Here is a 56907-nt window from a genome sequence, read left to right as displayed (position 1 = left end):
TCATAAAAGATGTCAGTCAGTAACTAGCACGAGTCACACCTGCCTCCGCCTACCGTGCATCGAGTCAGTCCTTCTATAGGTAGACGTCCTCACGACGGCGGTCCTCGATCAGGAGAGTTACGGTCGTTAATGCTGTGTGACAATTGTCACGATGGCATCCGTGGCGATCGCCGGCGTGCTCGTCGCCGTCATGCGCTCGGGCGGCGTGCAATCGCTGCTGCAGGGCATCGTCGAGCGGGCGCTGCAGGTGCCATGACGACGAGGCTCCGCCTCGGGTGGGGAGATCGCGGATCCGTCTCGGCGGAGTTCGCGGTCGCCCTCCCGGCGCTCGTCATCGTCATCGTGCTCGGCATCGGCGCCCTGGCGGCCGCCTCGACGCAGGTGCGCCTGCAGGACGCGGCCGCTGACGCCGCGCGGCTCGTCGCGCGCGGCGAGGCTGACCGGGCTGGATCCGTCGTCGGCGACGCCGTGCCGGGAGCGACGTCATCGGTCGGCACGCAGGGCGACCTCGTGTGCGTGACCGCCACGATCGACGGGCGGCTCGCGTCGCTTGCGATCCCGCTCGCGGCGACGAGTTGTGCACTCGACGGGGGACTCTAGATGGGGGCCTCGGTTCTCACCGCGGCCGCGATCGGCGCGGCCGCCGCGCTCGCGCTGGGTTGCGTCGTCGTCGGGGCCGCGGCGACGGAGGCACAGCGCGTCGCGGGGATCGCCGACGCGGCCGCGCTCGCCGCGGCCGACGCCCTCAGCGGTTTCGCCGCGGGGGATCCGTGTGCGCAGGCCGCCGCAGTGGCCGAGCCACAGGCGGCGACGATGCGGAATTGCGTCGTGTCGGGCAGAGAGGCCACCATCGAGATCTCGACCACGTTGGCGGGGCTTCCGATCGTCGCGATCGCCCGCGCCGGTCCTCCTCCCGGCAGCGCTTCACTCCTGAGCAGGTATACCGATCGCTGAGCGGCGCCCGCGGATGCCGCTGTCGGGCATCGACGCTCAGTCGGCGGTGTGTATGGTGTGCATCGAAGAAAGGACGCCCCCTTTGGCAGACGGCAAGAAACTCGTCATCGTCGAGTCGCCCACGAAGATGCGCTCCATCCAGGGCTATCTCGGAGACGACTACGAGGTCCTCAGCTCGGTGGGTCACATTCGCGACCTCGCGGACAAGCGCGACATCCCCGAGAAGGATCGCGAGCGGTACGGAAAGTACTCGATCGACGTCGAACACGGCTTCACGCCGTACTACGTCGTGAGCGACCGCAAGACGAAGACCGTCAGCGAGCTGCGCCGGGCGCTGAAGGGAGCGAGCGAGCTCGTGCTCGCCACCGATGGTGACCGCGAGGGCGAGGCCATCGCGTGGCACCTTCTCGAGACGCTCAAGCCGAAGGTGCCGGTCAAGCGCATGGTGTTCCACGAGATCACCAAGGACGCGATCCAGAAGGCCGTGGAGACCACCCGCGAGCTCGACACGTCGCTCGTGGATGCGCAGGAGACGCGTCGAGTGCTCGACCGCCTCTACGGGTGGGACGTCTCGCCCGTGCTCTGGCGAAAGGTCGGATCCGGCAGCTCGGGGCAGGCCCTCAGCGCGGGCCGCGTGCAGTCGGCGGCGACGCGCATGGTCGTCGACCGCGAGCGCGAGCGCATGGCGTTCGTCTCCGCGGACTACTGGTCGATTGCGGCACAGGCCGACCGCAGCGGATCCGCCTTCTCGACGCGCCTCGTGCGCATCGACGGCGCGCCGCTCGCGTCGGGCCGCGACTTCGACGACAAGGGGCAGCTGACGAAGGCCGTCGTCGTCCTCGACGAGGCTGGCGCGACCGGTCTCGCCGCGGCGATCGACGCGAGCGGATCCGCCACCGTCGCGAAGGTCGAGTCGAAGCCCGGGACGCGGCGTCCCTACGCTCCCTTCACAACGTCGACCCTGCAGCAGGAAGCGGGCCGCAAGCTCGGTATGACGGCGAAGGTCGCCATGTCGGTCGCCCAGAGCCTCTACGAGCGCGGGTACATCACGTACATGCGTACCGACTCGACGAACCTCAGCGCGCAGGCCGTGCAGGCCGCCCGCTCGCAGGCCGTCGCACTCTACGGCGATGCCGCCGTCCCCGCGAAGCCGCGCATGTACGCGTCGAAGTCGAAGAACGCCCAGGAGGCGCACGAGGCGATCCGTCCGTCGGGAGACACCTTCCGCACGCCGAAGGACGTCGCCGGCCAGCTCGGCCGCGACGAGCAGCGCATGTACGACCTGATCTGGAAGCGCACGATCGCGAGCCAGATGAGCGACGCCAAGCTCGAGACGACGACGGTCACGCTCGCGACACGGGCCGACGACAAGGCGCTCGAGTTCACGGCATCGGGCACGGTATACACGTTCAAGGGCTTCCTCGAGGCGTATGAAGAGGGCTCGGACGAGAAGCGCTTCGCCGGAGACGAAGACTCGAATCAGAGGCTCCCGAAGGTCGCCGAGGGCGATGTGCTCGACCTCACCGGCGCCGAGGCGAAGGGGCACTCGACGTCGCCGAAGCCGCGCTACACCGAGGCGACGCTCGTCAAGGCGCTTGAGGAGAAGGGCATCGGCCGGCCGTCGACGTTCGCGAGCATCATCGGCGTCATCCTTGACCGCGGATACGTGGTCAAGCGCGGTCAGGCGCTCGTGCCGACGTGGCTTGCGTTCAGCGTCATCCGCCTGCTCGAGCAGCACTTCGGCGATCTCGTCGACTACGACTTCACCGCCGAGCTCGAAGAGGATCTCGACCGGATCGCGCGCGGCGAGGCTGATCGCGCGGCCTGGCTGAAGTCGTTCTACTACGGCGGCGACGAGCATCCGGGCCTGCGCACGATCGTCGACAACCTCGGCGAGATCGACGCGCGCGAGCTCAATGCGACCCGCCTCACCGACACGGCGACTCTGCGTTTCGGTCGATACGGGCCCTACCTTGAGGTGATCGACCCGGAGAAGCCCGACGCCGATCCGCGACGCATCAACGTGCCTGAGGATCTCGCGCCCGATGAGCTGACGGCCGAGAAGGTGCAGGAGCTCATCGACGCCCCTGTTGCGGGCAACCGAGTGCTCGGCGAGAACCCCGACAACGGCAAGATCGTCGTCGTGAAGGACGGGCGATTCGGTCCCTACCTCGAAGAGTCCGAGCCCGTCGATCCCGACGAGGCAGACCCTGCCACGGGCGAGGTCACGGGTGAGGCGGCGAAGAAGAAGCCGGCCAAGAAGAAGGCCGCGCCGAAGCCGCGCCGAGCGTCGCTGTTCAAGAGCATGTCGCCCGAGACGATCGACCTCGAGACGGCGTTGCGATTGCTGAACCTCCCGCGCACAGTCGGCGACGATCCCGAGAGCGGAGAGCCGATCACGGCGCAGAACGGCCGTTACGGCCCGTATCTCAAGAAGGGCACCGACTCGCGCTCGCTCGAGGCTGAGCAGCAGATCTTCGACATCACGCTCGAGGAGGCCCTCGAGGTCTACAAGAAGCCGAAGTACGGCGCACGCCGTGCGGCCTCTGCCCTCAAGGAGTTCGAGAAGGAGGACCCCGCGAGCGGCAAGGCCGTGCGGATCCGCGACGGGCGCTTCGGGCCGTACGTGACCGACGGCGAGACCAACGCGACGATCCCGCGCGGCGAGAACGCGGAGGATGTCGACTTCGAGCGCGCCGTGCAGCTGCTGGCGGACAAGCGCGCGAAGGGGCCGGCGAAGAAGGGCGGCGCCAAGAAGGCTCCTGCGAAGAAGACGACGGCCAAGAAGGCTCCCGCGAAGAAGACGACGGCCAAGAAGACGACGTCAGCGTCGCGCTCGGAGGCGGCGAAGAAGGCCGCCGCGACGCGCGCGGCCAACAAGGCCGCCCGGGAGGCGCAGGCCGCGGGCGACGCCTGATGCCGCGCGGACTCTGGATCACGTTCGAGGGCGGTGACGGCTCGGGCAAGACGACCCAGGCCGAGCTGCTCCGGGCATGGTGCGAGCAGCGTGGGCGGCGCGTCGTTCGCACCCGCGAACCGGGCGGTACCGAGGTCGGCCGCACGATCCGAGAGATCGTGCTGCACCACCGCGGCGACATCGGCGCCCGCGCGGAGGCCCTCCTCTTCGCGGCCGATCGTTCGCATCATGTGCGCACGGTCGTGTCGCCCGCGATCGAGCGCGGTGAGATCGTGATCCAGGACCGCTATCTCGATTCGTCCGTCGCCTATCAGGGTGCCGCGCGGGATCTCGGACCGGATGAGGTGCGTGAGCTGTCGCTCTGGGCGACTGAGGGAGCGCTTCCGGACGTGACGGTCCTGCTCGACCTCGACCCGGGCGCGGCGCGCGCCCGGCTCGATGCCGATGACAAGCCCTTCGACCGTCTCGAGGCGGAGAAGGCCGATTTCCACGCCCGCGTGCGCGACGCCTATCTGCGGCTCGCCGCCGACGAGCCCGGGCGTTTCCTGGTGCTCGACGCGAGTCTTCCGGTCGATGAGATCGCGTCGCGGATCCGAGACCGGGTCGCATCGCACATCTGATGAGGCCGCACGCGGTCGGTCCGCGTGAAGGAGGGAAACGCCATGGCCTGGGTCATATTGGTGCTCTCGGGGCTGCTTGAGGCGGTGTGGGCGACGGCGCTGAGCGCCTCGAAGGGATTTCGAAAGAAGCGACCGACGGTGCTCTTCGTCGTCGCTCTTCTCGCGAGCATGGCCGGGCTGGCGTACGCGATGCGGGTCATCCCGACCGGGACGGCCTACGCCGTATGGATCGGCATCGGAGCGGTCCTCACGACCGTGATCGCGATCGTGCGGCGGGAGGAGCGTCTCACGGTCGCGCGAGGCATCCTCCTGATCGTGCTCGTCGGCAGCGTCATCGGTCTAAAGGCGGTGGGCTGATGGCGCGCTGGATCGTCCTCCTCGCGAGCGCCGTGCTCGAGGCCGTCTGGGCGACGGCCCTGGGTTTCAGCGAAGGACTCACGCGGATCCTGCCGAGCGTCGTCTTCGTCGTCGCGCTCGCCGCGAGCATGGTCGGTCTCGGCTGGGCGAGCGCTCGCATCCCGATCAGCACGGCATACGCCGTCTGGAGCGGGGTCGGCGCCGCCCTCACCGTGGGCTACGCCATGATCACGGGGACGGAGACCGTCACGGCGCTGCGCGTCCTGTTCCTCCTCGGCATCATCGGCGCCGTGATCGGCCTCAAGGTCGTCAGCCCGCGGACAGAGGAGAATCAGGCGGCAGGGTGACGTCGGCGACGAAGACGCGGGGCGCGCGGCCTGCTGGGCTTCCGTGCACGCGCTCGAGACCTGATGCGGCGCGGCCCGCACGTGCCGCGATCGCGTCTCGCAGGTGGCGGGCGAGACAATGGTCGTCGTGCTGACCTTCCTTGCGCTTCTGCTCCTCGTCAATGCCGCCTTCAACGTGATCGTCTGGCCGCGCTTCTACACGCGCATCGCCGCGGATCCGCGCGCTCGCGACGAGAACGGGCGGCCCACGCGCTTCCTCACGGTGCATGCCGTCCTCATCGGTATCGCGTTGCTGCTCGCGCTCGGCTCGGCGCTCGCCGGCGGGGCCGTGCTCATCGGGTGGCGTTGACCCGCGCGTAACGTGGGAGCATGCAGTTCTCTCTCTGGCTTCCCGCGAACCTTCCCTGGCGCGAACTGCGCGCCGCTGCCGAGCATGCCGCAGCCGCGCGCGCGGGCGCGGCCACGTGGCGGGGTCTCTGGCTCGAGGATCACTTCATGGACAACACCGCGGAGCCGAATGACGGCGCACGCGGAGAGTGTCTCACGCAGCTTGCGGCCCTCGCGGCCAGCGTGCCGGATGTGCGCCTGGGGTCGATGGTGCTCGGCAACACCTACCGGCACCCCGCGGTCGTCGCGAAGCAGGCGGCCGCTCTGAGCGACGTCTCGGACGGGAGATTCGTGCTCGGTATGGGGGCCGGGTGGCAGGAGAACGAACACCGCGCATTCGGAATCGAGTACGGCGATGTTCCGAGCCGGATCCGCTGGTTCCGCGAGGCGCTCGACGTCATCACCCGACTGCGCGACGAGGACTTCGTCGACCACGCCGGCGAGCGGTACTCCCTCGAGCGTGCCTCCCTGAACCCGCGCCCGCATGCAAAGCTGCCGATCCTCGTCGGTGGCAAGGGCGAGAAGGTCATGCCGAAGATCGTCGCTCGCTACGCCGACGAATGGAACTTCTGGTCGACGCCCGAACAGTACGGACCGAAGAACGCGATCTTCACGGCGGCCCTTGAGAGGGCCGGCCGGGCACCCGAGTCGCTGTGGCGGACGACGCAGGCCCTCGTCTTCGTCGACGACGCGGCGAAGGCAGAGGCGGTGGCAGCGAAGGGGCGCCCGGCGATCGGCGGATCCGCGCAGCAGCTGGTCGACCGCATGGCCGAATACCGGGCCGCCGGCGTCGACGAGTTCCTCCTTCCGGTCACCAACCTCACTGATGCGTCGGCCATCTCCGATGCGAGTGACCGCTTCCTCGAGGAGATCGCGGCGCATCTCGCGTAGCTCCGTCGTCTGCGGCGTGCGGAGAAGAGTCGGACGGGCCGCATAGACTTCCCCTGTGGTCACCCGTCTTTCGAAGCTCTTCGTCCGCACTCTCCGCGAGGATCCCGCCGATGCGGAGGTGCGCAGTCACCGCCTCCTCGTCCGCGCCGGCTACATCCGGCGTCAGGCCCCCGGGATCTTCGCCTGGCTGCCGCTCGGACTGCGCGTCAAGACGCGTCTCGAGAGCATCGTGCGGGAGGAGATGGAGGCTGCGGGTGCGCAGGAAGTGCACTTTCCGGCGCTGATGCCGCGCGAGCCCTACGAGCAGACCGGGCGCTGGACGGAGTACGGCGAGGCCCTGTTCCGTCTGCAGGACCGCAGGCAGGCCGACTACCTTCTCGCACCCACGCACGAGGAGGCGTTCACGCTGCTCGTGAAGGACCTGTACACGTCGTACAAGGATCTGCCCCTGACGATTTACCAGATCCAGGACAAGTACCGCGACGAGGCGCGTCCCCGCGCGGGCCTGCTGCGCGGCCGCGAGTTCACGATGAAGGACGCGTACTCGTTCGACTACACGGACGAGGGGCTCGACCGCAGCTACGATGCCCAGCGCGACGCGTACGAGCGCATCTTCCAGCGCCTCGGTGTCGAGTACGAGATCGTGCAGGCCGATGCGGGCGCAATGGGCGGATCCCGAAGCGAGGAGTTCCTGCACCCGACGCCCGTCGGCGAGGACACGTTCGTCCGGAGCGCCGGCGGCTACGCCGCGAACGTCGAAGCCTTCACGACAGCGGCGCCCGAGGCCCTCCCGTACGACGACGCGCCGGCGCCGGTCGTGTACGAGTCGCCCGGGACGACGACGATCGACACGCTCGTCGCGCACGCGAACGAGGCCGTCCCCGGCGCGCCCGACGGGGGATGGACGGCAGCGCACACGCTGAAGAACGTCGTGCTGGCGCTCACGCATCCGGGCGGCGAACGCGAGACGGTCGTCGTCGGGATCCCGGGCGACCGCGACATCGACGACAAGCGGGTCGAGGTCGCCTTCGCCCCCGCCGAGGTGGAGGCAGCGACGCCGGAGGACCTCGAGAAGCACCCGCAGCTCGTCCGCGGTTTCATCGGCCCGTGGACGGCCGATGGAGCTTTCCTCGGCGCGGAATCCGCGACGGGGATCCGCTATCTCCTCGATCCGCGGATCGTCGATGGCACGCGGTGGATCACGGGAGCGAATGCTGCAGATCGTCACGTCTCGGGACTCGTCGCGGGCCGCGATTTCACGGCCGACGGCATCGTCGAAGCGGCGAATGTGCGCACGGGTGATCTGGCGCCCGACGGGTCCGGGCCGGTGACCCTCGAACGCGGGATGGAGATCGGTCACGTCTTCCAGCTCGGCCGCAAATACGCCGAATCGCTCGGGCTGAAGGTGCTCGACGAGAACGGCAAGCAGGTCACTGTGACGATGGGATCGTACGGGATCGGCGTCACGCGCGTCCTCGCGATCATCGCCGAGCTGCTGAGTGACGAGAAGGGTCTGATCTGGCCCGAGCAGATCGCACCGTTCGACGTGCACGTCGTCGCGACCGGCAAGGGGCAGGAAGCCTACGACCTCGCGGACGAGCTGATCGCGGGTCTCGAGGCTGCCGGACGCGATGTGCTGTTCGACGACCGCCCCAAGGCATCGCCCGGGGTGAAGTTCGGCGACGCTGAGCTCATCGGCGTGCCGCAACTCGTCGTTGTGGGGCGCGCCGCCAAGGACGGTCTGGTCGAACTCTGGGATCGCCGAACGGGAGACCGTGAGACGGTTCCGCTCGCTGACGCGATCGACCGTCTGACGACATAGGGCGCGTTCCGGGCACGAATGTCCGAGGTATCCGGCATGATCGGGGGCAGTTTCCCTCCCGGCCACCCGGAGGTCAGTTCCGTGAAACACGTCGACGGCAATATTCAGGAGTCGCCGACATTCGTCGACCGGACCCGACCAGATCATCAGGAAGATACTTCGTATATGTCACAGCAGACACGACCCCACGCGCGCCGCGCCGTGGCGACGATCGCGAGCGCCGGTCTGGCGCTGGGCGGACTCGTCGTCGTTCCCGCCGCGGCCGTCGCGGCGCCGGACGGATCCGGCCTCGTCATCAGTGAGGTGTACGGCGGCGGCGGCAACAGCGGCGCCCCGCTCACGAACGACTTCGTCGAGCTCTACAACCCCACCGAGGCGGCGATCGACCTCACCGAGCTGCGGCTCGAGTACAAGTCGTCTGGCGGTGGCTCGGGCGGCACGCTCGACCTCGAGGGCACCGTCGGACCGGGTGCTTACTTCCTCGTTCAGCTGTCGGGGGGCGGCGGCTCGGGTGAGCCCCTTCCCACGCCCGATCAGCTCGGGTCGATGAACATGTCCGCGTCGAACGGGCGCGTGTACCTCTACGAGGGCGACGGCCAGTTCCCGGCGACGGAGGGAGATCTCGCGGGGACGACAGGTCTCGTCGACATGATCGGATACGGCTCCGCGGTGTCCTATGAGACGGCGGCGGCCGGTCGTCTGAGCAACACGACGAGCGCGTCGCGCGATGTCGACGGAACCGATACCGACGACAACTCCGCCGACTTCACGGTCGGCGAGCCGAGCCCGGCGAGCGCGGGCGGCGACTCCGGAGACCCCGACCCCACGCCGACCGACCCCGTCGACATGACGATCGCCGAGGTGCAGGGCACCGGCGACGCGAGCGAGCACCAGGGTGTGACGGTCGTCGTCGAAGGTGTCGTCACCGCCGACTGGCGTGAGGGCGGCTTCAACGGCTTCACGCTGCAGGATCCGGCAGGAGACCCGAGCGACGGCGCCTCGGACGCGATCTTCGCGTGGGGCGACTCGGCGCGCGCCGAGATCGGCCAGAGCGTGCGCGTGACGGGTGAGGTCAGCGAGTACCAGGGGCTCACCGAGATCACGGTCGACGACATCGAGGTGCTTGCTGAAGACCTCGGCGAGATCGAGCCGCTCACCGATTGGGACGAGATCGCGACCGAAGCGGGGAAGCAGGCTCACCAGAGCGAGCTTGTGTTCCTCGAGGCGCCCTTCACGGTGACCGACAACTACGACGCGAACTACTACGGATCGTTCCAGCTCGCGCTGGGCGACGAGCCGCTGCGTCAGCCGACCGCCGACATTGACCCCCACGACACGGCGGCGATCGACGCGGCACTGGCCGAGAACGAGGCACGGTCGATCACGCTCGACGACGGGCGCAGCACGAACTTCAGCTCGCGCACCGACGAGCCGCTGTCGTATCTCACGCTCGATTCGCCCGTGCGCGTCGGTGCACAGGTGACGTTCGAACAGCCCGTCGTGCTCGACTATCGCTACGGCGGTTGGAGCCTGCAGCCGACCACGCCGATCACGGGCGCTGGGTCGGACGTCGTCACCTTCAGCGACGAGCGCGCGGCCAATGCCGCCCGTGAGGACGTCGGAGGCGATATCGCCATGGCGAACTTCAACGTGCTGAACTACTTCCCGACCACCGCGGCCGAGTTCGTCGACGCGGGGCTCGGCACCTGCACGACCTACGATGACCGCGAGGGCACGCCCATCGGGTCGCGTCGTTGCGACCCGAACGGCCCGCGCGGCGCCGCGACGACCGAGAGCTTCGAACGGCAGGAGGCGAAGATCGTGAACGCGATCAGCGCCCTCGACGCTTCGATCGTCTCGCTCCAGGAGGTCGAGAACTCCGCCTCCTTCGGGAAGGATCGCGACGCGGCCGTCGCGACGCTCGTGGACGCGCTGAACGCGAACGACGGCGAGGGAGTGTGGGGATACGCTCCGAGCCCCGCCGAGGTTCCGGTCGAGGAGGACGTGATCCGCAACGCGTTCATCTTCCGCACGGCAGACGTCGAGCTCGTCGGCGAGTCGTACATCCTCACGGGTGACCCGGCGTTCACGAACGCGCGTGAGCCGCTGTTCCAGGGCTTCAAGGCAGCAGGTGCGAGCGACGACGAGGCCTTCCTCGTCTCCGCGAACCACCTCAAGTCGAAGGGGTCCGGTGTCGACGACGGTACGGGCCAGGGCAACGCGAACCCCGACCGCATCGCGCAGGCCGAGGCGCTCGTCGAGTACGCGGCCGATGTGCAGGAGCTGACGGGCATCGACGGCGTCTTCCACACGGGTGACTTCAACGCTTACGCCGCGGAGGACCCGGCGCGTGTGATCGAGGAGGCGGGCTACACCAACCTCAACTACGCGCTGAACGGTGGCGAGGCGAGCTATGTCTACGACGGCATGTCCGGTTCGCTCGACCACGTCTTCGCAAACGAGGCGGCCCTCGACCTCGTGACCGGCGTCGACGTGTGGCAGATCAACGCGCAGGAGCAGGTCGGCTACGAGTACAGCCGCTACAACTACAACGCGACGCTGCTGTACGACGAGTCGGTCTTCCGCGCGAGCGACCACAACCCAATCATCGTCGGCCTCTCGGCACCCGAAGAAGAGGTTTCGGAGCACCCGGGCAAGGGCCGCGGCAAGGCCAAGGGACTCGGCAACGGAAACGGCAAGGGCAAGGGCTGGGGGCTGATCTCAGACCGGCTCTGACCGACGCATGATTCGTCGAGGGTCCGTCTCCCGCCCGGGAGGCGGACCCTCGACGCGTTCCCCCAGCTGACACGGGGAGTGCATCCGGTATCGTCGGGGAGACATCGGCGCGATGGACGGCCGATGGGAGAGCTGAATAGGGAGGCTGCTGTGGAGATCGATCTTGCTCTGTTGCGTTCGATCGAGCGCGAGAAGGAGATTCCGTTCGATGAGCTGGCGGCGATCATCGAACAGGCCGTGCTCACGGCTTACGCGAAGCACGTGACGCAGAGCGGCGAGCTTCCTGCGGGCGCTCGCGCCGAGCTCGACCGCAAGACCGGCCACGTCGCCGTGCTCACGCCCGTCACCGATGAGGAAGACGCGGTCATCGGTGAGGAAGAGCAGAACCCCGAGGACTTCGGACGTATCGCGGCGTACGCTGCGAAGCAGGTCATCAGCCAGCGACTGCGTGACATTGCGGACGACGCCGTGCTGGGCGAGTTCCGCGGCAAGGAGGGCGACATCGTCGCCGGCGTCGTGCAGCAGGGTCCGAACCCTCGCATGATCCACATCGATCTCGGCACCATCGAGGCGATCCTCCCGCCCGAAGAGCAGGTGCCGGGCGAGGAATACCCGCACGGCGCGCGCATCCGCGTCTACGTCACGAGTGTGTCGCGTGGAGCCAAGGGGCCGTCGATCACCGTGTCGCGGACGCACCCGGGGCTGGTGCGCAAGCTCTTCGCGCTCGAGGTTCCCGAGATCGCGTCGGGGATCGTCGAGATCACATCGCTCGCACGCGAGGCGGGTCATCGAACGAAGATGGCGGTCACGGCGCGCGATGCATCGATCAACGCGAAGGGGTCGTGCATCGGAGAGCTCGGACGCCGCGTGCGTGCCGTGCAGGACGAGCTGGGCGGAGAGAAGATCGACATCGTCGACTTCGACACCGATCTGGCGTCGTTCGTCGCCCACGCGCTGAGCCCTGCGAAGGTGTCGTCGGCGTTCGTCCTTGACGAGAAGACGAAGGCCGTGCGCGCACTCGTGCCGGACTACCAGCTGTCGCTCGCGATCGGCAAGGAAGGGCAGAACGCCCGCCTTGCCGCGAAGCTGACGGGCGCGAAGATCGATATCCAGCCCGACAGCATCCTTGACGAGGACTGACGCCACGCCCAGGGCGGCCGCGAAGGGCGAGACGTGTAAGATGGACCCTGTACGAACGTGCGTCGGATGCCGCGCTCGTGCTTCCCGATCCGCTCTTCTGCGGGTGATCGTCACCGATTCTCGGCTCGTCGTAGACGAGCTCGGTTCGATGCCAGGGAGGGGCGCGTGGGTGCATCCCGTACGCACGTGCGTCGAACTGGCCCTCCAGCGGCGCGCATTCGTACGAGCACTCCGTGTGTCGGGGCCACTCGACACGCAGACACTCGAGGAACGGCTGAACAGCTATGGAAATCAAGTGAACGGCTCGAAATGAGACCCGTCCGCCTCTAGAGGTCTGCCCTGTCTGGGCAGCCTCGCCCAGACAGGAGAATTGTGGCAAAACCACGCGTACATGAGATCGCGGCCGAACTCGGCGTTGACAGCAAGACGGCGCTCGCGAAGCTCAAGGAGCTCGGCGAGTTCGTGAAGAGCCCGTCGTCGACCGTTGAACCGCCCGTCGCGCGCAAGCTGCGCGCTGCGTTCGAGTCCGAAGGCGGAGCGAAGCCCGCCGAGGCCAAGAAGCCTGGCGCGAAGCCTGGCGCCCCGACACTGGGGGCCGGTCGTGCGAAGTCGGGCGCCCCGACGCCGGGTCCGAAGCCCGGTCAGAAGAAGTCCGAGGCTCCGTCGCCGGGTAGCGCTGCGCCGAGCCCCGGCAGTTCCGCTCCGTCGCCCGGCAGCTCCGCTCCGAGCCCCGGCAGTGCCGCGCCGAGCCCCGGCAGCTCCGCTCCGTCGCCCGGCAGCGCCGCGCCGAAGCCGGATGCGGCCGCGCAGGGTGCGCCGAAGCCCGGCGGGCCCAAGCCCGGTGCTCCGAAGCCCGGTGGTGGCGCCAAGTCCGGTGCCCCCAAGCCCGGTCAGGCACGCCCCGGCAACAATCCGTTCGCCTCCTCGCAGGGGATGGGCAAGCGCCCCGGCGGACCGCGCCCGGGCAACAACCCCTACTCCTCGTCGCAGGGAATGGGCCAGCGTCCGACTCCTGGCAACATCCCCCGCCCCCCGAAGCCGCAGGCCCCACGTCCCGGCGCTCCGAAGCCGGGTCGTCCCGGTGGCGGCGGTCGCGGTCGTCCCGGCGGCGGAGGTCGTCCGGGCGGCGGAGCACCGTTCCAGCAGCGCCCCGGCGGCGGTCCTGGTGGCGGTCCCGGTGCCGGTGGCGGTTTCCGTCCGGGTGGCGGCTTCGGCGGTCGTCCCGGTCCGGGTGGTCGCCGCGGTGGTACGGCCGGCGCATTCGGAAAGGGGGGCGGTAAGTCTCGCCAGCGCAAGTCGCGTCGCGCGAAGCGCCAGGAATTCGAGATGCGCCAGGCGCCCGTCGTCGGCGGCGTCAAGGTTCCCAAGGGCGATGGCGACACCATCATCCGGATGCGGCGCGGTGCATCGATCTCCGACTTCGCCGAGAAGCTCGAGCAGATGCACGGCGTTCCGGTCCAGCCCGGCAACCTCGTGACGGTGCTGTTCCATCTCGGTGAGATGGCGACGGCGACCGAGTCGCTCGACGAATCGACGTTCGAGGTGCTCGGCGCCGAGATCGGCTACAAGGTCGAGATCGTCTCGCCCGAGGACGAGGACAAGGAGCTCCTCGAGAGCTTCGGACTCAACCTCGAGCAGGAAGAGCTCGAGGAGGACGACGAGAACCTCGAGATCCGTCCTCCGGTAGTTACGGTCATGGGTCACGTCGATCACGGAAAGACGCGACTTCTTGACGCGATCCGTCACACGACCGTGATCGAGGGCGAAGCCGGCGGCATCACCCAGCACATCGGCGCCTACCAGATCTGGACCGAGCACGAGGAACACGATCGCGCGATCACGTTCATCGACACCCCCGGTCACGAGGCCTTCACGGCCATGCGTGCCCGCGGTGCCGATGTCACCGATATCGCGATCCTCGTCGTCGCGGCCGACGACGGCATCATGCCGCAGACGGTCGAGGCGCTGAACCACGCGCAGGCGGCAGATGTGCCGATCGTCGTTGCGGTCAACAAGGTCGACAAGCCCGATGCCAACCCCGCCAAGGTGCGCTCGCAGCTCACCGAGTACGGCGTGGTGGCCGAGGAATACGGCGGAGACGTCATGTTCGTCGATGTCTCGGCACGCGACAACCTGGGCATCCAGGAGCTTCTGGACGCCGTTCTCCTCACGGCCGACGCGGGTCTCGACCTTCGTGCGAACCCCCACAAGGAAGCACGCGGAATCGCGATCGAGGCGAAGCTCGACAAGGGCCGCGGATCGGTTGCGACTGTCCTCGTGCAGGGCGGAACGCTCCGCGTCGGCGACCCGATCGTCGCGGGCACGGCCTTCGGCCGCGTACGCGCCATGATCGACGAGCACGGTGAGCGCGTGAAGGAGGCGGCTCCGTCGCGTCCCGTCCAGGTGCAGGGCCTCAACTCGGTCCCGCGCGCGGGCGATCTGTTCCTCGTTCCCGAGGACGACCGAACCGCACGTCAGATCGCCGAGAAGCGCGAGGCCGTCGAGCGCAACGCGGCCCTGGCGAAGGCCCGCAAGCGCATGTCGCTGGAGGACTTCACCAAGGCACTCGAAGAGGGCAAGGTCGAGTCGCTCAACCTCATCATCAAGGGCGACGTCTCGGGTGCCGTCGAGGCGCTCGAGGAGGCGCTGCTCAAGATCGAGGTCGACGACAGCGTGCAGCTGCGGATCATCCACCGTGGCGTCGGCGCGATCACCGAGAGCGACATCAACCTCGCCACGATCGACAACGCGATCGTGCTCGGCTTCAACGTGCGTCCGGATACGAAGGCACGCGAGGCCGCGCAGCGCGAGGGCGTGGACACGCGCTTCTACAACGTCATCTACAACGCGATCGATGACGTCGAGGCTTCGCTCAAGGGCATGCTCAAGCCCGAGTACGAAGAGGTCCAGTCCGGTGTCGCCGAGATCCGCGAGGTGTTCCGCTCCTCGAAGTTCGGCAACATCGCGGGTGTCATCGTCCGCAGCGGAACCATCACGCGCAACGCCAAGGCGCGCGTGATCCGCGACGGGGTCGTGCTCGCCGATGGTCTGGCTATCGAGTCGCTGCGTCGCTTCAAGGACGACGTGACCGAGGTCAAGACCGACTTCGAGGCCGGTATCGGTCTCGGCAAGCACAACGACATCCAGATCGGCGACGAGATCGAGACGATCGAGATGGTCGAGAAGCCCCGCGACTGACGCGGATCTCGCATGGATCGAACCTGCCGGGTGGCCCTTTCTCGGGTCACCCGGCAGGATCGTCTGGGGAAAGGAACATCATGTCTGGTTTCGAACGGCAGGCGCGCGTCGCCGACCGCATCCGCGTGATCCTGTCGGAGCGGCTGCAGAAGGGTCTTCGCGACCCGCGGCTGGGCTTCGTCACGATCACCGATGTGCGCGTCACGGGTGATCTGCAGAACGCCAGCGTCTTCTACACGGTCTACGGCACGGACGAGGAACGCGAGGGCACCGCCGCCGCGTTGCGAGCCGCGACGGGCATGCTCCGCAGCGAGGTCGGGCGACAGCTCAACACGCGGCTGACGCCGACGCTCGAGTTCATCGCCGACGCGCTTCCCGAGGAGGCGTCGCACCTGTCCGATCTGCTGCGTCAGGCGCGCGAACGCGACGAGCAGGTGCACGGCCTGGCGGCGAACGCGCAGTATGCGGGCGAAGAGGATCCCTATCGGCGCGCCGACGAGGACGAAGACTGACCGTCAGCGCGGCAGCGACACGAGCTCGCCGTCCGATGCGATGAGCCCGTCGTCGAACAGCGACGCGATCGCCCGATCCCGTTGCGCGCGATCCGGCCAGTCAGCGAGTAGAACGTCCTGGGGGAGCGGGTCCGGATCCGAGGCCCGCAGCGCCTTCAGCGCGCGCCCGCGCGCCTGCCGGTCGCTTCCCTCGTAGCGGGCCTGCTTTCGTCGCGTGTCCTCCGTCCACGGAGATCCCGCCGCAACCCACGCGCAGTGGTGTCGGATGGGGCACGCGTCGCACCGCGGGGATCGCGCTGTGCACACCGTCTGTCCGAGTTCCATCGCGGCGGCGTTCACGACCGCCGCCTCGGCGGCGGGCTCGGGCAGGATCGACGCCATCTGCGTGAGGTCGCGACGGTGTGCGGTGCCCGGATGGGCTTTCCCGTCGAGTGCGCGCGCCAGCACCCGGCGGGTATTCGTGTCGACGACCGGATGGCGGTCACCGTATGCGAAGACCGCGACGGCTCGCGCCGTGTAGTCACCGATGCCCGTGAGAGCCAGAAGCGCGTCGACATCGCGCGGCACGACACCCGCATGGCGGTCGCGGATCTCGATGGCTGCGCTGTGCAGCCAGAGGGCGCGACGCGGATAGCCGAGATCGGCCCACTGCGTGACGGCGTCCGCGGGCGCGGAAGCTGCGAGATCCGTGGGAGTCGGCCACCGTGCGAGCCACGTCTCGAGCCGAGGGATGACGCGCGCGACGGGCGTCTGCTGCAGCATGAACTCGCTCACGAGCGTGCCCCACGCACCGAAGCCGGGGCGCCGCCACGGGAGATCGCGCGCTTCGCGTCGATACCACGGCGCGAGTGCGTCGGCGAGGGGAGAGTCGGGCATCCGAACATTCTAGATCGGAGCGATCGTGATCGAACGGTTGCATTGACGAGGGCTTTCGTGACCATCTCGTGTCATTCGCCGCGTAGTCTCGCTGAGAGCCCTCTGCCACCGTTCGCTCGATCCCCCCCCGGAGAGACCATGACGCATCCCCGCGCGCGCCGTGTCGGCGCCGTCGCAACGGTGTCGATCCTGGCCGCGGGAGCGCTGGCGGCGTGCACGACGGATGTTCCCACGGTTCCCGAGCAGACCACGCCTTCGGCGATGTCCTCACTCGGGTCGTCGGCTCTGCCGACCCCGACGGCGACGCCCGAGATCGAGGAGGCGAACGACCCCGCGGACACCGATTCGTGGGTCGTGACGGAGAACGCGGTCGGTCCTGTCGAGATCGCTGCGGACTACGACGAGACGCTCGACGAGATCCGGGCCACGGGCATCGGCCCGCTCGACTGCGACGGCGTCGCCTACGGGTTCTCCGAGGACAACGCCTATGACGTCATGATCCTCGAGGACGGCGACGCCGACTCGGGTGGGATCGTCGAGGTCACCGTCGGTTGGAACGGTGACACGATGGGTGTCGGGCCGCGCACGGCGGAAGATCTCGGGGTCGGTTCGACGAAGTCGCAGGTGCTCGGCACGTACGACTCGGCCGTGGAATCGAGTTCGGCGATCGCGGATCGGTCGTTCGTCGAGATCGCCGACGACGATGGGACGAGCACGCTCGTGTTCACCTACCTCGATGGCTACGACGGCGCCGTGTCGGTGTCCGTGATCTCGGGCGAGGAGCCGGCCTACGAGCCCTGCGCCTGAGACCGGGCGATCATCGGAACGTGGGGGATGCCGTCTTCGAGGAATTCAGCTCCCGATGGCGTGAAGTCGAAGCGGGCGTACCAGTCGACCAGATGCGCTTGCGCGTCGAGGCGCACCGAGCGCGGTGCTGAGATCCGCATCGCCTCTCGCATGAGTCGCGCCGCATTTCCGCGCCCGCGTCCGCGGGGGTCCGTGACGACACGTCCGATCCGGGCGTCATCGCCGTCGTTCAGCAGTCGCAGGCTCGCGAGAACCTCGCCGTCCCGTTCGATCCACATCATGCGCGCGTCGGCCTCGAGATCGCGTCCGTCGAGTTCCGGGTAGGGACACTCCTGCTCGACGACGAACACGTCGACGCGCAGTCGCAGCAGCCGGTAGAGCACGACCGGGTCGATGTCACGGAGGCGGGCGATGCGGAGGGCCGGTTCGGAGGATGCAGACATCGACCCAGAATAAGCTGGCGGACATGGCCGAATCCGGGATCCTCCTCGTCGACAAGCCCGCGGGAATCACCAGTCACGACGTGGTCGCCCGCGCGCGCCGCGCGCGAGGAACGCGCAAGGTCGGGCACGCGGGCACGCTCGACCCGATGGCGACGGGCCTGCTGATCGTCGGGGTCGAGGCTGCGACGCGTCTGCTGACCTTCATCGTCGGCCTCGACAAGACCTATCGTGCGACGATCCGCCTCGGACAGACGACGACGACCGACGACGCAGACGGTGACGTCGACGTCACCGCGTCCGCTGAGGCGGTCGCCGACGTGACCGAGGAGCGGATCCGAGACGGGGTCGCCGCCCTCACCGGGGCGATCTCGCAGGTGCCGAGCGCCGTCTCGGCGATCAAGGTCGACGGCCGACGGGCGTACGACCGGGTGCGCGCCGGCGAGGAGGTCGAGCTGAAGGCGCGCGATGTCGTCGTCTCGCGCTTCGAGGTCTCCGCTGTACGTCACGGGGATGGCGTCGTCGACGTCGACGTGGAGGTCGACTGCTCCTCAGGGACGTACATTCGCGCGCTTGCACGCGACCTCGGTGCCGCGCTCGGCGTGGGCGGACACCTCACGATGCTGCGCCGTACTCGGATCGGGTCCTTCGACGTCGCGGGCGCACCGGGCGCCGACGAGCTCGAAGACGCCGAGCTGGTCACCCCCGCGGACGCGGCCCGGCGCGTGCTCGGCGATCTCGACGTCACGAGCGATATCGCCCGCGATCTGCGCCACGGAAAGCGCGTCGAGGCGCCCGATTCCTTCGACGGTCCGCGCGCCGCGATCGATCCCGACGGCGCGCTCATCGGCGTCGTCGAACGGCGCGGCGGCGCGATGAAGAGCGTCATGAACATGCCCGAGCCGCAGCCGGGGACTGCCCGATGATCCTCGGGTACACGGTCGTCCAGATCGCGGTCGCGGGAGCGGCCGGAATTCTCTGCATCATTCTGGGGCTTGCGGGCAGACGCCCCGGAGACGTCTCCGTCGGATCCCTGGCCCTCGTTCAGCTTCTCCTCGTCGCGCAGATCGTCATCGCGATCGTCGCTCCCTTCGTGGGGAACGCCGCGGTGGGGGACCTCCTCGAGTTCTGGACCTACCTCGTCTCGGCGGCGATCCTCCCGATCGGCGGCATCGTCTGGGCGTTCGTGGACCGCGGCCGGTGGAGCGTCGTCGTCATGGGTGTGCTCGCCCTCGCCGTCGCCGTCATGGTCTATCGCATGCACGTGATCTGGACGGTGCTCCCCGCGGCGTGAGCGGCCGTCCGTCAGGTGCGGAACACTAAGCTGGATCCCGCTATGTCTGACACCCGCACATCGCGCCGCATCACCGGCATCGGCACGGTGCTCACCTTCGTGTACGCCGTGATGGCCCTCGCCGCGACGGGGCGCTCGTTCGTCCAGATCGCCGCGCGGTTCGACCAGGCTCCGATCCCGTATCTGCTGAGCGCTGCGGCCGCGGCCGTGTACATCCTCGCGACGGTCGCGCTCCTGCTGTCGAAGAGCGCCTCCTGGTACCGCGTCGCCTGGGTCGCCGTGATCTTCGAACTCGTCGGGGTGCTGGTCATCGGCACGCTCAGCTGGGCCGTCGCGGACGTCTTCCACGCCGATGCGACCGTGTGGTCGCTCTACGGGCAGGGGTATGTGTGGATTCCGCTCGTGCTGCCGTTCGTCGGCATCTGGTATCTCTCGTCGCACCGGCCGAGCCCCGCAGAGGCACCGGCATGATCGTCCTGCGTGACGTCGCCGAGGTTCCTGCCGACATCGGGCGAACGGTGGTGGCGATCGGCAAGTTCGACGGATTGCACGCCGGTCACCGCGCGATCATCGACCGGCTCCTCGTCGACGCCGCGTCCTGCGACGCGACGACCGTCGCCGTCACGTTCGACCGGAACCCGCTCGCGACGATCGCGCCAGAGCGCTGCCCGGAGTCGCTCGTCGGCGTCGAGCAGAAGATCGACCTGCTGTCTGCGACGGGCCTCGACGCGGCGCTCGTGCTGCGCTTCGACGCGGCGCTCGCGTCGCTGCCGCCGGAGGAGTTCGTCGTCCGACACCTCGTTGCGGCGCTGCACGCGCAGCGCGTGCTCGTGGGCGAGGACTTCCGGTTCGGGTATCGCGGCGAGGGGGACGTCGATCTGCTTCGGCGCCTGGGCGTCGAACACGGATTCACTGTCCACGTGATGTCCGACGTCGCGAGCGGATCCGCCGGCGACGATGCGGGGCGCCGCGTCTCGTCGACGTGGATCCGCGACCTCCTCGCGTCGGGCGACGTTCAGCGCGCGGCGAAGCTCCTCGGGCGCAACCATGCCGTGCGCGGGATCGTCGTGCGCGGGCTGCGTCGCGGCCGTGATCTGGGCTTCCCGACCGCGAACCTGGCCTCCGACCTGACGGGATTCGTGCCCGCCGATGGCGTGTACGCCGGATGGGTCGTGGTCCGGCGCCCCGAGGGTGAGCTCGGAACGGGGTCGCGGTATCCGGCGGCGATCTCCGTCGGGACCAATCCGACCTTCGATGACGTCCCCGAGCGGGTCGTCGAGGCGCACGTCCTCGATCGCGACGACCTCGACCTGTACGGCCGGACGGTCGACGTCGAGTTCGCCCACCGGATCCGCGGCATGGTCGCGTTCGACGGGCTTGAACCCCTTGTCGCGCAGATGCGCGCGGACGTGGAGTCCGCGCGCACCCTGCTCCGCTAGTTCAGTAGCTCGAGGAGTCTTCGGCGGCGGTTGCGTCGCCGCCCGCGAGGCGCGTGCGCAGCTCGCCAAGGATCGTCGCGCTCGCGCTCGTGCCGAGGCGCGTCGCGCCCGCGGAGAGCATGGCCGCTGCCGACTCGAGTCCGCGCACGCCGCCCGAGGCCTTCACCTGCACGGCCTCCGACACGGTCGCGCGCATGAGGGAGACGTGCTCGACCGTCGCGCCACCGCCGGCGAAGCCCGTCGACGTCTTGACGAAGGTCGCGCCGCCCTGCTCCGTCAGGCGGGAACCGCGCGCGATCTGTTCGTCGTTCAAGAAGCTCGTCTCGAGGATCACCTTCGAGACGGACCCATCTGCCGCCTCGACGACCGCGCGGATGTCGTCGACGACACGGGCATCCTCGCCGCCGAGGAGGCCGCCGATGTGGACGACCATGTCGAACTCGCTCGCGCCGTCGTCCTTCGCCTGGCGCAGCTCGGCGACCTTGGCTGCCGTGGACGTTGTCCCGTGAGGGAAGCCGATCACGGTCCCGACCGCGACGCCCGTGCCGTCGAGGCGGCGGACGGCGTAGGCGATGTCGGAGGGGCGCACGCAGACGCTGAACACATTCCACTCGGCCGCGATGTCGAGCTCGCGGTCGACATCGGCGCGCGTGAAGTCGGGCTTGAGGATCGCGTGGTCGATCGCCTGCGCGACCTGCTTTTCGGTGAGCTCGATTGCCATATCGCCAGGCTACCCGGCGGAGTCGTGGAGTTCGCGCGGGAATGGCGTAGACTGTCCTCGTCACCCGCGGAGCATTCTGGCCGGGTTCTCCGGCCGCGCTGACCTCACCCGGTTCGGCGCCGCGACCCGCGATGCACGACCTCACGGCCCGTCGGCTGAATCAGCCCACGGCGATGAAGGCTCAGGAGGAGCATGCCGACTACGGCACCCGCGCGGCAGCGCAAGAAGTCCTCGTCCGCACGTCGCGACGACGAGGCGCCCATCATCCCGATCCTCGCGCGCAAGGTGCGCGAGGTTGAGGCGAAGGCCCAGAAGAACAAGCTGGGCCCCACGAACCGCGTCAAATTCCAGGTGATCGCGTTCCTCGTCCGCGAGGAGCGAGCGCGTGTGAAGGACGACGACTCTCTGGGGACAACGGCGCGCGCGGAGCTGCTCAAGCGGCTCGACGGCGTCGCGACGATCCTCGCGAAGACGGCGGCGCGTGACACCTCCCTCATCCAGCTGCTCGAAGTCGACCAGGCGACGAGTCCTGTCGCGCGGCGCATGCGCCGCGACTGGCTGCTCGACGCGGGCGTCGAGCTCGCGCCGGAGGAGCTCGTCATCGACGACGCGAAGCCCACCGTCGCCGAGCCGATCGTGCCGGCCGTCGCGGCCGAGCGCGCCGTGCGCCCGCCGCAGGTCGATGCACGGATCGAATCGAACCCGTTCCTCGCGCCGGATCCCGCCCGCTTCGAGACCGTGACGCAGCCGCGCCGACGGCTCGACGGCTGGGAGCTGATGGGTCCGCTGTACAAGTCGTTCGCGCAGGGCGCGGGCGGGGGATCCGCGACGATGCCCCTGCCCGACGTGCCCGAGTTCGATCGGCTGTCGCCGCGCGGTTTCGAGATCATGCCGCACCAGGCGCGCTTCCTCGAGGCCGTCCGCGACGGACATCGCCGCTTCCTCCTCGCCGACGAGCCGGGCCTCGGGAAGACGGCGCAGTCGGTTCTCGCCGCCTCCGTCGCAGATGCCTACCCGCTCCTCGTCGTCGTGCCCAACGTGGTCAAGATGAACTGGGCGCGCGAGGTCGAGCGCTGGACGCCGCAGCGGCGATCGAGCGTCATCATGGGCGACGGGAAAGACGTCGATGCCTTCGCCGACGTGTTCATCGTCAACTACGAGATCCTCGACCGGCACCTCGGCTGGCTCGCGGAGGTGGGCCTGCGCGGCATGGTCGTGGACGAGGCGCACTTCATCAAGAACCTCTCCTCGCAGCGCTCGCAGAACGTGCTCGCCCTCTCGCAGCGCGTGAGAGAGACGACGCCGAACGGCGACCCGCTGCTCATGGCTCTCACGGGCACGCCCCTCATCAACGACGTCGAGGACTTCGACGCGATCTGGCGCTTCCTCGGCTGGGCCGATGGGACCAAGCCAGGGCCCGAGCTCATGGAGCGGCTCGACGCCACCGGGTATACGCCGGCCGACAAGGCGTTCTACCCGTCCGCGCGCCAGGCCGTCATCGACATGGGCATCGTCCGCCGCCGCAAGAAGGACGTCGCCCGCGATCTTCCGGACAAGCTCGTCGCTGACATGCCCGTGCAGCTCGACGACGAGTTCGGTCGCTCGATCGCGCAGGCCGAGCGCGAGCTCGCGAAGCGCCTCGTGGCGCGCTACCGACGCATCATCGAGGCCCGCGGTGATCGCGGCCTCGAGCCGGGCGAGATCGATGAAGACATCGTGAACCTCGTCGCGTCGGGTGAGCTCGAGGAGTCGCGCGCGGTGGGCGCCGACGGCGACAACGTGTTCTCGATGGTGCGCCGCATCGGCCAGGGCAAGGCCCAGCTCGCGGCCGACTACGCCGCGCAGCTGCAGCGCTCGGTCGGGAAGGTCGTGTTCTTCGCGAAGCACATCGACGTCATGGACCAGGCCGAGCAGCAGTTCCGCGACGCCGGGATCCCTGCCGTGTCGATCCGGGGTGAACAGAGCTCGGCGGCCCGTCAGAAGGCGATCGACGCCTTCAACGGCGACCCCGAGATCGGTATCGCCGTGTGCTCGCTCACCGCGGCGGGCGTCGGCGTCAATCTGCAGGAGGCGTCGAACGTCGTGCTCGCCGAGCTGAGCTGGACGGCCGCCGAGCAGACGCAGGCGATCGACCGCGTACACCGTATCGGACAGGACGAGCCCGTCACGGCATGGCGCATCATCGCCGCGCACACGATCGATCAGCGGATCGCCGAGCTCATCGATTCGAAGGAGGGGCTCGCAGCCCGCGCCCTCGACGGTGCGCAGATGGCCGAGGGCGAGACCGAATCCGTGCAGCTCGGGGCGCTCAAGTCGCTGCTGCGGGACGCGCTGGGCGGCTGAGCTCGGCGCTCGTGGGCGGGTTCGCGCCGCGTCGCGTGACCGTGATGGCCGCGGCGCGCTGGGCTGCGTCGCCCGCCGCCGCGAGGTCGTCGCGCCCGTAGTCCGCGAGGGAGTCGCCGCGCGCGATGACGTGCGCGGCGAGCGCCGACATGTACGAGTCGCCCGCGCCGATCGTGTCGACGACCGAGACCCGCGGTGCCTTCAGGCTGACGCGCTCCTGGGCGGTCGCGAGGAGGGATCCCTCGCCCCCGCGGGTGATCGCGACGAGCGACGGACCATCCGCGAGAAGGCGGGTTGCGACGTCGTCGAGGGGGAGGCCCGGGAAGATCCACCCGGCGTCCTCGTCGCTCAGCTTCACGATGTGCGCCGAGGAGGCGAGCTCGTGCACGCGCCGGACGGCGGCTTCGCGCTCGCCGATGAGGTCGGCGCGAATGTTCGGGTCGAACGTCACGAGCGGATCCGCGGAGCCCGCGAGCGCGCGTTCGAGCAGCGGGAGCGTCTCGTCGAAGAACGCCGTGAAGGATCCGATATGGACGTGCGTCCACGGCGTCTCCCACGTCTCCGGCCGCGGCCGGGGATCCCAGCTGATCTGGAAGTCGTACGAGGCCGATCCATCGTCTGCAAGGCGCGCCGCCGCGACGGATGACGTGCCGTGGGCCTCGCCGACGTCGGTGACGCCGTCGGCCTCGAGGCGTGCGGCGAGGACCCGCCCGTCCTCGTCATCGCCTATGTGGGCGAGGAGGCCGACATCGACTCCGAGCCGTGCGAGGCCGATCGCGACGTTGAAGGGACTGCCGCCCGGCGTGCGCGAGGTGCGTCCGTCGGAGGCGCGCACCTCGTCGATCAGGGCCTCGCCGATGACGAGGGAACGTGGCGAGGCAGGCGAGGGTGCGAGGTTCATTCGGCTCCGTCCATGTGCACGATGTGGTCGACGATGAGGTGGCCCCAATCGCCTGTGGCGTCGTCGAGGATCTGAATCTGCGCTGCGCGGCCGGCGTATTCGCTGACGTCCCATTCAACCGCACGCAGCGTGGCGTCGTCCCGTCCCGTCGCCGTGCGTACCGGTTCGCCGTCGAGCAGGAGCTGCACCGACGTCGCCGGCTCCACGCCGAGGGCGCCGTCGCCGCCCGCGAGGAGGAAGCGGATCCGGGTCCGGTCGATCGTGAATTCGGGGGAGGTGATCGAACCTGTCGCGGTGTCCCCGCCCCCGGCGAAGGTGTCGGCGACGCGCTCGCCGACCTGCCCGGGGAAGGAGGACGCTGTCGTGCCGGCGTCTGCGAAGGAGCCTGTCGCCGTCCAGCCGGCGCCCCAGCTCTCGGACTCGAAGTCGTTCAGCACCCGCGCCGGGCGCGGCGCCATCGGTGCGAACTCGGTCACGACGACGTCGCGGAACGTGGCGGACCCACCGACCGTGTACAGCGCGAGACCGACGTCCTCTGGCGGCGCGAAAACCTGATTCGAATGCACGCGCTGGCCGCCGTCAACGAACAGCTCGACGGAGGTGCGGTCCACGAGCACGGTGAGGCGGACGTCCTCGCCCGCGGTGAGCGGCGCCCGGCTCTCGGCGGTGTCGTCTCCGCCCGGGTGCCCCGTCCCGCCGCGGTTCACATATGAGTATTCTCGTGTCGCTCCGATGTCTGCGTGGCGGGACCCATCGTCCGAGCGGCGCACCTGGATCCCGACGTTCTGCGCGGTCTGCCACGACACTGTCGTCTCGAACCGGTAGGCGGCACCGCTGTAGTCGAGCACCCTGTGACCGTCGACCTCGACGTCGCCGAGTGAGACCGACCGCGTCGCATGGTCGTCGAGCGCGGGCGCTGGACGGGAGAGGAGCCGGTAGCCGTCGTCGCCGCCGACGAGCCGGAGCTCGCGCGTGATCGAGTCGGTGCCGTTGAAGCCATCGGCAGGCCACGTGACGGTGTCGTGCGGATAGGCCCAGCTGTTCATCCACCCGACGGCGAGTCGCCGGTCGAGCGGCGCGGAAGCGTCGGGCCACGTTACGGCGCCGTACCAGTCGTAGCCGTTGTCGAGCCAGCGGGGCTCGGCATGGTCGAAGTGGAACCGCTCTCCGTCGAAATCGCCCGTCCAGTAGGCGAAGGTCGCCGGATCGTCCGTCAGATAGCCGTTTGCGCTGACGCCGAGCACCCAGTGGAGCGAACCATCGTCCGCGCGGATACGGAACAGGTCAGGGCACTCGATCATGCCGATGCCCTGGTCGACGTGCTCCCACCGTCGCGTCCAGTCGATGAGATCGGGTGAGGTATAGAAGCTGATGCGGTCCGCCTCCGCGATGAGCGCGACCCACCTGCCGCGTTCGTCGTCCCAGACGACCTTCGGATCCCGGAAGTGCTCGCGTCCCCCGTTCGGGATCACGGGCTGCTCGCCGTGCGGGCGGAAGGTGTATCCGTCGTCGAGCGAGTACCACAGGAACTGTGCCTGCGGCCCGGAGGCGTCTTCCTTCTCGGCCTCGGTCGGGTGATCCATCTGGGTGACGAGCATGACGACGGCGTCCTCGCCGAAGCCGGCCGTGTTCTCGGCGTCGACGACGGCCGAGCCGGACCAGAGGTCGTAGTTGGCGTTGGTGTCCTTGGGGGCCGCGACGCCCTGGTCCGCCCACCGCACGCCGTCGCGACTCGTCGCGTGCCGCCATTCTGTGCCGTGATTGGCGTCCGGATCGGCGTCGTAGTCGCCGTTGTAGAGGTAGTAGGAGTGGTAGGTTCCGTCGATCAGGATCGGCCGCTGGGGGTCGTTCTTCCAATGGTCCGGAACGGTGAAGTGGTACTCGGCGCGGTACTCGTCTGCGTTCTCGGCCGTGGCGGGGGTGCTCGTCATCGAGACGGCGAGCACCCCCGCCGCGGCGAGCGCACAGATGCCGCTGCGCGTGGTCTTTCTCATGTCACGTGACTCCGTTGTCGTCGTGGGAGGGAAGGGGGCAGGGGCGCTACGACGCGGCGGGCTCCGGAGCCTCCGCGGTCTCGGCGACGACGAGGCGATCGCCTCGCCACTCGACCGGCATCGGATCCGTCACGCCTCCGACGAAGGCCCCGGTCTCGTCGGCGTTGCGGAATGCGAACAGCATCCACCGGCCGTCCTCGCGGCGCCGCAGCAGGCGCCCGACGTACAGCCGCTCATCCGTGAGCGGATAGGCGCCCGAGATGTCGTACGGGCCGGTGAGCGAATCGATGTTGACCGCCCAGGTGCCCCCGCGATCGCCTCCGCGGGCGGCAGTGGCGTGGTCGGCGAGGCACGAGAACAGGAGGACGGGCCTCCCGTCGACGACCTCGACCTGCAGCACCTCGAGCTGACCGAATCCGTCCGCCGAGGGGGACGACAGCGGTTCGCGCAGTGTCCACGCATCGAGGTCGGGTGAGGTCGCGTGGCCGACGACGCCGCGTCCGAAGACCTCGCCTTCCGGTGCGCGGGCGGTGATGAGCATGTGCCATCCGTCGCCGCCCGGATCGCGAAGGACCCAGGGATCCCGGAACGCCTCGTCCTGCCAGGCGTCCGATTCGATCGTCTCGTAGCGCGGCGGCGCGGCGCGGAGGATCGGCCCCGGCCGCTTCGTCCACCTCATCAGATCGGGCGAGGTCGCCATCCCGATCGACTGCACGTTCTTCCCGGAGCTGTCGAGCGACGCCCCCGTGTAGAACATGACCCATTCGCCGTCATCGCGGCGGACCACGGATCCGGTCCAGGTCGCGAGGTCGTCGAAGGCCGGCGCGTCGCTGCGCACGAGCGCGTCTTCGACCTGCGTCCACGTGCGCAGATCGGTCGAGACCGCGTGACCGATCGACGCGCGGTGGTGCCGAGCGTCGGGGTCGTGCAGGGCGCGCGACGCATAGAGGAAGAAGAGGTGGTACTGCTCGCCGTCGTCGGCGAACCAGTAGTCCCACACCCAGGAGCCGGGGAGATCGAACATGAGTTCCTTTCGGGGAAGGTGCGTTCAGCCCTTGACGCCCGTCGCAGCGATGCTGCTGACGAAGGCGCGCTGGAACGCGAGGAAGACGACGAGAACGGGGATCGTGATCATCGACGTGTACGCCATGACCTCACCCCATTCGGGATTGAGCTGGAAGAAGTACTGCATGCCGATCATGACTGGGCGCAGTTCCTCTTTCTGCACCGTCATCAGGGGCCAGAGGTACTGGTTCCAGGCGGGGAGGAAGGTGAGGATCGCGACGGTCGCGAATGCGGGGCCCGACAGCGGCACGATGAGCTTGCGGTAGATCATGAACCAGCTCGCGCCGTCGATGCGCGCCGCCTCGTCGAGTGATTTCGGGATCGTTGAGAAGTACTGCGTGAACAGGAAGACCGCGAAGGCGTTGGCGATGAATGGGACGATCTGCACGTGATACGAGTTCAGCCACCCGAAGTCGTACTTGAGGACGCCGCCCTCCATGACGAGGGTCGGCAGCATCGAGACCCAGTACACGAGCGGCACGGCGATCGTCTCGAACGGCACGATGAGGGTCGCGATGATGATGCCGAACACGAGGCCCCGGCCGCGCCATTCGAGGCGCGAGAGCGCGAAGCCCGCCATGGAGTTCACGAACAGTCCGCCGACCACGATGAACACGGTGATGAGCACCGAATTGAAGAGGAACTGGCCGACGGGGACTCGGTCGAACACAGCGCTGTAGTTGTCGAGGCTGATGTCGCCGACGGGCAGCAGCGCGCGCACCGAGTTCGAGTCGGACATCACCTGGCCCGAAGGCTTCAGGCTCGAGACGAACATGAACACGAGCGGCGCGATGAAGAAGAGCGCGAGGCCGGACATCGCGACGTAGGTCCATGCCCGCCGGCGGCGGCGCAGCGCCGCATCGGACGGGCGCCGATGCGCGCTGTCGCGTTCGCCGGTCACGATGACGGAGGTCGAATCAGGCATATCAGTCCTTCTCCCGGGTCAGGCGCCGTTGCACGAGCGCGATCGCGAGGACGATGACGAAGAAGATCAGCGAGATGGCGGATCCGTAGCCGACCTCCTGTTCGCTGTACCCCTTGCGCACGGCGTGATAGACGAGCGTGGAGGTCGATCCGACGGGGCCGCCCTGCGTGATGACGTCGATCTGGATGAACAGCCGCAGAGCATCGATCGTGATCGTGATGAGGATGAAGATCATGGTGGGACGGAGCCCCGGCCAGGTCACGTTGGTGAATTGGCGCCAGGTGCCGGCACCATCGACACGGGCTGCCTCGTACAGTTCATCCGGGATCGTCTGCAGGCCGGAGAGCCAGATCACCATGTGGAATCCGACGGCCTGCCAGATCGAGAGCACGATGATCGCACCCATGGCAGTGCGGGGGTCGTTCAGCCAATCCATGCCCTGCCAGGCGCCGAACGTGATGGTGTCGATGAACGAGTTGATGAGGCCGTCGTCGCGGTAGAGCAGCTTCCACAGGATGGATACGACCACGATCGATGTGACGACGGGGACGAAGAAGATCACGCGGAAGAAGGTCACGCCGCGGAGCTTCTGGTTGATCAGCACGGCCATCGCGAGCGCGAGGGCCGACTGCAGAGGCACGACGATGAGCGCAAAGGCGAATGTGTTGAGGAGCGACCGGATGAAGACCGGATCCTCGAAGAGCGCTCGGATGAAATTGTCCAGCCCCACGAAGCGGGGCGGATTGGGGGAGATGAGGCGCGCATTGGTGAACGACAGACCGAAGCCGAGGACAGCGGGGACGATGAGGAACAGCAGGAGCAGCACCACCGCGGGCGCGGCCATGCCGATTCCTGTGCTGAGCTGGCCGCGTCTCGCGCGGGGTGCTCCGTCTGTCTTGCGCGCTTTCGGGCGGGTGCGTGTGGATGTCATGGGGAGGTCTCCGGAGGCGGGCGGGACGTCGCCGCCCCGCCCGCCGGTGCGGTGATTAGAAGCCGTAGCCGTCGTTGTTCTCGATGTTCGAGTCGATCTCGACGACCGCCTGATCGAGCGTCGAGCCCACGTCGGCACCGTTCATGATGTCCTGCGCGGCGGTCTCGAAGACGCTCGAGATGACGGCGTATGCCGGGGTCTCCGGGCGCGGCACGGCGAACCTCGCCGACAGATCCGCGAACGCCTCGAGGTCACCGCCCTCCGCGAAGTACTCCGTCTGCGCGGCGGCGCTCGCGGTCGCGGGGATGACGATCTGGCCGTCGCTGAAGGCGGCGATGTACTCGTCCTGGAAGCTGAACTCCAGGTAGTCGCGCGCGCCCTCGGTCTGCTGCTCGCTGCAGTTCGACGTGATGCCGAACTGCCAGGATCCGCCACCGATCTTCGGGCCGTCGCCGAAGTCGGGCGGCGGCAGGATCAGCAGATCGTCACCGTAGGCCTCGAGCGATTCCAGAGCGTTCCAGACGCCGGTGTAGCTCAGGGCGGCGTCGCCGTCGACGAACTCCTGGTTGCCGATCGTGCCGGAGCTTCCCGCGTAGCCGTCCTCGAACAGGCCCTGGAACCAGGTCATCGCCTCGACGGAGGCGTCACCGTTGAGGGCGCCGTCTGCCGAGAGGAAAGTCGATCGGTCGATGAGGTCGCCGCCGAAGCTCTGGATGATCGGTGAGTAGGCGTACGACCACCACTCGCCCGTGTCCTCGGCGCCGATGTCGAGGGGCGTTTCGTAGCCTGCGTCTTTCAGCGTCGCGAGTGCGTCGTCGAACTCGTCGCGGGTCCACGGATCCTCGACGGTCGGGATGCGGACCCCGTGCTCGTTCAGCACGGACTCGCGGGCGAAGATCGCCAGGGCGGCGTCCCAGTAGCCCGCCGAGTAGATCTCGTCGTCGTAGGTGCCGACGGCCGTGGGAAGCAGTGAGTCCGTGAGCTCGGTCGGCAGCTCGAGCGGCTGCAGATAGCCCGCCCATGCCCAGTTCGGCATGATCGGACCGTCCATGTCGACCAGGCAGGGGAGGTCGCCCGACGCGGCGGCCGCGACGATCGCGTCGTTGTACGAACCCTGGGGGAAGGATTCCTCGACGACCGTGTAGTCGTCCTGCGAGGCGTTGAAGTCGTCGATGATCTGCTGGTAGACGGCGAGTTCGGCCTCGTTGCCGGCCGAGTGGGTCCAGAGCGTGAGCTCGGTGGATCCGTCGGCTGCTGTCTCGCCTCCCTGTCCGGCCTGGCCGCATGCGGTCAGCGCCAGTGCTGATGCGACAGCGGTGGCGATGAAGGCGGGTGTGCTCCTGCGCTTCATGTGTGCTTTCCTTTCTGTGTGATCCTTCGGGATCACGGTTCGGGGGCCGCAGGTGCGGCCGACTCGTTCGGAATGGTCCGTCGTCGGCTGAGGTTGGCGCTTCGCGCCGGCGGCGGGCCTACGGAGTCTCGTCTCACGACGGGACAGGGCATGAGGTGACTGGTCTTCGGATCTGCGTCACGGACGCCCAGAACGACTTCCATCGCCCAGCGGCCCATTTCGTAGTGGGGCAGGGCGATCGTCGTGAGCGGGGGCTCCTGCTCGGCGGCGTGGTACTGCTGATCGTCGAAGCCGACGACCGACAGATCGTGCGGAATCGACAGACCGAGGTCGTGCGCCGCGCGATATGCGCCGCCTGCCATGCGGTCGTTGAAGCAGAACATGGCCGTCGGGCGCTGATCATCGGGCAGTCGGAGGAGCTCGGTCGCGAGGCGTCGCCCGCTTGCGGTCGTGCCGTCTCCGTGGAGAATCAGGGCCGGATCGTGGGAGATGCCCGCGCCGGAGAGGACCTCGAGGAAGCCGTCGCGTCGCAGATCGGCGGCGATGGCGCGCGGGTCGTCCGATGAGAGATACGCGATGCGTCGATGTCCGGCCTCGACGAGCTCTCGGGCCGCAGACGCTCCTCCGGCCCGGTCGTCGGGGACGACGCTGCGGTGAGACGCGTCGGCGGGGCGGCAGTCGAGGAAGACGGTGTCGGACGGGAGCCCAGACGGGACGTCGACGGCGCGATGCCACATCGTCGCGTAGATCATGGCGTCGACCTGCTGGGAGACGAGCGCGGAGATCGCCTCGCGCTCGACATCGCGGTCGTCTCCCGTATCGGTGAGGATCAGGAGGTGCCCGTTCTCGCGCGCGGCGTCCTGTGCACCGGCGAGCATCTGGCCCGCGAACGGCGTCGTGGCGATGACATCGGAGATCATGCCGACGGTGCGTGTGCGGCGCGTGCGTAAGCCGCGGGCGAGGGAACTGGGCGTGTAGCCGATCTCGCGGGCGATGCGCTTGACGCGGGCACGGGTGTCGGCTGCGACGCGTGCATCGGTGTCGTTGAGCGCGTGCGACACGGTCGTGGGGGAGACGCCGGCAGCGGCGGCGACATCCGAGATCCGGGGACGTGCCATGGTCTTCACCTCTCACTTCGTCGTGTCGAGCAGCGTCGGTGCTGCGGGATCGAAGGTTGTGCAATCGATTTTGCACACTCAAGGGACGATGCGCAATCGATTTGACAGAAAATCTCACTGATTGATCGACGCAGGCGCGCAACAGGGAAGGGCGTGAGAGCGCGGGCAGCAAGGAACGGGGCCGGGAAGTGCGCACGACGATCCGGTCCAATAGGCTCATGACCATGAAGATCGGGATCCTCACTTCGGGCGGCGACTGCCCCGGACTCAACGCTGTCATCCGTAGTGCCGTGCTCAAGGGCTCGCGCAAGTACGGCATCGACTTCGTCGGCATCCGCGACGGCTGGCGCGGCCTCGTCGACGCCGACTTCTTCCCCCTGCAGCGCGCTGACGTGAAGGGCCTGTCGAAGGTCGGCGGCACGATCCTCGGGACGAGCCGCACGAACCCCTACGAGGGCGATCGCGGCGGCGCCGAGAACATCAAGAAGACGATGTACGGGCACAAGCTCGACGGCATCATCGCGATCGGCGGAGAGGGCACGCTCGCGGCGGCGAACCGTCTCTGGAACGACGGTGTCCCCGTGGTCGGCGTGCCGAAGACGATCGACAACGACCTCCGGGCGACCGACTACTCCTTCGGGTTCGACACGGCCGTGAACATCGCCTCAGAGGCGATGGACCGGCTCCGCACGACGGGTGATTCGCACCAGCGATGCATGGTAGCCGAGGTCATGGGCCGCCACGTGGGCTGGATCGCTTTGCACTCCGGCATGGCGGCGGGCGCTCACATCATCTGCATCCCGGAGGTGCCGCTCACGATCGAGGAGATCTGCGAGCAGGTCGAGTCCGCGAGCGAGCGCGGTCGCGCGCCGCTCGTCGTCGTGGCCGAGGGTTTCAAGCTCTCGGGGCAGGAAGAGGCCTATTCCGACAAGGGGCTCGACGCGTTCAACCGTCCGCGCCTCGGCGGCATCAGCGAGGTGCTCGCGCCGATGATCGAGCAGAAGACGGGCATCGAGACCCGCTCGACCGTTCTCGGCCACATTCAGCGCGGCGGATCCCCGTCCGGCTTCGACCGGGTGCTCGCGACGCGCCTCGGCCTGCACGCGGCTGACGCCGTCGTCGACGGCGCGTGGGGCCAGATGGTGTCGATGAAGGGCACCGACATCGAGCGCGTGACCTTCGAAGACGCCCTCGGCGAGCTCAACGAGGTACCCGCGCACCGCTACGAGGAGGCCTCGGCGCTGTTCGGCTGATCTCGTGCGAGCCCCCGAGCGGGCCGTGCCGATCGATCGGCGCGGCCCGCTTCGTCGTCAGGGGAGATCTTCCGGCGAGATCACCGGAATCGCCGTCGTCGCGGGCTCGAGGCCCGACAGCCGCTCGGGGCGCAGCTGCTTCTCGACCTGGGCGCGGTCCATGAGGCCCGCGTCGACCACGAGATCGGCGACGTCGCGCCCGGTGAGGAGCGCCGTCTTCGCCAGCGCCGCGGCCGACGAATAGCCGATGAAGGGTGTGAGCGCCGTGATGACGCCGACGCTCTGGCCGACCATCGCGCCGAGGCGCTCGGTGTTCGCGGTGATCCCGTCGACGCAGTTGACGCGCAGCGTGCGCATCGCCTGGCGCATCCAGATGATCGACTGGAACAGCGAATGCGCGATGACGGGTTCGAACGCGTTGAGCTGCAGCTGCCCCGACTCGACGGCCATCGTGACGGTCGTGTCCGATCCGGCGACCGCGAAGGCGACCTGGTTGACGACCTCGGGGATGACGGGGTTGACCTTCGCAGGCATGATGCTCGACCCCGCCTGCATCGCGGGCAGGTTGATCTCGCCGAATCCGGCCTGGGGGCCCGACGAGAGCAGTCGGAGATCGTTGCAGATCTTCGACAGCTTCATCGCGGTGCGCTTGATGGAGCTCGAGAACGACATGAAGGCGCCGGTGTCGCTCGTCGCCTCAATGAGGTCGCGTGCGGTGCGCAGGGGGAGGGCCGAGATCTCCGACAGGTGCGCGCGCACCGACTCGGCGTAGCCGCGCGTGACGTTGATGCCCGTGCCGATGGCGGTCGCGCCCATGTTGATCTCGAGCAGCAGATTCGAGTTGTCGGTCTGCCGGTGCCAGTCCTCGCTCAGAGTGTGGGCGAAACCGTGGAACTCCTGGCCGAGGGTCATCGGCACGGCGTCCTGCAGCTGGGTGCGACCGACCTTGAGGAGGTCATGGAACTCGTCGCCCTTGCGCGCGAAGGCCTTGCGCAGCTCGTCGAGCTCCTCCAGCTGCGAAACGTGCGCGAGGAGGATGCCGATCTTGACGGCCGTCGGATAGACGTCGTTCGTCGACTGCGAGCGGTTCGTGTGATCGTTCGGGGAGAGGTAGGCGTAGTCGCCCTTCTCCCGGCCCGCCATCTCGAGGGCGACGTTGGTGATGACCTCGTTCGCGCACATGTTCGTCGACGTGCCGGCACCGCCCTGGATGACACCGACCGTGAACTCCTCGTGGAACTCGCCGTCGATGATGCGCTGGGCGGCGCGGTCGATGAGATCCGCGCGTGTGGCGTCGAGCACCCCCAGATCCCGGTTGGCGCGCGCGGCGGCCTGTTTGACCATCGCGAGCGCCGTGACGAGCTCGGGATACACCGAGATCGGTCGCTTGGTGATGTCGAAGTTCTCCTGGGCTCGCAGAGTGTGGATGCCCCAGTAGGCGTCGGCGGGGATCTCCCGCGAGCCCAGAGAGTCGGATTCGGTGCGCGTCTTCGCGGATTCCATGTCGACAACACTAGGCCGGGAGAGCGCACGACATGGGGGCCTCTGTGTCGAATCTCAGCATCGACCTCGCCCGGGAGCCCGGGATCAGGCGCGCTTGCGTGAGAAGAACTCGAGGCGCTCCTCGGGCGTCATCGCCTCGACGCGCGCGTACCACTCGGGCGTGAAGAAATCTGCCGGATCGGCGGCGTCGACCGGCACGACCGTCGAGGTGACCTGATCGTCGTACACATGCACGAGGTGGAACGACTGTCCCGCGTCCATTCCGTTGACCTCCCGGGCCGGGCGCGCGACGTCCATCGTGTAGCAGCTGGCGGCCGCGACGAACGTCGGGACGCCGGCGAAGGATCCGCTCATCGAATAGTGCAGGTGCCCCGCGAGGATCGCCCGCACATCGGATCCGTCGAGCGCCTCCGCGAGCGCCGGCTGGTTCCGAAGTTCGAGGATGTCGAACATCGGCACGTGGCTCGGCAGCGGCGGATGATGGAGCGCGAGGATCGTCCCGAGCGGCGCGGGCTCCGAGAGCACCTCGCGCAGCCACGCGATCTGCTCCTCGTCGATTTCGCCGTGGTGCCACCCGGGAACGGTCGAGTCGAGCGCGACGAGACGCAGCCCGTCGAGATCGAACGCACGGCGGATGGCGCGCTGCGACGGATCCTCGCCGAGCAGATCGCGCCGCATCGCGGGACGCTCGTCGTGGTTCCCGGCGACCCAGACGACCGGGACGCCCATGCGCTGCGCGACCGGCTCGACGAGACGAGCCAGCTCGCGGTAGGCATCGGGCTCGCCGAGATCGGTGAGGTCCCCGGTGACGACGATCGCGCTCGCGCCCTCGACGCGCTCGATCCGCGCGAGCATGGCACGGAGGTTCGCGGAGGTGTCGTACTGGCCACCGAGCAGCACCCCGTCCGCAAGCAGGTGAGTATCGCTGATGTGGATGATGGTGCGCGACGCGGCCGCGTGCTGCCCGAACTGCATGCTGCCAGGGTAGCGAGGATAACGTGGTGATGATGACTGCACCGATCGCGAAGAAGGTCCCCCACACCCGCGTCCACCACGGACGTGAGTTCTCGGACCCGTACGAGTGGATGCGCGACAAGACCTCGCCCGAGCTGATCGCTCATCTCGAGGCCGAGAACGCGCACGCCGACGCGGAGCTCGCGCGACTCGAACCCCTTCGCGAGAAGGTCTTCGGCGAGATCAAGAGCCGCGTGCGCGAGACCGATCTGTCGGTGCCGATCCGCCAGGGGGAGTGGTGGTACTACGGGCGCTCGATCGAGGGGCAGCAGTATGGTCTGCAGTGCCGCGCGCCGATCGCGAATCCCCACGACTGGACACCCCCGTCGCTCACGCCCGGGGAGGACGTGCCGGGGGAGCAGATCCTTCTCGATGCGAACGTCGAAGCGGAGGGGCACGAGTTCTTCTCGCTCGGCGCCTTCAGCGTCACGGCCGACGGAACCCGCATGCTGTGGGGCGTCGACGTCGCCGGCGACGAGCGCTACACCGTGCGCGTCCGCGACATCGCGAGCGGCGAGGCGCTGCCGGACGTGCTCGAAGGCATCGGCGCGGGAGCGAAGTTCACGCCTGACGGACGCTTCATCGTGTACTCGACCGTCGATGACGCGTGGCGACCGGATCGCGTGTGGCTGCACCGCGTCGGCGACGCGACGCGCGAGGACGACGCGCTGATCTTCCACGAGCCCGACGAGGCCTTCTGGGCGGGCGCCGGCTTCACGCGCAGCGACCGCTTCCTCGAGATCGTGTCGGGGTCGAACACGACGACCGCCATCGATCTCATTCGCACGGAGGACGTCGAGCGACTGTACGCGGGCGATGAAGACGTGGAGTCGATCTCGGTGTTCTCGCGCGAGGACGGCGTCGAGTACTCGGTGGACCACGCCATCGTCGGGGGCCGCGACTGGCTGTACGTGCTGCACAATCAGGACGCCGAAGACTTCGCGCTCGTGCGGCTGCCGGCCGACGACCCGTCGGCCGAGCCCGAGACCGTCATCGCGCACAGAGCGGGCGTGCGTCTGGAGGACGTCGACTGCTTCCGCGACTTCGCGGTCGTCGAGTACCGCTCGGGCGGGATCCCGCGCATGGGGATCCTCGACTACGCGACCCACGAGGTGCGCGAGATCGAGTTCGACGAGCCGCTGTTCACGGCGGGCGCGGCCGGAAATCCCGAGTGGACGCAGCCCGGCGTACGGCTGCACTACGGCTCGTTCACGACACCCGGGACCGTCTACGACTACGAGGTGCGTACGGGCGAGCTGACGCTCCTCAAACGGGCCGAGATCCTCGGCGGCTACGAGCGCGACGACTACGCGCAGGGCCGCGTCTGGGTCACGGCGACCGACGGGACGGAGATCCCCGTCTCGCTCGTCTGGAAGCGGTCCTTCGGTACGCCCGGCGAGACGGTGCGCCCCGTGCACCTGTACGGGTACGGCGCCTACGAGCACTCGATCGATCCGGGCTTCTCGACGGCGCGACTGTCGATGCTCGACCGCGGCGTCGTCTTCGCCGTCGCCCACGTGCGCGGCGGAGGCGAGATGGGGCGCGCGTGGTACGAGGGCGGCAAGCTCGCGAACAAGCGCAACAGCTTCACCGACTTCGTGGACGTCGCGCGGCACCTCATCGACGACGGCTACACGACGCCGAAGCGACTTGTCGCTGAGGGCGGATCCGCCGGCGGCCTGCTTATGGGCGCCGTCGCGAATCTCGCGCCTGAGCTCTTCGCGGGCATCCTCGCCGACGTCCCGTTCGTCGACGCGCTCACGACGATCCTCGACCCGTCCCTGCCGCTCACCGTCATCGAGTGGGAGGAGTGGGGCGATCCGCTGCACGACCCCCAGTTCTACGAGGCCATGCGCGCCTACACGCCGTACGAGAACGTGCGCGAGGGCGTGCGGTACCCGCGGATCCTCGCGATGACGTCGCTCAACGACACGCGCGTGTACTACGTCGAGCCTGCGAAGTGGGTCGCGCGCCTGCGCGAAGTTGGCGCGGACGTGCTTCTGAAGTGCGAGATGGTCGCCGGGCACGCGGGCGTGAGTGGCCGCTACAACGCATGGCGCGAGCGCGCGTACCAGCTCGCGTGGTTGCTCGACGCCCTCGGGATCGAGGAGTAGGACGCTCTACGCGACCGTGCGGCAGTGCGTCGTCAGCTCGCCGATGCCCTCCACGCCGACCGTGACGGTCGACCCGTCCTGCAGCAGCACCTGCGGGGTGCGCGAGTAGCCGGATCCGCCCGGCGAACCCGTCGAGATGAGGGTGCCCGGCAGCAGCGTGATCCCGCGCGAAAGGTGCGAGACGAGCGTCGCGACCGAGCGGATCATCTGCCCCGTTGTGGCGTCCTGCAGCAGCTCGCCGTCGACGCGCGTCCATATCTTCAGGTCCTGGGGATCCGGGATCTCGTCGGCCGTCACGACATACGGTCCGACGGGGGTGAAGCCGTCGAGTGACTTGCAGCGGCACCACTGCGCCTCGGAGTACTGGATGTTGCGCGCCGAGATGTCGTTGACGACGGTGTACCCGAAGACATAGTCGAGCGCCTCGTCCTCGGAGACGTTCCTTGCGGGGCGACCGATGATCACGCCGAGCTCGGCTTCGTAGTCGACCGATTCGCTCTGCGCGCGCGACCACGTCGTCGTCCCCTCGTGCCCGGCGAGCGAGTTCGGCCAGAGCGTGAAGACGGTCGGGGTGTCGTCGCTCTTCAGGCTCAGCTCGCCCGCGTGAGCCGAGTAGTTCAGGCCGACCGCCATGATCGACGGAGGCGTGAGCACACCGGGAGCGAAGCGCACGTCGGCGATGGGCGTCCGCGGTCCGCCATAGGCTGCGGCGGCCGCCTCGACGGCATCGAGAGCGGGCGGTCCCGCCGCGAGGAGGGACTCGAGCGTCGCGGGGCCGGCATCCATGAGGACGGCGACGGCGACGACGCCGTCATCGGTCACGTGGACGAGCGACGGGACGTCGGCATCCGGCAGGGTCACGTGGGCGAAGCGCATGTCGATCAGCCTATCCGCGTGCGCGGGCGGACCAGCGGTCGGGCGCGGCGCGCGATGAGAGAATACGGGATCATGACCACTCCTCCGCACCCGGGGGCGCCGCGGCGCGCGTTCTCTCCGCGCATGCGTAACCAGGGAGATCCGATCTCGGCTGCGCCGGCGGACGAACCCCACGTCCCCGTCTCCGCCCCGACTCTCCTGCGCCAGGGGCGGTCAGTCTGGATCTGGCTGTGGTTCGTCCTGGGCCTTGCGGCCCTCGCGACGACGGGGTTCTTCGTCACGACCTACGGGGCTGCGGGGCCTGCGATCGCGTCACTGCTCGCGTTCCTCCCGTTCGCGGGCGTCGTGATGTGCCTCATGTGGCTCGACCGCTGGGAACCCGAGCCGCGGGCCATGCTGGTGTTCGCGACCGGGTGGGGCGCGTTCGTCGCGATCATCCTGACTCTTGCGGTCGGGATGTTCGTGCAGACCGCACTGCCGGCGACGGCGACGCTCGCGGGGTTCGGCTCGATCGTGCAGGCGCCGATCGTCGAGGAAGTCCTCAAATGCGCGGGGATCCTTGTCGTGCTCGCGATGGGCAAGCGGGCGCTCGACGGCGCGCTCGACGGGATCGTGTACGGCGGGCTCATCGGAGCAGGCTTCGCCTTCGTCGAGAACATCAAGTATTTCGTCGAGGCGCTCCTCGGTGGCGGGGTCGGCGACCTCACGACGGCCTTCTTCTTGCGCGCCGTGCTGTCACCATTCGCGCACATCATGTTCACGGCGGCGTGCGGCTTCGCCGTCGGGCTCGCGGTGCGTCGAGGGAAGAACGTCCTGCTCCCGTGGCTGCTCGGGCTCCTCGTCGCGATCGTGCTGCACGCCATCTGGAATGGCTCGGCGCGCTTTGCCGGGTTCTTCCTGCCGTATCTGCTCGTGCAGATCCCGCTGTTCGCGGTGTCCGTGGTCGCCGTGGTCCGGATCCGTGTCGAGGAGCTGCGGCTGCGGCGCGAGCGCCTCGATGAGTACGTGCGCGCCGGCTGGTTCACCCCACAGGAGGCCGACATCTTGTCGACGCGCGCTGGACGGAAAGCGGGACTCGCATGGGCGGCGACGCTGCCGGGGGACCGCCGCCGCATAATGAAGAGGTTCATCCACGACGGTGCGCGCCTCGCCTGGGCCCGGCAGCGCGCTCTCACAGGGCGGGATCCGCTCGCATCGGTCGACGAGCGCACGCTGCTTCGTCGCATGCTGATAACGCGCTCTGAGCTGTTGGCGCCGGTGGGAGTCTGACGCGCCGGCAGGATATCGCTGCGCAGGGTATTGACAGCCGGTGGGCCGTGAGGGATCCTCTTTCCATAGACCAGCGCCCGACGTGTTCTCCGGCCTCGCCGAGACCCGGGCGCTGGCTCTTTGTCTCGACGCCGTGGCGCCTGCGCCGTGACGCACCCGGTTTCGCCCTCAGCGCACGACCTTTGACCTCGACGTCGGCGCAGGGTTGGATGGGGGTATGACTGCAGACCGCACGAAGCCCGAGTTCGACGCCCCGGAAGGCCCGGCTCCCGCCGAGCTCGAGATCCGAGACATCATCGTCGGTGATGGCGCCGAGGCCAAGGCGGGCGCGACCGTCACGATCCACTATGCGGGCGTCGATTACGACACGGGCGAGGAGTTCGACTCGTCCTGGAACCGCGGGGAGCCCGCACAGTTCCCGCTCGGCATGCTGATCAAGGGGTGGCAGGAGGGCATCCCCGGAATGAAGGTCGGCGGTCGCCGTCAGCTGACGGTTCCTCCCGAGCTCGCCTATGGGCCCGAGGGTGCCGGTCACTTCCTCAGCGGCAAGACGCTCATCTTCATCATCGATCTCATCGACGCTGCCTGACGGCAGGTGTCGCCAGAACGGGCCCGGGAACGCTCCCGGGCCCGTTTTCGTCTGTCTGGACACAGGATGTATTCACGCGACTTGATTTCCATGCGCGTGAATGGTTATAGTGGGGGCGTCGCTCGCGAGGCGACCCCACGTCATCACCACAAGGAGCACGCATGACCCTCGACATTCCTGGCTACAAGCCCGGCACCTACGTCCTCGACTCCGCCCACAGCGAGGTCGGTTTCGAGGTGCGCCACATGATGATCTCGAAGGTGCGCGGTCACTTCGCCGTCAAGGAGGCGACGATCGTGCTGCCGGAGAACCCCCTCGAGGCCACGGTCAAGGCGACGGCCGACGTCGCGTCGATCAGCACGAAGGACGAGGGGCGCGATGCGCACCTGCGCGGCGAGGACTTCTTCGACGCCGACACCTACCCGACCATCGCCTTCTCGAGCACGGGTGTCCGTGCCGAGGGTGGCGACCTCTTCGTCGACGGAGACCTCACGATCAAGGATGTCACCAAGCCCGTGAGCTTCGCGCTCGAGATCGGTGGCTTCGGGACCGACCCGTGGGGTAACTACAAGGCCGGCGCCACTGCTCAGGGCACGATCGACCGCGAGGAGTTCGGTCTGACCTGGAACGCCGCGCTCGAGACGGGCGGTGTTCTCGTCGGCAAGGACGTCAAGATCACCCTCGATCTGCAGGGTGCGCTCGAGGCCTGATCGCCTTTCAGTACGGATCCCCGTTCTCGCGTTCGCGAGGGCGGGGATTCGCTGTGTGCGCAGGTATCGCGCATGGGGTAGACTCCTGTGGTTGCCGTAAGAACGGCCGCGGAGAAAGAGAGCTCGCGCATCAGGCGACGGGCGCCGCGCAACGACGAGAAAGGGGATCACTTACATGGCACTGGAAGCAGACGTCAAGAAGTCGATCATCGAAGAGTACGCGACGCACCCCGGTGACACCGGATCCCCCGAGGTGCAGGTTGCACTGCTGTCGCGGCGCATCAAGGACCTCACCGAGCATCTCAAGGACCACAAGCACGACCACCACTCGCGCCGTGGTCTGTTCCTGCTCGTCGGTCAGCGCCGCCGTCTGCTCGGATACCTCCAGCGCGTCGACATCGAGCGCTACCGTGCGCTCATCGCGCGCATCGGTCTCCGTCGATAAGACAGGTCGAGCGCCCAGCGTTCAATCGACTTCTCGAAAGCCCGTCCCAGGTGTGGGGCGGGCTTTCGCCGTGTTCGGCGAGGCCCGGGAATAGATTCGACGCGCATGCGTTTCCTCATGTATATTCACACGCATGGAAGAGCGCGGATCCGTCCGCGCCGAGAGAGGGGACATCATGAGCGAACAGCACGCATCTCAGGACACGTGGCAGGGCATGCAGTTCGGCCTGTTCTCGGTCAGCGACATCACCCGCGACCCGGTTTCGGGCGAGACCCCGAGCGAGGCGCAGCGGATCCGCGACATCGTCACGATCGCCACGCACGCCGAGCAAGCCGGGCTCGACGTCTTCGCGATCGGCGAGCACCACAACCCGCCGTTCTTCTCGTCGTCGCCGACGACGACGCTCGCGTACATCGCAGCGCAGACCGAGCGGCTCATCCTGTCGACCTCGACGACGCTCGTCACGACGAACGACCCCGTGAAGCTCGCCGAGGACTACGCAATGCTTCAGCACCTCGCGGGGGGACGCATCGACCTCGTGATGGGGCGCGGCAACACCGGGCCCGTGTATCCGTGGTTCGGCAAGGACATCCGTCAGGGGCTCCCTCTCGCGATCGAGAACTACAACCTGCTGAACCGTCTCTGGCGCGAGGACGTCGTCGACTGGGAGGGCAAGTTCCGCACCTCCCTCAGCGGATTCACGTCGACGCCCAGGCCGCTCGACGACGTGCCGCCGTTCGTCTGGCACGGCTCGATCCGGACGCCCGAGATCGCCGAGCAGGCGGCTTACTACGGCGACGGTTTCTTCGCGAACAACATCTTCTGGCCGAAGGAGCACTACCAGCGCCTCATCGACCTGTATCGGCAGCGCTTCGCCCACTACGGTCACGGCGCGCCCGAGCAGGCGATCGTCGGGCTCGGCGGTCAGGCGTTCATGGCGAAGAACTCGCAGGACGCGATCGACCGTTTCCGTCCCTATTTCGACAGCGCGCCGGTGTACGGCAACGGGCCGTCGATGGAGGACTTCACCGAGATGACACCGCTCACGGTCGGATCGCCGCAGCAGGTGATCGACCGCTACGCATCGATGCGCGACACCTTCGGTGACTATCAGCGCCAGCTGTTCCTCATGGACCACGCGGGGCTTCCGCTCAAGATGGTGCTCGAGCAGATCGACTTCCTCGGCGAGGACGTCGTGCCGGTCCTGCGCCGCGAGCTGCAGAAGGACCGCCCGGAGAACGTGCCGGATGCTCCGACGCACGCGTCGCTCGTCACGGCGAAGTACGGCGCCGACGCGCCGCGTCAGCCGCGCCCCAACCCCAATCGCGGCGACAACGTGACGGGCGGGTCTCCCTATCAGGACACGCAGACGAGCGGATCGGCATTCGGAAAGGCAGCAGAACGGTGAGTGACGTGAAGAAGATCATCGTCGTCTCGGCAGGCCTGTCGGATCCGTCATCGACACGCCTTCTCGCCGACCGGATCCTCCAGGCGGTGTCCCGCGACATGTCGGCTCGCGGCGACGAGCACGAGGCGCGCGTCTTCGAGCTGCGTGATGTCGCCCACGACATCACGAACCACCTGCTCACCGGTTTCTCACCCGCGCCGCTCGCCGAGCTGAACGCAGAGGTCGCGAAGGCCGACGCGCTCATCGCGGTCACGCCCATCTTCTCCACGAGCTACTCGGGTCTGTTCAAGAGCTGGGTGGATGTCCTGGACCGTGACGCGCTCGAGGGGACACCCGTCCTGCTCGGAGCCACGGCCGGCACGCCCCGCCACTCGCTCGCGATCGACTACGCCATGCGTCCGCTGTTCACCTATCTCCACGCCGAGCCGGTCTCGACGGGTGTCTTCGCCGCGAGCGACGACTGGGGGGACGGCGCCGACAGCGTCGCTCCACTGCAGCAGCGTGTCGACCGCGGTGCGCGGGAACTCGTCGACCGCATCGTCGGCGCGCAGACGGTGTCTCGCGCGGATCCGTACGCCCCGGAGACGTATCTCGGCGGAGGCGGATCCTTCGCTGATCTGCTCGCCTGACCGCACAAGTGCCGGGCGGCCCGAGGGGTCGCCCGGCACCCGTGCGTCGGTGGTTCGGAGACCGGACTATCCGCTTTTGCGGCGGAACTGTCGCTGCGTGTGGGCGGCGTGGGTCTCGTGGATGGCCGAGTCACCGTCGAGGTGCGCCTCACCCTCGCGGTGCCGCGCGTTCTTCCTCTCGAGCGCTTCCCGGAACTTGCGCTTCGTCTCGTCGCTGGGCGAGACATCCTCGTCTGCTGCACTCATGGCGACAGCCTAGACCTCGGCGCGTCGGCGGAACAGGAGTCTCGGGATCCCACCTCCCGCGCCAGCGTCGGAGCAGTGCGCGACGGCCCGCGCGGGCGTCGGAGAAATCGTGCCCATTCAGGGGACACGCCGGAGAATCTCGGGTGCTCGGGCGATTCCTCCGACGCCGGCGCAGTGACTGTTCAGCCCATCCGACGCCCGCGCGCGCGAAGCGCGCCGATGATGGCCCGTTCCACCCTCGGCCAGTTGTGGATCACCAGGGCATAGTCGAAGCGCAGCGGCGTGTACCCACGGGCGTTCGCCTCGGCGTCGCGCACCAGATCCTTGTGTCGCTTGCTCGGGCCGTCGTGGTTCTCGACGCCATCGACCTCGAGGATGACGACGCCGTCGATCACGAAGTCGACGGTTCCGACCCCGATGATCGTCACCTGCGCTTCGACGGTGATTCCGATCCGGTGCAGGCGCAGCCGCACGATCGACTCGAGCCCACTGTCGGACTTCGAGTGGGCAAGGTCCACCAGCCAGCGCAGGCGTTCGGGGAGTCGCTCGCGGATCCATGCGCGTTCGGAGGAGCCGATCGCGCCGATCCGCAGAGCCGACTCAAGCGCGGCGAAGAAGCCCTCCTCGTTGCTGCAACGGGCGTAGTGGAGGAGCGCGGGCGCTGGGTCGAGAACGCCGAGCGATGATGTGCCCTCGCTCCAGTGGCCGACGCATCGGCAAGCCGTGTGCGGGTGGGCACGTCCGTGTGCGCCGAGCCAGACATGGGGCGGACCCTCGCCTTCGAGCACCCAGATGCCGTGCGCTCGAAGCGCACGGCCGCAGGTGAGCGCGCCACCATGTCGGGCGGCCTCGCAGACGGCGGGCGGAGTGCCCGGCGCTGCGTAGACGCCGCGCCGCAGCATCGCGATGTGACCGCCCCGCACCGCGGTGCGGAGATCGTTCTTGGTGGCTCCGAGTGCGAACAGCGTGGCGGAGCGCGCGCAGCCGCCGAGGGACTGCAGCCGGGCGACGAGGTCGGATGTGCGCATGAAGAAGACCATGGTCGACGGGAACCCGCGGCGAAGCCCCAATCCGTCCGAGAGAGAACAATCTCACGAAATCTGTGCCTGTGGACACGCTGACCCCGGTGCTGCGGGCGGAGCGCCGCCGGAAGCCGTGCGCGGACGTCGGAGGAGCCACCGGCCGTCGGCGCCGTTGTCGGAGGAGAGGGGGAGGTGGTTGCGCCGGTGTCGGAGTCTCGAACGGTGACCAACCGAGAAGCCGGTGCTCTGGGCGTCTTCACCGCGGCGACTCCGACGGTGGCGCGGGTCTCTGTCTCGGCTTCCGACGCTGGCGCGGGCGGTGGGCTGGGTGGTCCGACGCTGGCGCGGAAGACAGCAGGGCGCTCCGACGCCGGCGCGGAACGGATCTCCGGGGAACGGTCGCTGGCCCGGTGGTGAACGGGCGAGGACGTGATCTGAACACTCGGATGCGGCGCGTGAACATCTCGCGAAGCAGGCCCGTTTCGTGCGTTGAACGGGAGGTCTCGCGCGATCCTGGTGGCATGCGAGTCGCCATCGTCGCAGAGAGCTTCCTGCCTCACATGAACGGGGTCACGAACTCCGTTCTGCAAGTGGTGCGCCACCTCGAACAGCTCGGTCACGAGACCCTCGTCATTGCGCCGAAGGCGCCGGGGCAGCCGGAGCACGTGGTCGGCGTCGAGGTCACGTCGGAGACGGCGCTGCTGACCTCCTTCCCGCTTCCGAGCTATCCGGACGTGCGCGTCGCGGTCGCACCGGTCGCGCAGGTGCGTCGGATCCTCGCGGGCTTCCGCCCCGACGTCGTTCACCTCGCTTCGCCCGCTGTCCTCGGCTGGCAGGGACTTGTCGCCGCCGACGGCTTGGGGGTGCCGACTGTCGCCGTCTACCAGACCGATGTCATCGCCTATACGACGAGGTACGGCGTTCCGGGCGTCGCGGCGTTCGCCGAGTCGCACGTCGCCCGCCTGCACCGCCGGGCGACGATGTCCCTGGTTCCGTCGAGTGCGGCGGAGGAACAGCTGGCGGCACTCGACGTCGATCGTCTCTGGAGGTGGGGACGCGGAGTCGATGCCGATCGTTTCTCGCCCGAGCGTCGCGACGAAGGGTGGCGGAAGAGCGTCGCGCCGGGGGAGCGGCTCATCGGGTATGTCGGACGCCTCGCGCACGAGAAGCAGGTCGAAGATCTGCGTGTGCTGACCGACATCGAGGGCGCGCGTCTGGTGATCGTCGGTGACGGGCCCGAGCGGGCACGCCTCGAACGGGATCTGCCGGGGGCGGTGTTCACGGGGTTCCTCGGCGGAGCTGACCTCGGCCGCGCCGTCGCGAGCTTCGACGTGTTCGTGCATCCGGGCGAGTCCGAGACGTTCTGCCAGACCGTGCAGGAGGCGCTCGCGAGCGGCGTCCCCGTCGTGGCGACGGGATCCGGTGGCCCCGTCGACCTGGTGCGCAGCTCGATCGACGGCTGGCTCTACACTCCGGGGGATCTCGACGACCTGCGTGAACGGGTTGTCGACCTGCTGGGTGACGAGGCGAAGCGCCGTTCCTTCGGGGCCGCCGCGCGTGAGAGCGTGCGGTCGCGCACCTGGCGCTCACTCACGGAGCAGCTGCTCGGTCACTACGACGAGGCGGCGCGACTGCGGCGCTTCGATGACAGTCTCGTCGTCCGCTCCGCGACGCGGCCCGTCGCGCCCATCGCCCCGGCGAGGCCTCCGCAGTGGCGACGCTTCGTCGCCCTCGGCGACTCGCTCACTGAGGGGCTCTGCGACACGTCGCGGCAGCGGTCGGGGGAGTACCGCGGCTGGGCTGACCGCCTCGCGACGATGCTTGCCGAGAGCGCCGGAACCGACTTCCTCTACGCAAACCTGGCCGTGCGCAGCCGTCGCATGCGCGATCTCGAGGGCGATCAGGTTCCCGCCGCGCTTGAGCTGAAGCCGGACCTCGTGTCGGTGTTCATGGGATCGAACGATCTCGTCGGACATGTGGCGGATCCCGCCCGCACGGCGCGGGACCTCGAGGCGAGCGTCGCCCGGTTGCGTGCGTCGGGCGCCGACGTCCTGCTCGTGACACCCTTCCTGCCGCGTCGCCGCGCGGTGCGGATGTTCGCAGGCCGCTTCGCTCGCTTCGCGCACGAGATGCGCCGGATCGCGCGTGAGACCGGGGCCTATCTTGTCGACGTCGAGGCGCTGCCTGAGCTGTGCGATGTGTCGATGTTCGCGGATGACAAAGTGCACCTCGCCTCGCGCGGGCACCGGCTGCTCTCGTATCGCGCGGCCGAGGTGCTGGGGATCCCCGATGCCGAGGCGCTGGGCGACCTCGACGACGCGTTCCACACGGAGGAGCCGCCTCCTGCGCCCTGGCTCACGCATCATGCTCTGCCGTGGATCTGGCGGCGTCTCCACGGACGCACCGCGGGGGACGGGATGCTCGCCAAGCACAGCGACTACGTCATCGTCCCGGGGCGTCGTCGCGACGGCGAGCGACAGGGGTCTGACGGCGCTCCGGCCCTGTGATCCCGCGCTGGAGTGGTTGCCCCTGCAGCCGGGATCGCGGCATGCGCTGATAGGGTGGGGGAGGATTCCCCGGAGTCCGTCAACTCAACATATCCGCGGAGCAGGCTCGCAGGAGCTGGTCCCTAGAAGTGATCTCCCGGGCGCTGCCCCGGTGGCTCTCTCCTGGTGGCCAGCATGAAACTCCTCGCTCCCTGCTCCTTCTCACGCCCGCGGTTGCGGGCATGACGTTAAGGAGAGACCTCTTGGAAGGTCCAGAAATCACTGCCGCCGAGACCGTTCTCGACAACGGTCGCTTCGGCTCCCGCACCATCCGCTTTGAGACGGGTCGCCTTGCGCAGCAGGCGCAGGGCTCCGTCGCCGCCTACCTCGACGAAGAGACGATGCTGCTCTCGGCGACGAGCGCCGGGAAGCACCCGCGCGAGGGCTTCGACTTCTTCCCGCTGACGGTTGACGTCGAGGAGCGTTCGTACGCCGCGGGCAAGATCCCCGGCTCGTTCTTCCGCCGCGAGGGCCGCCCTTCGACCGACGCGATCCTCGTCTGCCGTCTCATCGACCGCCCGCTGCGCCCGTCGTTCGTCGGCGGCCTCCGCAACGAGGTTCAGATCGTCGTCACGGTGCTCTCGATTGCACCGGGCGAGTTCTACGACGCGCTCGCGATCAACGCGGCCAGCGCGTCGACGCAGATCTCGGGCCTGCCCTTCTCGGGACCGATCGCCGGCGTGCGCCTCGCGCTCATCCCGGGTCTCGGCCAGCACGAGGACCAGTGGGTCGCGTTCCCGACGGCCGAGCAGCTCGATGAGGCCGTCTTCGACCTGATGGTCGCGGGCCGCGTGCTCGAGAACGGCGAGGTCGCGATCATGATGGTCGAGGCCGAGGCCACCGAGCAGAGCTGGGACCTCATCCGCGGCGGCGCGACGAAGCCGAACGAGGAGGTCGTCGCAGGCGGCCTCGAGGCGGCGAAGCCCTTCATCAAGCAGCTCGTCGAGGCGCAGGCTGAGATGGCCGCGAAGTCGACGAAGGAGCCGCTCGAGTTCCCGACGTTCCCGCCGTACGCGCCTGAGACGTTCGATGTCGTGCGTGGCGAGGCGTTCGACGAGCTGAGCGCGGTCTACCAGATCGCCGACAAGACCGAGCGACAGAACGCCGATGACGCCCTCAAGGCGCGGGCCAAGGAAGCTGTCGCGGCAAAGGTCGAGGCAGGCGAGCTCCCCGAGTCCGCGCTCGGCGAGTTCTCCGCCGCGTGGAAGTCGCTCACGAAGGAGATCGTGAGGGGGCGGATCCTCACCGAGGGCGCTCGCATCGACGGTCGCGGCGTTGCCGACATCCGTCCGCTCGACGCGGAGGTGCAGGTCATTCCGCGCGTGCACGGATCCGCGATCTTCCAGCGAGGCGAGACGCAGATCATGGGCGTCACCACGCTGAACATGCTCAAGATGGAGCAGCAGATCGACTCGCTGTCGCCCACGACGAGCAAGCGCTACATGCACCACTACAACTTCCCGCCGTACTCGACGGGCGAGACGGGCCGCGTTGGCAGCCCGAAGCGTCGCGAGATCGGCCACGGCTTCCTCGCGGAGCGTGCGCTCGTTCCCGTGCTGCCCACGCGCGAGGAGTTCCCCTACGCGATCCGCCAGGTCTCCGAGGCGCTCGGTTCGAACGGATCCACCTCGATGGGTTCGGTCTGCGCGTCGACGCTCTCGCTTCTCAACGCGGGTGTGCCGCTGCGCGCCCCCGTCGCGGGCATCGCGATGGGCCTCGTGACCGAGGAGGTCGACGGCGAGACCCGCTACGCGGCCCTCACGGACATTCTCGGCGCCGAGGATGCGCTCGGCGACATGGACTTCAAGGTCGCCGGCACGAGCGAGTTCGTCACCGCGCTTCAGCTCGACACGAAGCTCGACGGCATCCCCAGCGAGGTGCTCGCCGGTGCGCTCACCCAGGCGAAGGACGCGCGTCTGCGCATCCTTGAGGTGCTCAATTCGGCGATCGACGCTCCCGACGAGATGGCGCCGACGGCGCCGCGCGTCATCAGCGTCCAGATCCCGGTCGACAAGATCGGCGAGCTGATCGGCCCGAAGGGCAAGACGATCAACGGCATCCAGGACGAGACCGGCGCGACGATCTCGATCGAGGACAACGGCACCGTCTACATCGGCGCGACCGACGGTCCGACGGCCGAGGCCGCCCGTGCCCAGGTCAACGCGATCGCGAACCCGACCAACCCCGAGGTCGGCGAGCAGTACCTCGGCACGGCCGTGAACATTGCGAAGTTCGGCGTCTTCGTCTCGCTGCTGCCCGGCAAGGACGGCCTGCTGCATGTCACCGAGTTGCGCAAGCTCAACGGTGGCAAGCGCGTCGAGAGCATCGAGGACGTCGTCTCGGTGGGGCAGAAGATGCTCGTGAAGATCTCGAAGGTCGACGATCGCGGCAAGCTCTCGCTTGAGCTCGTCCAGGAGGACGCGGCCGGCGAGCAGGCCGAGGAGCAGGCTGTCGAGGCCTGATCCCTCCTCCCGCACGTCACGAAGGCCCGGACGCTCACAGAGCGGCCGGGCCTTCGGCGTTTCCTGCTGTCAGTGGGCGCGCGGGAACACGTGGGCGAGGATGTCGTCGATCGTGACGACTCCGGCGAGACGATCGTCCTGCAGGAGCACGGCCAGCTGCTCGCCGTTCGCCTGCATGCGCTGAAGCGCCTGCCCGGCCGGGATCGCGCCATCGATCGCGAGCGCGGGGCGCGCACGAGTCTCCGCGAGAGCGGATCGCGGATCGAGAAGCGTGTCACGCACGTGCACGACCTGCGTGCGACGCCGATCTGGGTGGACGATGAGGATCCTCAGATGACCTGAGCGTGCGGCGGCGTCCTGAACGTCTCCGATCGAGGCGCCCGCCGGAACAGAAGTCGGCTCGCGATCCCCGGGGACGAGATCGCGCGAAGGAGCGTTCTGCAGATCCAGAACCTCATCGATCTGCGCGCGGAAGGAAGCCTCCAGGGTGCCGGCCTCGGCCGACTGCTCGACCAGCTGACGGATGGTGTCGATGTCCTGGCCGCCGACGGCCGCGCGGTCCACGGGCTCGACTCCGCTCGCCGACACGAGCCGATTCGCCATGCGGTTGATCCAGAGCAGCAGTGGTCGCAGCGCCCATCCGAGGGCTCGCGCAGGGAGGGAGACGAGCTTCGCCGCGTACTCGGGGTGTGCGATAGCCCATGATTTCGGCGCCATCTCGCCGACGACGAGGTGGAGGAACGTCACCACGAGCAGGGCGAGTGCGAACGCCAGGCCGTCGGCGAACCAGAGGGGCAGTCCCGTCGCTTCAAGCGGAGGGACGAGCCACGCGTCGACCGCCGGCTTGGTGACGGCCCCGAGTGCGAACGTGCACACGGTGATGCCGATCTGGGCCACCGCAAGCATCACGGTGAGCTCATTCATCCCGCGCAGCGCGGCTCGCGCGGCGACGCTCGTCGCCGCCTCACTTTCGAGGCGAGCGCGTCGCGCGCCGAGCAGCGCGAACTCGATGACGACGAAGAATGCGCTCGCGCCGATCAGCAGGACAGTGACGAGGATGACGATTCCGATACTCATGCGGACGCTCCCGGATCGCCCGGTGCCGTCTCGACGAGACGCACTCGGATCACGCTCGGAACATGGTTGTCGACCTCGACGACTTCGGCGTCCAGGATGCGTCGCGTCGCTTCATTCGCGAGGAGCTCGTCGGCCTCGGCGGGCAGCTCGATCGGGATGTGCTCGTTCGGCCCCGGGAGCGCGCCGTGCGTCGCGATGACGAGGCCGGCGAGCGTCTCGAAGTCGCCGTCCGGCAGGGCGTGTCCGACTGTGCGGTGCACTTCGTCGAGATGTACGTCTCCGTCCATGAGCCACGTATCGCCGCCGAGCGGTACGCTCTCTGCCGGTCGCCCGGCGTCGTGTTCATCCGTCAGCTCTCCGACCAGCTCTTCGGCAAGGTCCTCGGTCGTGAGAATCCCTGCAAAGCCGCCGTACTCGTCGATCACGCAGGCGAGCTGGCTGTGCGCCGCCGTCAGTTGTGAAAGCGCCTCAGGCAGCGGCATGAGCTCCGGAATGACGAGCGGACGATGCATGATCGCGGCGACCTGCTCGTCGTCGTGCTTCGCGTCGAGGCCGATCAGCACGCCCATGTCGACGACGCCGACGGGCATGTCGCCGGCGTCCACGACCGGGTAGCGCGTATGTCCCTCGGCCATCATGCGTCGGACCTCCGCCACCGTCGACTCGGCCCGGACGGCGCTGACACGCGATCGCGGCACCATCGCGTGCGCCACATCGTGATTCGGGAAGTCCAGGATCCGGTCGATGAGAAGCGAGAGGTCCTCGGGCAGGTGCCCGCTCGCGCGGGACTCGGCGACGGCGCGGCGAAGCTCTTCGGGCGAGGCGCTGGGCTCGAGATCGTGGACGGGCTCGATTCGGAGAAGGCGCAGCAGGCCGTTGGCTGCCGCATCGAAGACCGCGACCAGCCAGCCGAAGACGGTCAGGTAGATGAGCGTGGACCGCGACAGGGCCTTCGCCAACGGAAGCGGGGCCGCGATGGCGAGGTTCTTCGGGTAGAGCTCTCCGAAGATCATCTGCACCACGGTCGCGATCGCGAGCGCGATGACGGTGCCGACGGAGATGCTCACTGCCGCGGGAACGCCAGCCGCTCCGAACAGCGTGCCGAGCGCCTCGCCGATGAGCGGCTCCGCGACGTAGCCGATGAGGAGGCCAGTCACGGTGATGCCGAGCTGGGCTCCGGAGAGCATGAAGGACGTGCGCCGCGTGACCTTCAGCGCGCGCCGCGCCCCTGCGTCACCGGACTCCGCGAGCGCTCGCAGACGCGAACGGTCCACGGACATGTACGCGAACTCCTGTGCGACGAAGTACCCATTGGCCGCGATGATCGCGAGGACGGAGACGATACCGACGAGGAGAAGGAGGATCGCGCTGGTCACGCGGTGGTCCTTGACGCTGAAGCGCGGACAGCGGGCGCGCGTCCGGCATACGTGTCAGCAGTGCATTGCGGGCTCGCGGGCGAGTCCATCGGGATTGTCACGCTCCAGCTCGTGGGAAGGACGGGAACTCAGCATATCCGACAGCGAGTGGCCGGATCCGAGCACGCGGCGGCGCGAATCGTCACGGAATCGTGAGCGTGTTGGGGTTCATTCGGCACTCATGCGCTGTTCAATGGGCACCGGGGGGAAATGATGGAAAACGCAGGAACGGCGTCACCATCGGATGACGCCGCATCGAGACGAAGGACGTGCACGACGATGCGATCGCATCCGTCGGCACCGTTGCCCGAGGTCGGGCCGCCGGTCGCTCGCGGCGCGCGGGTACCGCTCGGGCGGACAGAGATCGGCGTGCTGCCTTTCGGCCTCGGCACAGGCGGCTTCGACCGCCTTGCCGAGCCGCGGGCCGGAACCGTGCTGCTCGACCGCTACGCGCAGACCGGAGGGAACCTCGTGCACGTGAGCGACCGCGATACGGCGGCCGCTGAGCTTGTCGGGGATTGGATCCGCTCGCGCGGAGTGCGCGATGACATCGTCATCTCCGCGCGCATCGGCGCTCCGCGCATGACGCGTGAGGGCGCGGTGCGGCTCGCCGATGGGGTGGAGCGCATGCTGAGTCGCCTCGACGTCGACCACCTCGACGTCCTCGTCCTCGACGCCTCGGGGCAGGAATCCGGGGGAGGACATCTGGAAGCAGCATTGGCCGACGCTGAACGCCTCGTTGCGGGCGGGGTCGTGCGGGCGGTCGGTGCGCACGGGATCGACGCGGCGCAGATGCTGGAGGCGCGCGTCTTCGCCTCGACCGGGTATCCGAGACTCGACGTGCTCGAGGTCCCGTTCGGGCTCGGCGATCGGGGTGTGTACGAGGGCGAGATGCAGCGGCTTGCGCTTCCCCAGGAGATCGCGGTGATGCCGATCCACGCGGTGCCTCGTGGCCTGCTGGCGCCTCCCCAGTCTCCGGGGCGACAGGGCCGCGCAGCGCGCCTCTTCCACTGGCGTGGGAAGCTCGCTCGAGCGCTCGACTCCGTCTCGCATGAGGCGGGGCTCACGCCGGCTGCGACGGCGTTCGCGTGGGCGCGTGCCCAGCCGGGCGTCGTCGCACCGATCGTGAATGTGTTCGCCGCGCACCAGATCGACGACCTGGCGCCGGCGGCCACTGCCGACCTCACCCGCGCGCAGACGGCGAGGCTCGATCGAGCCGCATCACGGTAGGGTGGAGTCGCGAGCGGTGCGGCTGCGCACGGTCTCGCGACTCCGAGAAGACTTCGACGAAGCGAACGGCTGTGACGCACTACATCTACTTTGTCCGCCACGGCGAGCATCAGCACGCAGAGCACGGGCTGGAGGACGGTCCACTCTCTCCGCGCGGGGTGCGTCAGGCGGCCCTCCTCGCCGACCGGCTCTCCGGTGTGCCGTTCGAGACGGTGTGGCATTCGCCCCTTGTCCGGGCGACGGAGACGGCCCGGATCCTCGCCGACCGCATGCCCGCAATCGATCCGCAGCCGCACGCGCTTCTGTTCGATTGTGTGCCGACGGGGATGACCGAGGAGACACCAGCGGTCTTCGAACCCTTCTTCGGCGGCATCAGCGACGCCGAGATCGAGGCGGGGCAGGCGCAGATGTCCGATGCTGTGGGCGAGTTCCTCGTGCGCAAGACAGGTGATGTGCACGAGATGCTCATCACCCACAACTTCGTCATCTCGTGGTTCGTGCGCGAGATCCTCGGGGCCGAGGAGTGGCGTTGGATGACGCTCAATCAGGCGAATTGCGGGCTCACGGTCCTGGCGCAGAAACAGGGGCGGCCCTGGAGCCTCGTGAGCCACAACGACGTCGCGCACCTGCCGTTCGAGCTGCGCACGGGGTTGCCCGAGGTGCCGCCGGTCTGACCGCCGGCGGTCCGTAGGATAGAGCCATGACACTCGTGGCACTCGCCGGCGGCACCGGCAAGCTCGGCAGCATCATCCGTGCGGTCATCGAAGAGCAGCCTGGTTTCGAGCTGTGCGCGGTCCTCACCTCGTCGAGCGATCTCGACGAGATCGCCGGAGCCGACCTCGTGGTCGACGCGACACATCCGCAGGCGAGCGACGCCATCGTCCGCGCCGCGATCGAGCGTGGAATCAACGTGCTCGTCGGCACGAGCGGGTGGTCGGCCGAGCGCATCGCCCGCGTGCGTCCGCTCGTCGAAGCGGCAGGCACGGGGGCCGTGTTCGTCCCGAACTTCTCGCTCGGCTCGGTGCTCGGATCCGCGATCGCCGCGGCAGCAGGTCGGTTCTTCCCGTTCGCTGAGATCGTCGAGGCCCATCGCGACACCAAGGTCGATTCCCCGAGCGGCACCGCGGTGCGCACGGCGGAGCTCATCTCCGCTGCACGCCAGACTCCTGTTGAGGCGCCGCACGTCGACCAGCGGGCACGTGGGCAGCAGGTCGCCGCGATTCCGGTTCACTCGCTGCGACGTCCCGGCGTCGTTGCGCAGCAGCAGACGATCCTCTCCGGTCCGGGGGAGACGCTTTCGATCGTGCACGATACGACCGATCCCGCGGCTGCCTATGCGCCCGGCATCCGGATCGCGCTCGACGGTGCGGTCGACACCGCGGGCGTGGTCGTCGGTCTGGAGAACTTCATCGACATCGGCATCGGGACCCCGCGGTCGTCGCCGACGAAGCCTGTCGACGACGGCGGCGTCTCGGGCCAGGTCGCCCGCACGACGAGCGGCTGAGCGTGGGCGTCCGCATTGGCGTCGCCCTCATGGCGGCGGTGTTCGCCCTGTACATCTGGCTGCTCGGCGGGCGAGCCGTCGCGCTCGTCGCGACGGGGGATGCCGTCGCGGTCGTGATGGGCACGGCCATGATCGTGTTCCCGGTCGTGGGCGCGTGGGCCCTTGGTCGCGAGCTGTGGTTCGGGTGGCGGGCCGATCGCCTTGCTCGTCGACTCGAGGCGGAGGGCGGACTGCCTGACGACGACGTCGCTCTCACGCCGTCCGGGCGTGTGGTCCGATCGGATGCCGATGCGGCCTTTCCGGCCTACCGCTCTGCCGTCGAGACCGAACCGGACAGCTGGCGGGCGTGGTTCCGCCTGAGCGTCGCATACGACGCGGCGGGCGACCGTCGCCGCGCCCGAGCGGCGGCGCGCACCGCGATCCGTCTGGAACGTCGCACGGCGTAAGACGCCGACGCGCCTCCGCCGAATCGGCAGCTGTCTGTGCCGGATTCGACGGAGACGCGTCGACCTGAGGAGGCTCGGCTCAGTCGAGCGTGGCCTCGATCGTGATGTCGATGCCGGCGAGCGCCTGCGAGATCGGGCATCCGGACTTCGCCGACTCGGCGATCTCCTCGAACTTCTCTTCCGAGATGCCGGGCACCGTCGCCGCGACGTTGAGGTGGCTGCCGGTGACGCCCGTTCCGGGAACGAACGTGACGGAAGCCGTCGTGCGGATCTTCTCGGCCGTCGCGCCGGCCTGAGCCAGTGCGTTCGAGAGCGCCATGTTGAAGCAGGACGAGTGGGCCGATGCGATGAGCTCTTCGGGAGTCGTCGTCGACTCCGACCCCTCGCTGCGGGCCTTCCAGTTGACGGCGAACGTGCCGATGCCCGAGGCGGGCGTCACAGATCCGGATCCCTCGAAGAGGGTTCCCGACCAGGTGGCAGTGGCTTCGCTGGTGACGGACATATCGTGACTCCTCCAGGTTGATGAGAGCGGGTCGCGGCCAGCCTAGCGACCGGGGCGCGCGCGGGGAACGGATTCCCACGCGACGCGCCGGGAAGAGGAATACGCTGGGAGGCATGGAGCCCGCGATCCCCACCCCGTACGAAGATCTCCTGCGCGACGTGCTCGCGAACGGGACCCGCAAATCCGACCGCACGGGCACGGGGACGACGAGCGCATTCGGGCGTCAGATCCGTTTCGACCTCGCACACGGCTTCCCCCTCATCACCACCAAGAAGGTGCATTTCAAGTCGGTGGCGCTTGAGCTGCTGTGGTTCCTGCGTGGCGATTCGAACGTGCGCTGGCTGCAGGAGCGCGGTGTGACGATCTGGGATGAATGGGCGGATGAGAACGGCGATCTCGGTCCGGTGTACGGCGTGCAGTGGCGATCGTGGCCGACCCCTGACGGCGGGCACATCGACCAGATCGCAGGGGTGCTCGAGCAGATCCGCTCGACGCCGGACTCTCGTCGGATGATCGTCTCGGCCTGGAATCCCTCCGAGGTCTCGGACATGGCTCTTCCGC

At 68.5% G+C, this 56907-nt stretch carries 54 protein-coding genes (1 of these 54 running past the window's edge); 36 read left to right on the top strand and 18 right to left on the bottom strand.

All coding sequences use genetic code 11. The features are described from left to right. The first annotated feature begins 151 nt into the window (after positions 1–151). The 15 genes from C0012_RS14495 (at position 152) to rbfA (ending at position 15881) form a co-directional block, all read left to right on the top strand. Positions 152–256, top strand: coding sequence for a DUF4244 domain-containing protein (locus tag C0012_RS14495; RefSeq protein WP_110590283.1), 105 nt, complete (start codon positions 152–154; stop codon positions 254–256). Next, complete coding sequence (locus tag C0012_RS14490; protein WP_110590284.1) at positions 253–600, top strand: TadE family type IV pilus minor pilin; 348 nt, start codon at positions 253–255, stop codon at positions 598–600. Before C0012_RS14495 ends, C0012_RS14490 begins: the two co-directional genes overlap by 4 nt. Next, a complete protein-coding gene (locus C0012_RS14485; RefSeq protein WP_110590285.1) occupies positions 601–954 on the top strand; it encodes a helicase in 354 nt (117 codons plus the stop codon). It abuts the gene before it with no gap. Positions 955–1036: 82 nt separating this feature from the next. Next, a complete protein-coding gene (gene topA / locus C0012_RS14480; protein WP_110590286.1) occupies positions 1037–3871 on the top strand; it encodes a type I DNA topoisomerase in 2835 nt (944 codons plus the stop codon). Then, positions 3871–4491 (top strand): dTMP kinase, encoded by a 621-nt coding sequence (tmk, locus tag C0012_RS14475; RefSeq protein ID WP_110590287.1) that lies wholly within the window; start codon positions 3871–3873, stop codon positions 4489–4491. Before topA ends, tmk begins: the two co-directional genes overlap by 1 nt. A 42-nt stretch (positions 4492–4533) precedes the next feature. Continuing rightward, positions 4534–4848: a DMT family transporter gene (locus C0012_RS14470; protein WP_110590288.1), complete on the top strand. Its 315-nt coding sequence runs from the start codon at positions 4534–4536 to the stop codon at positions 4846–4848. Beyond that, entirely contained in the window at positions 4848–5195 is a 348-nt protein-coding gene (locus C0012_RS14465; protein WP_110590289.1) for a DMT family transporter, read from the top strand. The genes C0012_RS14470 and C0012_RS14465 overlap by 1 nt, the downstream gene beginning before the upstream one ends. A 118-nt stretch (positions 5196–5313) precedes the next feature. After that, a complete protein-coding gene (locus tag C0012_RS14460; protein ID WP_110590290.1) occupies positions 5314–5544 on the top strand; it encodes an SCO4848 family membrane protein in 231 nt (76 codons plus the stop codon). Positions 5545–5564: 20 nt separating this feature from the next. Then, the gene (locus tag C0012_RS14455) at positions 5565–6473 is read left to right on the top strand and encodes an LLM class flavin-dependent oxidoreductase (RefSeq protein ID WP_110590291.1); all 909 of its coding nucleotides are present in this window, start codon (positions 5565–5567) and stop codon (positions 6471–6473) included. Positions 6474–6528: 55 nt separating this feature from the next. Next, entirely contained in the window at positions 6529–8295 is a 1767-nt protein-coding gene (locus tag C0012_RS14450; RefSeq protein ID WP_110590292.1) for a proline--tRNA ligase, read from the top strand. 165 nt (positions 8296–8460) lie between these two features. Next, positions 8461–11031: an ExeM/NucH family extracellular endonuclease gene (locus tag C0012_RS14445; RefSeq protein ID WP_162621947.1), complete on the top strand. Its 2571-nt coding sequence runs from the start codon at positions 8461–8463 to the stop codon at positions 11029–11031. Between the two features lie 150 nt (positions 11032–11181). Next, a complete protein-coding gene (gene nusA / locus C0012_RS14440; RefSeq protein WP_110590294.1) occupies positions 11182–12171 on the top strand; it encodes a transcription termination factor NusA in 990 nt (329 codons plus the stop codon). A 40-nt stretch (positions 12172–12211) separates the two neighbouring features. Then, the gene (locus C0012_RS14435) at positions 12212–12484 is read left to right on the top strand and encodes a YlxR family protein (protein WP_110590295.1); all 273 of its coding nucleotides are present in this window, start codon (positions 12212–12214) and stop codon (positions 12482–12484) included. Between the two features lie 59 nt (positions 12485–12543). Continuing rightward, the gene (infB, locus tag C0012_RS14430) at positions 12544–15369 is read left to right on the top strand and encodes a translation initiation factor IF-2 (RefSeq protein WP_110590296.1); all 2826 of its coding nucleotides are present in this window, start codon (positions 12544–12546) and stop codon (positions 15367–15369) included. A gap of 80 nt (positions 15370–15449) precedes the next feature. Then, positions 15450–15881, top strand: coding sequence for a 30S ribosome-binding factor RbfA (gene rbfA, locus C0012_RS14425; protein WP_110590297.1), 432 nt, complete (start codon positions 15450–15452; stop codon positions 15879–15881). A 3-nt stretch (positions 15882–15884) separates the two neighbouring features. Here rbfA and C0012_RS14420 read toward each other — a convergent pair whose 3' ends face one another. Further along, positions 15885–16757, bottom strand: coding sequence for an HhH-GPD family protein (locus tag C0012_RS14420; RefSeq protein ID WP_110590298.1), 873 nt, complete (start codon positions 16755–16757; stop codon positions 15885–15887). A 138-nt stretch (positions 16758–16895) separates the two neighbouring features. Here C0012_RS14420 and C0012_RS14415 point away from each other — a divergent pair, with 138 nt between their 5' ends. Next, a complete protein-coding gene (locus C0012_RS14415; protein WP_110590299.1) occupies positions 16896–17564 on the top strand; it encodes a hypothetical protein in 669 nt (222 codons plus the stop codon). Here the strand turns inward: C0012_RS14415 and C0012_RS14410 are convergent. After that, on the bottom strand, positions 17546–18007 hold the full coding sequence (locus C0012_RS14410; protein WP_110590300.1) for a GNAT family N-acetyltransferase: 462 nt from the start codon (positions 18005–18007) through the stop codon (positions 17546–17548). The two genes, C0012_RS14415 and C0012_RS14410, sit on opposite strands and share 19 nt — an antisense overlap. Positions 18008–18030: 23 nt before the next feature. Here C0012_RS14410 and truB point away from each other — a divergent pair, with 23 nt between their 5' ends. The 4 genes from truB to C0012_RS14390 are packed head-to-tail and all read left to right on the top strand — an operon-like array spanning position 18031 to position 20737. After that, on the top strand, positions 18031–18930 hold the full coding sequence (gene truB, locus C0012_RS14405; RefSeq protein WP_110590301.1) for a tRNA pseudouridine(55) synthase TruB: 900 nt from the start codon (positions 18031–18033) through the stop codon (positions 18928–18930). Next, positions 18927–19298 (top strand): hypothetical protein, encoded by a 372-nt coding sequence (locus C0012_RS14400; RefSeq protein ID WP_110590302.1) that lies wholly within the window; start codon positions 18927–18929, stop codon positions 19296–19298. The genes truB and C0012_RS14400 overlap by 4 nt, the downstream gene beginning before the upstream one ends. A gap of 42 nt (positions 19299–19340) precedes the next feature. Next, a complete protein-coding gene (locus C0012_RS14395; protein WP_110590303.1) occupies positions 19341–19769 on the top strand; it encodes a hypothetical protein in 429 nt (142 codons plus the stop codon). Next, positions 19766–20737, top strand: coding sequence for a bifunctional riboflavin kinase/FAD synthetase (locus tag C0012_RS14390; RefSeq protein ID WP_110590304.1), 972 nt, complete (start codon positions 19766–19768; stop codon positions 20735–20737). Before C0012_RS14395 ends, C0012_RS14390 begins: the two co-directional genes overlap by 4 nt. A gap of 1 nt (position 20738) precedes the next feature. Here C0012_RS14390 and deoC read toward each other — a convergent pair whose 3' ends face one another. Further along, positions 20739–21458: a deoxyribose-phosphate aldolase gene (deoC, locus tag C0012_RS14385; protein ID WP_110590305.1), complete on the bottom strand. Its 720-nt coding sequence runs from the start codon at positions 21456–21458 to the stop codon at positions 20739–20741. 192 nt (positions 21459–21650) lie between these two features. Between deoC and C0012_RS14380 the strand changes: the two genes are divergently transcribed. Continuing rightward, positions 21651–23801 (top strand): DEAD/DEAH box helicase, encoded by a 2151-nt coding sequence (locus C0012_RS14380; protein ID WP_110590306.1) that lies wholly within the window; start codon positions 21651–21653, stop codon positions 23799–23801. On the opposite strand, the gene C0012_RS14375 is transcribed toward C0012_RS14380, so the two are convergent. The 7 genes from C0012_RS14375 to C0012_RS14345 all read right to left on the bottom strand — a co-directional run bounded on the left by C0012_RS14375 (position 23767) and on the right by C0012_RS14345 (position 32086). Continuing rightward, positions 23767–24702, bottom strand: coding sequence for a PfkB family carbohydrate kinase (locus C0012_RS14375; protein ID WP_162621948.1), 936 nt, complete (start codon positions 24700–24702; stop codon positions 23767–23769). The genes C0012_RS14380 and C0012_RS14375 overlap by 35 nt on opposite strands. Then, positions 24699–26696: a glycoside hydrolase family 32 protein gene (locus tag C0012_RS14370; protein ID WP_110590308.1), complete on the bottom strand. Its 1998-nt coding sequence runs from the start codon at positions 26694–26696 to the stop codon at positions 24699–24701. Before C0012_RS14370 ends, C0012_RS14375 begins: the two co-directional genes overlap by 4 nt. 46 nt (positions 26697–26742) lie before the next feature. Further along, positions 26743–27720, bottom strand: coding sequence for a glycoside hydrolase family protein (locus C0012_RS14365; RefSeq protein ID WP_110590309.1), 978 nt, complete (start codon positions 27718–27720; stop codon positions 26743–26745). Positions 27721–27744: 24 nt separating this feature from the next. Continuing rightward, a complete protein-coding gene (locus C0012_RS14360) occupies positions 27745–28578 on the bottom strand; it encodes a carbohydrate ABC transporter permease (protein ID WP_232527954.1) in 834 nt (277 codons plus the stop codon). Positions 28579–28687: 109 nt separating this feature from the next. Beyond that, positions 28688–29530 (bottom strand): carbohydrate ABC transporter permease, encoded by an 843-nt coding sequence (locus tag C0012_RS14355; protein ID WP_110590311.1) that lies wholly within the window; start codon positions 29528–29530, stop codon positions 28688–28690. Between the two features lie 142 nt (positions 29531–29672). Continuing rightward, positions 29673–30968, bottom strand: a complete 1296-nt coding sequence (locus C0012_RS14350; protein WP_110590312.1) for a sugar ABC transporter substrate-binding protein — start codon at positions 30966–30968, stop codon at positions 29673–29675. 32 nt (positions 30969–31000) lie between these two features. Continuing rightward, entirely contained in the window at positions 31001–32086 is a 1086-nt protein-coding gene (locus tag C0012_RS14345; protein WP_110590313.1) for a LacI family DNA-binding transcriptional regulator, read from the bottom strand. Positions 32087–32310: 224 nt separating this feature from the next. On the opposite strand from C0012_RS14345, the gene C0012_RS14340 reads away from it, so the two are divergent. Continuing rightward, positions 32311–33339: a 6-phosphofructokinase gene (locus C0012_RS14340; protein WP_110590383.1), complete on the top strand. Its 1029-nt coding sequence runs from the start codon at positions 32311–32313 to the stop codon at positions 33337–33339. Between the two features lie 57 nt (positions 33340–33396). Here C0012_RS14340 and C0012_RS14335 read toward each other — a convergent pair whose 3' ends face one another. Both C0012_RS14335 and C0012_RS14330 read right to left on the bottom strand, forming a co-directional pair. Next, a complete protein-coding gene (locus C0012_RS14335; protein WP_110590314.1) occupies positions 33397–34842 on the bottom strand; it encodes an aspartate ammonia-lyase in 1446 nt (481 codons plus the stop codon). An 84-nt stretch (positions 34843–34926) separates the two neighbouring features. Further along, positions 34927–35817: a phosphodiesterase gene (locus tag C0012_RS14330; RefSeq protein WP_110590315.1), complete on the bottom strand. Its 891-nt coding sequence runs from the start codon at positions 35815–35817 to the stop codon at positions 34927–34929. 29 nt (positions 35818–35846) lie between these two features. Between C0012_RS14330 and C0012_RS14325 the strand changes: the two genes are divergently transcribed. Then, complete coding sequence (locus tag C0012_RS14325; protein ID WP_408631144.1) at positions 35847–37970, top strand: S9 family peptidase; 2124 nt, start codon at positions 35847–35849, stop codon at positions 37968–37970. A 6-nt stretch (positions 37971–37976) separates the two neighbouring features. Here the strand turns inward: C0012_RS14325 and C0012_RS14320 are convergent, their stop codons facing one another. After that, complete coding sequence (locus tag C0012_RS14320) at positions 37977–38846, bottom strand: fumarylacetoacetate hydrolase family protein (RefSeq protein WP_110590316.1); 870 nt, start codon at positions 38844–38846, stop codon at positions 37977–37979. 123 nt (positions 38847–38969) lie between these two features. Here C0012_RS14320 and C0012_RS14315 point away from each other — a divergent pair, with 123 nt between their 5' ends. The 6 genes from C0012_RS14315 to C0012_RS14290 all read left to right on the top strand — a co-directional run bounded on the left by C0012_RS14315 (position 38970) and on the right by C0012_RS14290 (position 43896). Next, on the top strand, positions 38970–40115 hold the full coding sequence (locus C0012_RS14315; RefSeq protein WP_110590385.1) for a PrsW family intramembrane metalloprotease: 1146 nt from the start codon (positions 38970–38972) through the stop codon (positions 40113–40115). A gap of 217 nt (positions 40116–40332) precedes the next feature. Further along, positions 40333–40704, top strand: coding sequence for an FKBP-type peptidyl-prolyl cis-trans isomerase (locus tag C0012_RS14310; RefSeq protein ID WP_110590317.1), 372 nt, complete (start codon positions 40333–40335; stop codon positions 40702–40704). 161 nt (positions 40705–40865) lie between these two features. Further along, the gene (locus C0012_RS14305; RefSeq protein WP_110590318.1) at positions 40866–41414 is read left to right on the top strand and encodes a YceI family protein; all 549 of its coding nucleotides are present in this window, start codon (positions 40866–40868) and stop codon (positions 41412–41414) included. A gap of 175 nt (positions 41415–41589) precedes the next feature. Further along, complete coding sequence (gene rpsO, locus C0012_RS14300) at positions 41590–41859, top strand: 30S ribosomal protein S15 (protein WP_110590319.1); 270 nt, start codon at positions 41590–41592, stop codon at positions 41857–41859. 175 nt (positions 41860–42034) lie between these two features. Next, positions 42035–43267, top strand: coding sequence for an LLM class flavin-dependent oxidoreductase (locus C0012_RS14295; RefSeq protein WP_110590386.1), 1233 nt, complete (start codon positions 42035–42037; stop codon positions 43265–43267). Beyond that, on the top strand, positions 43264–43896 hold the full coding sequence (locus tag C0012_RS14290; protein ID WP_110590320.1) for an FMN reductase: 633 nt from the start codon (positions 43264–43266) through the stop codon (positions 43894–43896). The genes C0012_RS14295 and C0012_RS14290 overlap by 4 nt, the downstream gene beginning before the upstream one ends. Positions 43897–43962: 66 nt before the next feature. Here C0012_RS14290 and C0012_RS14285 read toward each other — a convergent pair whose 3' ends face one another. Both C0012_RS14285 and C0012_RS14280 read right to left on the bottom strand, forming a co-directional pair. Beyond that, positions 43963–44142: a DUF5302 domain-containing protein gene (locus C0012_RS14285; RefSeq protein ID WP_110590321.1), complete on the bottom strand. Its 180-nt coding sequence runs from the start codon at positions 44140–44142 to the stop codon at positions 43963–43965. Positions 44143–44324: 182 nt separating this feature from the next. Continuing rightward, positions 44325–45170 (bottom strand): DUF559 domain-containing protein, encoded by an 846-nt coding sequence (locus C0012_RS14280; RefSeq protein WP_110590387.1) that lies wholly within the window; start codon positions 45168–45170, stop codon positions 44325–44327. A gap of 515 nt (positions 45171–45685) precedes the next feature. Here C0012_RS14280 and C0012_RS14275 point away from each other — a divergent pair. Both C0012_RS14275 and C0012_RS14270 read left to right on the top strand, forming a co-directional pair. Further along, positions 45686–47671: a GDSL-type esterase/lipase family protein gene (locus C0012_RS14275; protein WP_110590322.1), complete on the top strand. Its 1986-nt coding sequence runs from the start codon at positions 45686–45688 to the stop codon at positions 47669–47671. A 242-nt stretch (positions 47672–47913) separates the two neighbouring features. Next, positions 47914–50172, top strand: a complete 2259-nt coding sequence (locus tag C0012_RS14270; protein WP_110590323.1) for a polyribonucleotide nucleotidyltransferase — start codon at positions 47914–47916, stop codon at positions 50170–50172. 69 nt (positions 50173–50241) lie between these two features. Here C0012_RS14270 and C0012_RS14265 read toward each other — a convergent pair whose 3' ends face one another. Both C0012_RS14265 and C0012_RS14260 read right to left on the bottom strand, forming a co-directional pair. Continuing rightward, on the bottom strand, positions 50242–51249 hold the full coding sequence (locus tag C0012_RS14265; protein ID WP_110590324.1) for a CNNM domain-containing protein: 1008 nt from the start codon (positions 51247–51249) through the stop codon (positions 50242–50244). Further along, a complete protein-coding gene (locus C0012_RS14260; protein ID WP_110590325.1) occupies positions 51246–52625 on the bottom strand; it encodes a hemolysin family protein in 1380 nt (459 codons plus the stop codon). The genes C0012_RS14265 and C0012_RS14260 overlap by 4 nt, the downstream gene beginning before the upstream one ends. A gap of 318 nt (positions 52626–52943) precedes the next feature. Here C0012_RS14260 and C0012_RS14255 point away from each other — a divergent pair, with 318 nt between their 5' ends. The 4 genes from C0012_RS14255 (at position 52944) to C0012_RS14240 (ending at position 55844) form a co-directional block, all read left to right on the top strand. Continuing rightward, positions 52944–53894 (top strand): aldo/keto reductase, encoded by a 951-nt coding sequence (locus C0012_RS14255; protein ID WP_162621949.1) that lies wholly within the window; start codon positions 52944–52946, stop codon positions 53892–53894. 71 nt (positions 53895–53965) lie between these two features. Continuing rightward, positions 53966–54568 carry a histidine phosphatase family protein gene (locus tag C0012_RS14250; protein ID WP_110590327.1) on the top strand — a complete coding sequence of 201 codons (603 nt, stop codon included), beginning with the start codon at positions 53966–53968 and terminating at the stop codon, positions 54566–54568. Between the two features lie 26 nt (positions 54569–54594). After that, positions 54595–55398: a 4-hydroxy-tetrahydrodipicolinate reductase gene (gene dapB / locus C0012_RS14245; protein WP_110590328.1), complete on the top strand. Its 804-nt coding sequence runs from the start codon at positions 54595–54597 to the stop codon at positions 55396–55398. A 2-nt stretch (positions 55399–55400) separates the two neighbouring features. Continuing rightward, entirely contained in the window at positions 55401–55844 is a 444-nt protein-coding gene (locus tag C0012_RS14240; RefSeq protein ID WP_110590329.1) for a tetratricopeptide repeat protein, read from the top strand. 79 nt (positions 55845–55923) lie between these two features. Here C0012_RS14240 and C0012_RS14235 read toward each other — a convergent pair whose 3' ends face one another. Then, on the bottom strand, positions 55924–56346 hold the full coding sequence (locus C0012_RS14235; protein WP_110590330.1) for an OsmC family peroxiredoxin: 423 nt from the start codon (positions 56344–56346) through the stop codon (positions 55924–55926). A gap of 113 nt (positions 56347–56459) precedes the next feature. Here C0012_RS14235 and C0012_RS14230 point away from each other — a divergent pair, with 113 nt between their 5' ends. Next, positions 56460–56907: the 5' portion of a thymidylate synthase gene (locus C0012_RS14230; protein ID WP_110590331.1), read on the top strand. 359 nt of this gene lie beyond the right edge of the window; the window shows 448 of its 807 coding nt (coding positions 1–448); it begins with the start codon at positions 56460–56462; its stop codon lies off the right edge, out of view.

It is taken from the genome of Microbacterium suaedae (genome assembly GCF_003254645.1).
Classification (GTDB): Bacteria; Actinomycetota; Actinomycetes; order Actinomycetales; family Microbacteriaceae; genus Microbacterium; species Microbacterium suaedae.
This window is presented reverse-complemented; position numbering and strand designations above follow the sequence as displayed.

Coding starts and splice junctions, on each gene's coding strand:
- C0012_RS14380 (WP_110590306.1), top strand. CDS start 21,651: ATGCCGACTACGGCACCCGCGCGGCAGCGCAAGAAGTCCTCGTCCGCA.
- C0012_RS14275 (WP_110590322.1), top strand. CDS start 45,686: ATGCGAGTCGCCATCGTCGCAGAGAGCTTCCTGCCTCACATGAACGGG.
- C0012_RS14285 (WP_110590321.1), bottom strand. CDS start 44,142: ATGAGTGCAGCAGACGAGGATGTCTCGCCCAGCGACGAGACGAAGCGC.
- C0012_RS14490 (WP_110590284.1), top strand. CDS start 253: ATGACGACGAGGCTCCGCCTCGGGTGGGGAGATCGCGGATCCGTCTCG.
- C0012_RS14350 (WP_110590312.1), bottom strand. CDS start 30,968: ATGAAGCGCAGGAGCACACCCGCCTTCATCGCCACCGCTGTCGCATCA.
- C0012_RS14315 (WP_110590385.1), top strand. CDS start 38,970: ATGCGTAACCAGGGAGATCCGATCTCGGCTGCGCCGGCGGACGAACCC.
- C0012_RS14495 (WP_110590283.1), top strand. CDS start 152: ATGGCATCCGTGGCGATCGCCGGCGTGCTCGTCGCCGTCATGCGCTCG.
- C0012_RS14435 (WP_110590295.1), top strand. CDS start 12,212: ATGGACCCTGTACGAACGTGCGTCGGATGCCGCGCTCGTGCTTCCCGA.
- C0012_RS14360 (WP_232527954.1), bottom strand. CDS start 28,578: ATGTCCGGCCTCGCGCTCTTCTTCATCGCGCCGCTCGTGTTCATGTTC.
- C0012_RS14455 (WP_110590291.1), top strand. CDS start 5,565: ATGCAGTTCTCTCTCTGGCTTCCCGCGAACCTTCCCTGGCGCGAACTG.
- C0012_RS14295 (WP_110590386.1), top strand. CDS start 42,035: ATGAGCGAACAGCACGCATCTCAGGACACGTGGCAGGGCATGCAGTTC.
- C0012_RS14235 (WP_110590330.1), bottom strand. CDS start 56,346: ATGTCCGTCACCAGCGAAGCCACTGCCACCTGGTCGGGAACCCTCTTC.
- C0012_RS14355 (WP_110590311.1), bottom strand. CDS start 29,530: ATGGCCGCGCCCGCGGTGGTGCTGCTCCTGCTGTTCCTCATCGTCCCC.
- C0012_RS14400 (WP_110590302.1), top strand. CDS start 18,927: ATGATCCTCGGGTACACGGTCGTCCAGATCGCGGTCGCGGGAGCGGCC.
- dapB (WP_110590328.1), top strand. CDS start 54,595: ATGACACTCGTGGCACTCGCCGGCGGCACCGGCAAGCTCGGCAGCATC.
- C0012_RS14465 (WP_110590289.1), top strand. CDS start 4,848: ATGGCGCGCTGGATCGTCCTCCTCGCGAGCGCCGTGCTCGAGGCCGTC.
- C0012_RS14420 (WP_110590298.1), bottom strand. CDS start 16,757: ATGCCCGACTCTCCCCTCGCCGACGCACTCGCGCCGTGGTATCGACGC.
- C0012_RS14390 (WP_110590304.1), top strand. CDS start 19,766: ATGATCGTCCTGCGTGACGTCGCCGAGGTTCCTGCCGACATCGGGCGA.
- rpsO (WP_110590319.1), top strand. CDS start 41,590: ATGGCACTGGAAGCAGACGTCAAGAAGTCGATCATCGAAGAGTACGCG.
- C0012_RS14410 (WP_110590300.1), bottom strand. CDS start 18,007: ATGTCTGCATCCTCCGAACCGGCCCTCCGCATCGCCCGCCTCCGTGAC.
- C0012_RS14460 (WP_110590290.1), top strand. CDS start 5,314: ATGGTCGTCGTGCTGACCTTCCTTGCGCTTCTGCTCCTCGTCAATGCC.
- C0012_RS14255 (WP_162621949.1), top strand. CDS start 52,944: ATGCGATCGCATCCGTCGGCACCGTTGCCCGAGGTCGGGCCGCCGGTC.
- C0012_RS14340 (WP_110590383.1), top strand. CDS start 32,311: ATGAAGATCGGGATCCTCACTTCGGGCGGCGACTGCCCCGGACTCAAC.
- C0012_RS14415 (WP_110590299.1), top strand. CDS start 16,896: ATGACGCATCCCCGCGCGCGCCGTGTCGGCGCCGTCGCAACGGTGTCG.
- C0012_RS14280 (WP_110590387.1), bottom strand. CDS start 45,170: ATGCGCACATCCGACCTCGTCGCCCGGCTGCAGTCCCTCGGCGGCTGC.
- C0012_RS14365 (WP_110590309.1), bottom strand. CDS start 27,720: ATGTTCGATCTCCCCGGCTCCTGGGTGTGGGACTACTGGTTCGCCGAC.
- deoC (WP_110590305.1), bottom strand. CDS start 21,458: ATGGCAATCGAGCTCACCGAAAAGCAGGTCGCGCAGGCGATCGACCAC.
- rbfA (WP_110590297.1), top strand. CDS start 15,450: ATGTCTGGTTTCGAACGGCAGGCGCGCGTCGCCGACCGCATCCGCGTG.
- C0012_RS14265 (WP_110590324.1), bottom strand. CDS start 51,249: ATGAGTATCGGAATCGTCATCCTCGTCACTGTCCTGCTGATCGGCGCG.
- C0012_RS14305 (WP_110590318.1), top strand. CDS start 40,866: ATGACCCTCGACATTCCTGGCTACAAGCCCGGCACCTACGTCCTCGAC.
- tmk (WP_110590287.1), top strand. CDS start 3,871: ATGCCGCGCGGACTCTGGATCACGTTCGAGGGCGGTGACGGCTCGGGC.
- C0012_RS14395 (WP_110590303.1), top strand. CDS start 19,341: ATGTCTGACACCCGCACATCGCGCCGCATCACCGGCATCGGCACGGTG.
- C0012_RS14485 (WP_110590285.1), top strand. CDS start 601: ATGGGGGCCTCGGTTCTCACCGCGGCCGCGATCGGCGCGGCCGCCGCG.
- C0012_RS14445 (WP_162621947.1), top strand. CDS start 8,461: ATGTCACAGCAGACACGACCCCACGCGCGCCGCGCCGTGGCGACGATC.
- C0012_RS14325 (WP_408631144.1), top strand. CDS start 35,847: ATGATGACTGCACCGATCGCGAAGAAGGTCCCCCACACCCGCGTCCAC.
- C0012_RS14375 (WP_162621948.1), bottom strand. CDS start 24,702: ATGAACCTCGCACCCTCGCCTGCCTCGCCACGTTCCCTCGTCATCGGC.
- C0012_RS14335 (WP_110590314.1), bottom strand. CDS start 34,842: ATGGAATCCGCGAAGACGCGCACCGAATCCGACTCTCTGGGCTCGCGG.
- C0012_RS14345 (WP_110590313.1), bottom strand. CDS start 32,086: ATGGCACGTCCCCGGATCTCGGATGTCGCCGCCGCTGCCGGCGTCTCC.
- C0012_RS14310 (WP_110590317.1), top strand. CDS start 40,333: ATGACTGCAGACCGCACGAAGCCCGAGTTCGACGCCCCGGAAGGCCCG.
- C0012_RS14470 (WP_110590288.1), top strand. CDS start 4,534: ATGGCCTGGGTCATATTGGTGCTCTCGGGGCTGCTTGAGGCGGTGTGG.
- C0012_RS14330 (WP_110590315.1), bottom strand. CDS start 35,817: ATGCAGTTCGGGCAGCACGCGGCCGCGTCGCGCACCATCATCCACATC.
- C0012_RS14370 (WP_110590308.1), bottom strand. CDS start 26,696: ATGAGAAAGACCACGCGCAGCGGCATCTGTGCGCTCGCCGCGGCGGGG.
- C0012_RS14320 (WP_110590316.1), bottom strand. CDS start 38,846: ATGCGCTTCGCCCACGTGACCCTGCCGGATGCCGACGTCCCGTCGCTC.
- truB (WP_110590301.1), top strand. CDS start 18,031: ATGGCCGAATCCGGGATCCTCCTCGTCGACAAGCCCGCGGGAATCACC.